Here is a 57,202-nt window from a genome sequence, read left to right as displayed (position 1 = left end):
CGCCCGCGCCGACCGCACCTGGCAGCAGCTCAAGGGGGCGGCGAAGTACGGCGAGTTGACGGGAACGCTCTACCTGTCCAGCACCGACCCCGAAACGTCCAACTCCGGCGCCCTCTACCTCGCGGCCGCCTCCTACGTCGCCAACGGCGGCAAGGTCGTCGCCACCGGCGCCGAGGTCGATCGCACCGCACCCCTGCTGCACAAGCTGGTCAGCGTGCAGGGCGCCCAGCAGTCCGGCAGTGACGCCGCCTTCCGGGACTTCGTCAGCGGCGCCGGCAATCCGCTCGTCGTGGTCTACGAGTCGCAGGTCGCCTCGCTGCTGGCGGACGGGCAGAAGCCCGACGACCTGGTCGTGCTCTACCCGGACACCACGGTCAACAGCGACCACACCGTCGTACCGCTGACCGAGCACGGCAAGGCGATCGCCGAACTCCTCTCCTCGGACCCGGCGTTGCGCGAGCTGGAGGCCCGGCACGGGTTCCGCCCGCAGGGCGAGGCCACCGAGTTCACCGCCGGCACCAGCTATCTCAAGCAGGAACTGACCGGCGTCCGCCAGGCGCCCGTGCCCACCGCCAAGGTGCTGCACGAGCTGGCGCGACGGGCGCGCGGATAAGGGGGAACAGCACCATGAGCAGTCATGATGTGAGCAGCAACGACGACAGCTTCGTCCTCACTCCGCCCGAGCCCGTGGCCTCCGTGCCGCGCGAGAAGGCCGGCGGACTCGTCCCGGTGGACGACACCGTCCGTACCGACATGGCCAAGAAGGCCTCCGCCTACGTCGAGGTACTCGCCACCCTCGACGCCCGCTCCCCCGAGTTCGCCGGCAAGGTCGGTGAGATCACCGCCCTCGGCGCCGGAGAGATGCGGACGGCGGCCGCGCAGTCCAACCGGATGCTGGAGCGGACCGTCCGAAGCCTGCCGGACAAGGGCGGGGACGCCCAGTCGCAGGTCGCGGGCTCGCTCGTGGAACTGCGGCGCGTGGTGGAGGACCTGGACCCGCGGGACCTGCCCGCCGCCAGGGGGCGCAAGTTCCTGTCCAGGCTTCCCGGTGGCAACAAGCTGCGCGACCACGTCGCCAAGTACGCCTCCGCGCAGGGCACCCTCAACAGGATCGTGGGGTCGCTGCGGGGCGGGCAGGACGAGCTGCGGCGGGACAACGCCGCCCTGCAGACCGAGCGGGTGCGGCTGTGGGAGTCCATGGGCAAGCTCCAGGAGTACGTCGTGCTGACGGAGGCCCTGGACACCGCCGTCGAGCAGCACATCGCCGGGGTCGACGCGAGCGACCCGCAGCAGGCGGACGCCCTGCGGGCCGACGTCCTCTTCCCCGTCCGGCAGAAGCACCAGGACCTGCTCACCCAGCTCGCGGTGTGCGCGCAGGGCTACCTCGCCATGGATGTCGTACGGCGTAACAACGAGGAGCTGATCAAGGGCGTCGACCGGGCCGCTACGACGACCGTCTCGGCCCTGCGCATCTCGGTGATGCTGGCGTCCGCGCTCGACAGTCAGAAGAAGGTCGTCGAGCAGGTCAACGCTCTGCGCGGGACGACCGAGGACCTCATCCGGGGCAATGCCGAGATGCTCGCCACGCAGAGCGGCGAGATCCAGCGCATCGCCGCCGACCCGGCGGTGGGGGCCGAGACCCTGCGGTCCGCGTTCCAGCAGATCTACCGGACGCTGGACGCGATCGACACGTACAAGGTCCAGGCGACCGAGGCGATGGCGGTCACGGTGGAGAACCTGACGGCCGAACTGCAGTCCGCGAGCGCGTACCTGGAGCGCAGCCGGTCGCGCGGCGCGCTGGACGGGGGCCTCGCATGAGACGAAGCCTCACGGCGGTGGTCGCGGTCTCGGCCGTCCTGCTCACCGCGTGCAGCACGGCGAAGAAGTCCGACGACCCCACCGCCCCCGAACCCGGCACCCTCCGGGTCCTCGCCTCCAGCGAACTCTCCGACATGGCCCCCGTCCTGGAGCAGGTACGCAAGGACACCGGCATCAAGGTCCGCCCCACCTACATGGGCACCCTCGACGCCGTGAACCTGCTGGCGGCGGGGAAGGCCGACGGCCGGTACGACGCCGTATGGCTCTCCTCGGACGACTATCTGCGGCTGCGTCCGGACGCGGCGAAGGAGGTGGTGTCGGAGACGCCGATCATGTCGAGTCCGGTCGCGGTCGGAGTCAGGACGGCCACGGTGCGGGAGCTCGGCTGGAAGCCGGACAACGTCACCTGGTCCCGGGTCGAGAAGGCCGTCCGGGACGGCAGCCTCACCTACGGCATGACCGACCCGGCCCGCTCCAACTCCGGCTTCGCCACCCTCGTCTCCGTCGCCTCGGCCCTGTCCGGCGCCCAGTCCGCGCTCACCGACGCGGACGTGAAGAAGGCGAGCGATCGCCTGAAGGAGTTCTTCAAGGGACAGAAGCTGACCTCGGGGTCGTCGGGCTGGCTGGCGACGGCGTACAAGCGGCGCGGCACCGTCGACGCCCTGCTCAACTACGAGTCCGTCCTCAAGGGCATCCCGGGTCTGACCGTGATCCGCCCCAGGGACGGCGTCGTCACCGCCGACTACCCGCTCTCCTCCCTCACGTCGACGAACGCCGCGACCCGCGAGGACGTCCGCCGCCTCACCGAGGCCCTGCGCACCGAGGACATACAGCGGCTGATCACCGAGCGCACCCATCGCCGCCCCGTCGTCCCCTCCGTGCCGCCCGCGTCCGGCCTCGACAGCAGCCGGCGGCGCGAGCTGCCCTTCCCCGGCAGCCGTTCCGTCGCCGACGGCCTGCTCGACTCGTACGAGAACGAGCTGCGCCGCCCGTCCAGGACCGTCTACGTCCTCGACACTTCCGGCTCCATGGAGGGCGACCGCCTGGAACAGCTGAAGCGGGCGCTCACCGACCTCACCGGCGACTTCCGCGAGCGCGAGGAGGTCACGCTGATGCCGATCGGGTCGGAGGTGAAGAGCGTACGGACCCATGTCGTCGACCCGGCGGATCCGAAGGCCGGTCTCGACGGGATCAGGAAGGACACCAAGGAGCTCGAAGCCGACGGCGACACCGCGATCTTCAGCTCGCTGCAGAGGGCGTACGACCATCTGAGCACCGACAAGGACACGTTCACGTCGATCGTGCTGATGACGGACGGCGAGAACACGGCGGGCGCGGACGCCGCGGAGTTCGACACCTTCTACCGGAACGGTCTGCCCCCCGCCGGGAAGCAGATCCCCGTCTTCCCCATCCTCTTCGGCGACTCCGACCGCTCCGAGCTGGAGCACATCGCCGAGCTGACCGGCGGCCGCCTCTTCGACGCCCAACAGGGCTCGCTGGACGGCGCCTTCGAGGAGATCCGTGGCTACCAGTAAGGCACTCGCATACCTGGAGTCCTGCAAGAACCTCGCCGGGAGCGCGTGCGGGCTGGTCGGTCTCGTGCTGACCTTCACGGGCGTGGCGGGGCCGTACTGGCCCGTGGTGGTCGCGGGACTGTACGGCGCGGGCGCGCTGGTCGCCCCGCCGGAGCGGCCCGCGCCGCCCGACTTCCCGGACCCTTCGACGCAGCTCGACGAGGTGCGGGGCGACTTCGAGAAGCTGCGCGGCTATCTCACGGACGTCGAGCTGTCCGTCACGGCCGCCGCGCGGCTGCGGGAACTCACCGAGCTGGTGGCCGCGTTGCTCGACCGCGGCTGGGTCGCCGAGCTGCTCGCGCACGATCCGGAGGGCGTGCACGTGCTGTCGCGTATCGTGCGGCGCGATCTGCCCGAGGCCGTCGACAGCTTCGTACGGACGCGGTGGTGGACGCGGATGGCCCCGGGCACGGAGTCTCCCGAGCTGCATCTGGAGCGTCAGCTCGGTCTGCTGAAGAAGGACGCCGAGCGGCTGGCGGCGGGCCTGCGCGAGGTGGAGGCCCGCCGCCAGGAGTCCCACACCCGGTATCTGGAGGACCGGGGCGGGACCGGCAGCGGTCTTACCGCCTGACGTACACCGTCGCCTCGGCGGACGACGCGGTATGCAGGTCGTCGCCCGGCCAGCTGACCGTGTAGGTCGCGTCGCCCCGGGTGCGCGGCAGGTCGTTGATCGTGAAGGTGCCGTCGGCGCCGACGGTCACCGACGACAGCGTGCCGGTGCCGAGCCGGTCGGTCCGGGTGACCTTGAGGACCGCCCGGTCGGGCAGCGCCTTGCCCTGCGCGGTGAAGGTGCCGGTGATCTCGACGCCCGTGCTCAGCGAGCCCTCCTCGGGCGCGGTGAGCGCGATCGACGTGGGCGCCTTGCCGACGGACACCGTGGTGGTGACGTCCTCGGCGGGGCGGTGGGTCAGGTCGCCGAGGAAGGAGACGGTGTACGTGGCGTCGCCGAGGAGGTCGGGCTCGTCGAGGACGGTGAACGTGCCGTCGGCCTTGACGGTGAAGGTGCCGACGTCGTGGGTGCCGGTGGCGTCGGTGCGGGTCGCCTTGACCTTGAGGGGCTCGGTGGGCGCCGGGCCGTCCTGCTCCAGCTTGCCGCGCACGGCCAGCGGCTCGCCCGCGACGGCCTGGGCGGGGCTGTGGGTGAGGCCGCCGGTGAAGCGGGCGTCGTACTGGACGGCCGGGGGCTGGATGACGTGCAGCCAGAACTGGTTGCCGGCCGCGTTGGTGGTCACCGCGAACAGCCGGGAGCCGTCCGCCGACCACTCCAGGCCGCGCGGGGCGACCCGGTCGCCGTCGAGGCTGCCCTCGAAGGCGAACTCCAGCGGGGTGGTGGCGTCGGCCGGGTCGGCGGGCTGGACCAGCAGGTCGGGGGTGGCGCCGGTGGCGGCGGCCCCGCGCGCGATGTACTTGCCGTCGCCGCCGAAGGCGACCGCGCTGGCGGTGGCGTCGGACGGCAGGCCCTGGTAGCCGGTGCCCGCGTCCGACAGGTCGCCGGTGTTCAGCAGCCGGGTGCCGTAGGCGGCGTCGGCGACGGCGACCTTGCTGCCGTCCGCGGAGAACGCCATGTCCTTCAGGTTCAGGGCGCCCTTGCCGTCGGCGTCGGCGAACCGGCGGGCCGCGTTGCGTACGAGGGTGCCGCCGCTGGTGTCGTACACCGTCAGGAACGGGTTGGCGGCCTGCTCGTTGAGCGGCTGCCCCATCAGCATCCGGTCGCCCGGACCCGCCTCCAGCTGGAGCTTGCCGTAGTCCTGCCAGTTGGTGCGCGGCGCGGTGTTGTCGGCGGGACGGAAGGAGTCCAGGTAGGTCAGCGTCGTGTCGCACTGCGACGTGTAGTAGGAGTACGGCGTGGTGTAGTACACCGTGCCGCCGGAGAAGGCGAGGCTGCGGCCGCAGGTGTCGGTGGAGACGTACAGGCCGTTCGAGGTGTAGGTGCTGGTGTCGTAGCGCCAGAGCACCTCGCGTCCACCGACGTAGAGCGTGGATCCGTCGGCGTTCAGGGCCAGTCCGGAGATGTGCTGCTGGGTGCTGATCGTGGTGATCCGCTCGCCCTGGAAGTTGTAGACGGCGATGAGGCCGCTGTTGGAGTAGCTGCCCATGTTGCTGTCGGCGACGTAGACCCGCTCGTGCGCGGAGTCCACCGCCATCGCCGAGTACGACGAGATCGGCAGCTTGGCCACCGCGTCGGAGGCCGCCGCGTGCGCCGCGGGTGCGGCGGCGACGGTCAGGCCGGTCCCGGCGAGTGCGGCGGCCAGCAGCGTGGCCGCGAGACGTCTGGGACGGTGTGCGCCATCAAGGCGTGCAGTATTCAACTGTGCCCCCCACAGGCTGAATTGAGCGCTCACTGGGATGAGTGACGCTCCTGTGTTGAACATGTAACAGCCGTGAAGATCCCTCGATCAAGGGGGCGCGACCGCAGAAGGCTGCCGGATACAGGCGAGGGCCTGTCGTCACTCTCCTCCCGTCGGGGCGGACGGGATCATGCGACGACAGGCCCACAGCCCCGCACGTCGTTGTACGGAACCTCGCCGGTCTGTGGTGCGGTCACCGCGGCCGGCCGTGACGATGTTGCTGGTCAGGGCACACTCGGAAGCCGGCCGCGGCGTCTTGGGGGGCTGATCAGCCCAGGCGCTGCACCAGCGCGTGGTACTCGTCCCACAGCTCCTTCGGCGTGTGGTCGCCGAAGGTGTTGAGGTGGTCGGGGACGAGCGCGGCCTCCTCGCGCCAGACCTCCTTGTCGACGGTGAGGAGGAAGTCCAGGTCGGAGTCCGCCAGTTCGAGGCCGTTGGTGTCGAGGGCCTCCTTGGTCGGCAGGATGCCGATCGGGGTCTCGACGCCGTCCGCCTTGCCGTCGAGGCGCTCGACGATCCACTTCAGGACGCGGCTGTTCTCGCCGAAGCCGGGCCAGACGAACTTGCCCTCGTCGTTCTTGCGGAACCAGTTGACGTAGTAGATCTTCGGGAGCTTCGACTGGTCCTTGCCCTTGGCGACGTCGACCCAGTGGCCCATGTAGTCGCCCATGTTGTAGCCGCAGAACGGCAGCATCGCGAACGGGTCGCGGCGCAGCTCGCCGACCTTGCCCTCGGCGGCGGCGGTCTTCTCGGAGGCCACGTTGGCACCGAGGAAGACGCCGTGGTTCCAGTCGAAGGACTCCGTCACCAGCGGTACGGCGGTGGCGCGGCGGCCGCCGAAGAGGATCGCCGAGATCGGCACGCCCCTGGGGTCCTCCCACTCGGGCGCGATGATCGGGCACTGCGAGGCGGGGACGGTGAAGCGGGCGTTGGGGTGGGCGGCCGGGGTCTCGGAGCCCGGCGTCCAGTCGTTGCCCTTCCAGTCCGTCAGGTGGGCCGGAGTCTCCTCCGTCATGCCCTCCCACCAGATGTCGTTGTCGTCGGTCAACGCCACGTTGGTGAAGACCGAGTTGCCCCACAGCGTCTTCATCGCGTTGGCGTTGGTGTGCTCACCCGTGCCGGGGGCGACACCGAAGAAGCCGGCTTCGGGGTTGATGGCGTACAGGCGGCCGTCCTCGCCGAAGCGCATCCAGGCGATGTCGTCGCCGATCGTCTCGACCGTCCAGCCGGAGATCGTGGGCTCCAGCATGGCGAGGTTCGTCTTGCCGCAGGCGCTCGGGAAGGCGGCGGCGACGTACTTCGACTCACCGGTGGGCGGGGTGAGCTTCAGGATCAGCATGTGCTCGGCCAGCCAGCCCTCGTCACGGGCCATGACGGAGGCGATGCGCAGGGCGTAGCACTTCTTGCCGAGCAGGGCGTTGCCGCCGTAGCCGGAGCCGTAGGACCAGATCTCGCGGGTCTCCGGGAAGTGGGAGATGTACTTGGTCCGGTTGCAGGGCCAGGGGACGTCCTCCTGGCCCTCCTCCAGCGGGGCGCCGACGGAGTGCACGGCCTTCACGAAGAAGCCGTCCTCGCCGAGCTCGTCGAGGACGGCCTGGCCCATGCGGGTCATGGTGCGCATGGAGACCGCGACGTAGGCGGAGTCGGTGATCTCGACGCCGATCGCGGAGAGTTTCGAGCCGAGCGGGCCCATGCAGAACGGGACGACGTACATGGTCCGGCCGCGCATCGAGCCGCGGAAGACGCCCTTCTCACCGGAGAAGACCTCGCGCATCTCGGCGGGGTCCATCCAGTGGTTGGTGGGGCCCGCGTCCTCCTCCTTCTCGGAGCAGATGAAGGTCCGGTCCTCGACGCGGGCGACGTCGGTCGGGTCGGAGGCGGCGTAGTACGAGTTGGGGCGCTTGATCGGGTCGAGCTTCTTGAAGGTGCCCTTCGCGACGAGCTCCTCGCACAGACGCTCGTACTCGGCCTCGGATCCGTCACACCAGACCACGCTGTCCGGCTGCGTCAGTTCGGCGATCTCGTTCACCCACGAGACCAGTTCCCGGTGGTTGGTGGGGACGACGGGGGGAGCCGCGATGTCGCGCGCCACGGTTGCTCCTAAGTGAGGGATTTTGTCCTGAATATGCCCTTGTATGCCCCGTGGGGGCCGCGACCCGGATGCTGCGCGAACTGAAGCCGTCTGGATCTTCCGCGCTCATCCGGTGCCGACCGCACTCATTTGATCATCCGACGCGCCCGCCCATATGTCCAGAGGGCGTCACAGGTGAGCGGCGTGAGCATCGCCACTCATCCGGATGTTTTCGATGCGTCACCACGGCTTCACCCCTGGTGCGCCCCGACCGAGTACCCCGTGAGACGATGGCCACTTCCGGGCGCCCATCTGGTCGCGCTGATACGTAACTTACGGTTCCGTAGGTACGATTTCCCCCATGACTGCGCCCGTCCCCGACGCGCCCACGGACACGCCGGCCGCCGGCCGCGGTTCCGGCGCGCCCTCGTTGCCGCACCAGATCGCGCACCACGCCCAGCAGCTCTCCGAGGAGATAAAGCCCAAGCTCCGGGGCTGGCTGCATCTGGGCATGTTCCCGGCCGCACTCGTCGCGGGCCTGGTGCTCACCGCCCTGGCGGACTCGACCCGCGGCCGCATCGCCTGCGGGATCTACGCCCTCACGGCCTGCCTGCTGTTCGGCGTGAGCGCGCTGTACCACCGGGGCAACTGGAGCCCGCGCATGGACGGCGTCCTGCGCCGCCTGGATCACGCCAACATCTTCCTGATCATCGCGGGCACGTACACGCCGCTGACGATGCTGCTGCTCCCGGGCGCCAAGGGGCAGTGGCTGCTGTGGGGCATCTGGGGGGCCGCGGCGGCCGGCATCGTCTTCCGCGTCTTCTGGGTGGGTGCCCCGCGCTGGCTCTACACGCCCTGCTACATCGCGATGGGCTGGGCTGCCGTCTTCTTCCTGCCGGACTTCATGCACGCCGGCGGCATCGCCGTGCTGGTCCTGGTGATCGTCGGCGGTCTCCTGTACAGCGCGGGCGGCGTGATCTACGGCATCAAGCGCCCGAACCCGTCACCGCGCTGGTTCGGCTTCCACGAGGTGTTCCACTCCTTCACCCTGGCGGCCTTCATCACGCACTACGTCGGGATCTCGCTGGTGGCGTACCAGCACGCGTAGCACCGATCCGCTCCTTCAGGGCCACGGCTTCGAGCCGTGGCCCTTTTTGCATGCCGAAACCGATTGACAGTGACTCTATTTTGAGAGCTACTCTCATTTCATGGACACTCTCACTCCAGATCCCCGGCGCTGGTGGGCCCTCGCCGCCCTCGTCGCGAGCATGCTGACCCTCGGCTTCGACACGACGATCCTCAATGTGGCGCTGCCGACGATGGCCGCCGACCTCGGTGCCACCACCGGCGAGCAGCAGTGGATGGCGGACGCGTACGTCGTCGTCTTCGCGGCGTTGATGCTTCCCGCCGGCCTGCTCGGCGACCGGTTCGGGCGGCGGCTGATGCTGATCACCGGCCTGGGGATCTTCCTGGCCGGGTCGGTCGTCGGCGCGCTGTCCGGGGAGGTGAACGCCGTGATCGCCGCCCGCGCGCTGATGGGCGTCGGCGCCGCCCTGGTCACCCCGCTCGCGCTCTCCGTGGTGCCCACCCTGTTCGGACCCGAGGAGCGCACCAAGGCCGTCGGCATCGTCTCCGCCGCCTCCGCGCTGGGCCTCCCGCTCGGCCCGATCATCGGCGGCTGGCTGCTGAACCACTTCTGGTGGGGCTCGGTCTTCCTGGTCAACGTCCCGATGGCCGCGGTCGGCATCCTCGCCTGCGTCTTCCTGCTCCCCGAGACCCGCGACCCCTCCTCCCCCAAGGTCGACGCCCTCTCCACCGCGCTCACCGCGACCGGCCTCGGCGCCCTCGTCTACGCGATCATCGAGGCGCCCACCAGGGGCTGGGGCGACGCGCTGGTGCTGGGCATGCTCGGGGCGGCCGTCCTGCTGATCGCCGCGCTGGTGCTGCGCGAACGCCGGGTCGAGCGCCCCATGCTCGACATGACCCTGCTCGCCCACCGCGGCTTCCTGTTCAACACGATCGCCGCGACCCTGGTGACGTTCGTCCTGACCGGCCTGCTGTTCGTGCTGCCGCCCTACCTGCAGGCCGTTCTCGGCCACGACGCCCTGGGCACCGGCGTGCGGCTGCTGCCGATGATGGGTGGACTGCTGGTCGCCTCCCGCCTCGCCCCGCAGGTCGTCACCCGCTTCGGTGCGCGCGCCGCGGTGAGCGCGGGCCTGGTGGTGCTGGCCTTCGCCGGAGTCCTCGGCAGCCGTACGACCGTGGACTCCGGGTACGGATTCGTCGCGCTGTGGCTCTCCGTCACCGGCCTCGGCTTCGGTCTCTCCCTCATCCCCGCCATGAACGGCGGCCTGAGCGCCCTGCCCCGCGACCGGGCCGGCAGCGGCTCCGGGCTCCTGATGACCATGCGCCAGGTCGGCGGCGCGATCGGTATCGCCCTGCTCGGCAGCCTGCTCGCCGCCGCCTTCCGGGACCGGCTCGACGTCGCCGGGCTCCCCGGGCGGGCCGCCGACACCGCCGGGGAGTCCGTGGTCGCGGCGCACCTCGTCGCCGAGCGGGCGGGCTCGGCTCAACTGGCGGCCTCCGCGAACAGCGCGTACGTCCACGGCATGGGCGTCGTGCTGCTGGTGTGCGGCATCGCCGCCCTCGTCTCCGCGCTGCTCGCGGCCGCGTTCCTGCCGGCCACACCCCGCCCGACCGGGACCTCCGCGACCCCGGACATGGCTGCCGAGCAGGCCGATGCCCGACAATGACCGGCATGACCCCCGCACGCTCGCCCCTCTCCTCCGTCGACCGCTCCCGGCTGGGCCTACGTGAACGCAAGAAGATCAAGACTCGCGAGGCGATCCGGTCCGCGACCTACGCGCTGATCAAGGAGCAGGGCTACGACGCCACGACGATCGAGCAGATCGCCGACCGGGCCGAGGTGTCGCCGTCGACCGTCTTCCGCTACTTCCCGACCAAGGAGGACATCGTCCTCACGGACGAGTACGACTCTTTGATGCTGGAGGAGTTGCGCGCCCGGCCCGCCGGGGAGTCGTGGATGGACTCGATGCGGTACGTGATGCAGAAAGGCATCGACGCGCTGATGACGGAGGACCCCGAGGTGGTCCGGGTGCGGGCGCACCTCGCGGTCCAGGTCCCCGCCATCCGTTCCCGGATGGTCGAGAGCATGTCGGCGACCGGACGCCTGCTCCGCGGAGCGATCGCCGAGCGCCACGGCCTGGACCCCGACAGCCTGGAAGTGCGGGTCTACGCGATGTCCCTCATCGGCGGCCTGATGGAGGTCAACCTGTACTGGGGGGAGAACGACTGCGAGGGCGACCTCCGCGAGCTGCTGAACCGTGGCATGGGGGTCCTGGAGCACGGCCTCCCCACCGAAAACCCCTCGGGCCCGGCTCACCGCCCGTGACATCCTGACCGGGTGAACGGTCCCGAGATCCACGTCGAGTTCGCCCCCGAGCTGGCCCTGTTCGTCCAGCGTGAGCTGCAGCGGACGCTCGTCACCGACGGCGTCTCGTCGCTGGGCCACGTCGTCGAGTCGGCCGGCGTCCCGCTGACCGAGGTCGGCGCCCTGTGGGCCGACGGCCGCCAGGTGCCGACGTCGTACGTCCCCGCAGCCGGCGACCGGGTGGAGGTCCGGCCCGTCGAGCGCCCCCAGCGGGTACCCGGCGCTCCCCTGCGCTTCCTCCTCGACGTCCATCTCGGCACCCTGGCCCGCCGCCTGCGCCTGCTCGGCGTGGACACGGCGTACGAGTCGACGGACATCGGCGACCCCGCGCTCGCCGCCCGCTCGGCCGCCGAGCAACGCGTGATGCTGAGCCGGGACCGGGGGCTGCTGCGCCGGCGTGAGCTGTGGGCAGGCGCGTTCGTCTACAGCACCCGGCCCGACGAGCAGCTCCGTGACGTCCTCGACCGGTTCCGGCCCGAACTGCGTCCCTGGACCCGCTGCACCGCCTGCAACGGCCTGCTCAAGGAGGCCACCAAGGAGGAGGTGGCGGACCAGCTGGAGGGCGGGACGCAGCGGTCGTACGACGTCTTCGCGCAGTGCACCCAGTGCGGGCGCGCGTACTGGAAGGGCGCGCACCACGAACAGCTGGTGGCCATCGTGGAGCGCGCGTTGAGCATGCGTACCCAGCGGAGTTGAGTACCCGCGCCGATCACCGCGCCCGGGCCGGCGCGATGGGATGGCGGCATGAACACAGCGCAGCAGCAGTCCGCGTCCCGTCTTCTGACCGGTCTGTCCGTCACCAGCCTCGTGCTGCTCCTGCCGACCGTCGGCCTCGCGTGGCTCGCCGTGCTCGCCGGTGAACGCGGCAGCCGCTGCCTGACGTACGGCGAGCAGTGCTCGCAGATTCCGGGCAGCCTGCTCTACGGCCTGTTCTACGCCTGTGCCGCGGTCGGTGTGGCGGTACTGGTGTGGCCCCGGCACCGGGCGATGCCCGCCCGGGCCGGGGCCGTGGTGGTGCAGTGGGTCCTTCAGTTCGCGCTGGGCCTGCTGATCCTCAGCGGCGCCTGAGGTCCGCCTTTCCGCAGGCGAGCCCGTCCCTGTTCGGGTCGAGGCCCAGCGGGTCGTCCTTGCCGTTGACCTCGAGCCTGCCGTAGTCGTTCTTCTTCAGCCAGCTGCAGCGCGCGGCCGTGGTCTTCGCCACGCCCTTCGGGAAGTCCGTCGGCACGCACACGTTGATCGAGCCGTAGTGGCGGTCGCAGCCGGAGACGGTCGGGGCGACCTTCTGGGAGGTGCGCTTCTTGCCCGGGCCCGTGACCTTGCCCTGGAGGTCGTCGGCGAAGGCGTGGACGTGGGGTGAGGCGTCCGTGGCGGACAGGGTCTGCGGGCCCTGCAGATGGACCCACTTGGCGATCGACGGGACGCCGTTGGCGTCGACCGCGAAGAGCATGTACCAGCCGGGCGGGGCCAGGTTGGGGTTGCTCGTCACGTTCAGATCGACGTTGTTGCCGTCCACCGACAGCGGCAGGTCGACGAAGCGCTGGTTGGGGTCGGAGGAGTGGGTCACCGCGGCCGGGCGGATCAACTCCGCCTTGGCGACCGGCCGGTCGACGGTGATGCGCTGGGTGTCGCCGTAGGTCCACTCGGTGTCGATCACCGAAGTGATCGTGGGACGCGTGCCCTTGAGGAGATAGGGCGGGGTGTAGATCGACACGTTGTGGTTCCAGGTGCCGTTGCCCGGGTTGTCGCCGGTCGCCATGACGCGCCCGTCGGGGAGCAGGAACGCCGAGGAGTGGTAGCCGCGGGCCTCGGGGTCGGCGGCCACCGGGTCGAAGGTGCCGGTGTCCGGGTCGTAGAGCGAGGCCTCGTGGACGGGGTTGGCCCGGTTGTGCAGACCGCCGCCCGTCTCCAGCACCTTGCCGTCGGGCAACAGGACCGCGGAGACGTACATCTTGCCCTGGTTGCCCGTCTCCGGCTGCGGGCCGTTGCCGAGGTCGACGGTGCCCTGCGGGATCGGCGGGCCGGCCACGTAGGACGGGTTGGGCTGCTTGAGGTCGATGACGTCGGTCAGCCGGTTCGCCTCCGGGTTGGATTCGATGTTGCCGCCGCCGAGGGTGAGGACCCTCTGGTCCTGCGCCGGGGGCAGCAGCACGCTCGCCGACTGGTCGCGCTGGTCCTTGTTCTGCAGGCCCGGCACCTGGGTGACGGTGTTGGCCCCGTAGTCGTAGATCGCGCTGCCGGTGCCCGGGATGTTGTTGCCGAAGACATGACTGCCCGAGTAGAAGAGGCGGCCGTCCTGCATCAGGATCATCGACGGGTAAAGGCCCCAGTACGACCAGGTCTGGTTGACCTTCCACAGCGGCAGCCACTGCTGCTCGGCCTGGGAGAACAGCTCGGCGGTCACCGAGCCGGTGGAGTCCTCGCGCAGCCCGCCGAAGGAGATGACGTCACCGTTGCCGAGGACGGTCGCCGACGGGTACCAGTGGCCGTCGTTCATGTCGTTGGTCCTGCTGTAGGTCTCGGTGACCGGATCGAAGATGTACGAGTCCTTGAAGCCCTCGTAGCCGTGGCCGCCCACGACCGGGTACGCCTTGTTGCCGCTCATCACCAGGACCCGGCCGTCCTGGAGCTGGACGTGCCCGGCGCAGAACATGTCCTTCGGGGTCGGGATGACCTTGTAGGAACCGGTGGCGGGGTTGTAGACGGCCGAGGTGAAGGTGCCCGCGTTGAACTGCTCCTCGCTGTTGCCGGAGCCCGCGATCAGCAGCACCTTGCCGTTGTTGAGGACGACGGAGTGCATGGAGCGGACCGGGTTCCGGGTGGGCAGCACGTCCCACCTGCCGTTGGCGCACTGCTCCGCCGTGCCCGTGCACACCGGGTCGGGGACCGGATCGGCGACCTGCTCCATGGTGTAGTCGTCGGTGGTCGCCGAACCGGTGCCGTAGACGGAGACGCCCCAGGTGATGCGGTCGGTGCCGGCCGGGACCTCGGGGGTGCGGACCGTGGCCTGACCCCAACTCGACCGCAGTTCCAGCGTCTTGAGATCGGTCCAGTACTGCCAGCCCGCGGTCGTGTCGTGCCGGAACAGGGTGATGTTCGCGTCCGGCGTGGTCGTCTTGTACCAGAGTCCGAGGTCGTACTGCTTGCCCGCCGTCACCACCGGCGCACAGTCCGCCGACTCGGTGATCAGCGCCTTGCGGTCGCCGTCGACCCGGCGGGTGAGCGACACCTTCATCGCCTTGGACCCGCTGTGGGCGTCATTCGTCGTCTCGAAGGTGAAGTCGTTGTCGCCCCAGCCGGACTTCTCCCAGCAGTACGGCATGTCGCCGCTGCCGGCGGTCTCGAAGCCGGGGTTCTTGATGAGGTTGGCGGCGGAGGCGGACTGGGGGGAGGTGAGGAGCAGGCCTCCCGTGAGGCCCATGACGGCCAACAGGGCCGATCTCCTCCCGGATCGCGTACGGCGGGATCTCATGCAGTACTCCTTGCTGTGCGGCTCCTGCGCGGCAGATAGACCAGCGCCTCGGTACCGACGAAGCGCAGGACGAACGTGATGACCAGGGCCAGCGCGGTGGCGGGCAGCACCGCCAGCCCGAACTGCCCCACCAGCAGCGCGATCAGCGGGATGCGCAGCACCAGATCGGCGTTGGCGAGCAGCGCGAACCGTACGGTGCGGTCGGCCCAGTGGCGGTGCCGGCGGCGGTCGCGGAACAGCAGCTTCTCGATGAGCAGGAAATTCCAGGCCACGCCGAACTGGTTGGCGACGATCTCCGCGGGGAGGTAGTGCAGCCCCATCCGGGTCATCGCCCACAGCGCGGCCAGGTTCGGCACGAAGCCCGTGAGCCCGATCAGCCCGAACACCACCATCCGGGCCAGCGGGTCGGCCGTCCGCAGCCCGGCGAGGTGGCGCAGGAAGCGGCGCCCCTCCGCCGCCGTCGACTTGGACTCCCCAGCGAACCGCTCCTGGAAGACGAACGGCACCTCGGTGACCGTGCGCGGGCGGCTGCGGACCGCCAGCTCCAGAAGGATCTTGTAGCCGAGCGGCTTGAGCGCCTGGGCGGTGATGTCGCTGCGGCGGATGGCGAAGAAGCCGCTCATCGGGTCGCTGATGCCGTGCAGCCTGCGCGGGAAGAGGGACTTGGTCAGCCAGGTCGCCGCCCGTGACACGGCCACCCGGTAGCTGCCGGCGAGCCCGGCGCGGCTGCCGCCCTTGATGTACCGGGAGGCGACGACGAGCCCGGCGTTCGCGCGCTCGCCGGTGGCGACCAGCTCCGGGACCAGGGACGGCGGATGCTGGCAGTCGCCGTCCATGACGACGATCCAGTCCGACCCGGCCGCCTTCATGCCCTCGACGACCGCGCCGCCGAGCCCGCCGACGGGTTCGTCGCGGTGGATGACGGTGACGGGGAACGGGCAGTCCTGCGCGGCCTCCTTGATGACCTGCGGGGTGTCGTCGGTGGAGTCGTCCACGAAGACGACCTCGCAGGGCAGCCGGGACGGCACCGACTCGGTGATCTGGTGCAGCAACTGCCGTACGTTCGCGGACTCGTTGAAGGTCGGTACGACGATGGTGACCGCGCCGGGCTCGGGGATCTCGGCCGCCTGTACGGCCGGATCGCCGAGTTCCCCGGGGACGGTGGACTCCTGGCTCATCGAACCCCTCCCGAGGCCGTCTGGATCTTCCGGATCTCGATCCGGTCCGCGCCGGTGCCGAAGACGGCGACCGGCTTCGAGTGCTCCATCGCCGCCTTGACGTTCGGCAGGTCGGCCGCGTCCCGCCGTACCGTCGGGGAGGCGACGACGTAGTCGAGGTCCTTCCAGCCGCGCGGCATCGTCTTCGTCACGGCCGGGTCGAGGTCGGCCTTGTAGAACCAGATGACGCCGAGTCCGGGCCGGTACCCGGCGTGCACGAGGTCCAGCCACAGCGCGTCGTCGACGAGCACCCGGGTGTCCTGCGGGTCGTCCACCTCGGTGGACAGCCACTTGGAGGCGGCCTGGTAGGGCGCGTTGGCGTCGGCGGTGACGGCGGTGCGGTCGCCGTCGTACCAGCGCGGGACGACATAGGCGCCGGCGGCGATCGCGAGGACGGCCGCGAGGGCGTACCGGCCGCCGGTGACGTACCGGTGCTCGCCCTCGGACCGCCGGCGCCGCAGGACGGCGTGGGCGACGGAGGCGGTTCCTCCGGCGAGGACGAGGGCGAGGAACGGCAGCGCCTGGATGACGTACATGGCGGGCAGGTAGCCGCTGGGGCGCATGGCCACCAGGGCGAGGATCACCACCGCGCACGACGGTCCGGCCAGGGCGCGGGCGGTGACCGACCAGCGCCAGGTGACCAGGAGCAGCAGGCCGCCCGCGAGGCCGCCGAGGATGAGGACGCGGTCGTAGTAGAGCCACGACTGCAGGACGCCGTACGACCCGGAGCCCCGGTCGAGGATGAAGCCCGAACCGGGCCTGGTCATCTGGTACTTGATGCCGTCCCAGAGCGAGACGTGCCCGCTGCCCGGGAGCAGCTCGCCCTTCAGCAGGGCGAACAGGGGGTAGGACAGGCCGATCAGGGCGCAGGCGGTGACCGCGCCGGTCAGGGCGAACTTGCGGGTGTCGCGGTGGCTGTGGCGCCACATGGTGACGAAGACCGCGGGGAGGACGAAGAGCATCGTCTCCTTGGTCAGCACGGCCGTGGCGGCCGCGATCCCGGCGCCGAAGTGGTGCCAGAGGTGGCGGCTCGGGGAGGCGGCCAGGGCGAAGGCGAGGAGCGTCCACATCACCGCGAGGTTGTCGAGGAAGATCTCCCGCTGCAGGACCACCGACAGCGGCGACAGCCCGAACAGGACCATGCCGAGCCCGGCCGCCCAGCGCGGCAGGGACAGCCGGCGCCCGAGGACGTAGACGAGGACCGCGCTGACCGCGCTGACGACGAGCATCGCGGCGCGCATGGTGCCGACGGTCATCGACTCGGGGCTGAGGGCCGCCGGTATCCAGGTCAGCAGGGCTATCTGGATCCAGCCGAGGGGCGGATGGTCGTACCAGTAGGTGTAGTGGGCCAGGCCCCGGCCCTCCTGGACCGCCCAGGCCTGGGCGAGGTAGGTGCCCTCGTCGTCGCTGAGGGTGGGGTAGTCGGCGATGTTCCAGCCCTGCACGACGAGGATCGCGACGAGGAGTACGCCGCACAGGACCAGGTCGGGGCGGGAGGAGCGCAGGCGGTTCGGCGGGCCCGCCGGGCCTGTTCGGCCGGTCGAACGCGCTTCAGGGACAGCTTCTCTCTGCGCGGGGACCTGAGGAGTGGTCACCGCGGGAAGGGTGGAGGTCACGCAGGGACGTCCTCTCGGAGGTCTCGGGTCACGTCGGCGGTGGTGAGATGCGCGCCGACGTGGGTGGTCAGCTCCCAGTCGTTGCGGCCGCGTTGCTCACGCCATACGGCGCGGACGGCGGCCCCGGCGAGGAGCACCTGGTAGAAGGGGCCGCCCACGATGAGCTTCACGTAGTGGACGAAGCGGACGCGAAGCCCGTACTGCCTGCCGAAGTCGTGCAGTCCGACGACTTCGAAGACGAAGGTGACGAGCGCGGTGACGGCCGGCAGGAAGGTGATGAACGCGACGCTCACGGACACGTCGAGGAAGACGGCGATCGCGATGTTGAGCGGGATGACGAGCCCGGTGAAGGCCTGCATGAACGGCGTCATGAGGGTGTACCGGGCGAGCAACCGCTGCCCGAAGGTGGGCAGTTGCTTCCAGTCCTTCTTCCGGTAGACCTGAAGGAAGCCCTGGTTCCAGCGGGTGCGCTGCTTCAGCAGCGACATCAGGCTGCCGGGCGTCTCCTCCTTGGTGACCATGTCGGAGTCGTAGGCGACGACGACCTTCTTGCCGACGCTGGAGAGGCGAACCCCCAGGTCGCAGTCCTCGGCCAGGCAGTTCGGGTCCCAGCCGTCGGCTGCCCTGAGCACGTCGGTCCGTACGAAGACGGTGTTGCCGCCGAGCGGGATGAACCCCTTCTGGGCGTGCAGGTGCAGCCGGGAGCGGAACCAGAAGAAGTACTCCAGGCAGTTGCGCAGGCTGTACCAGCTGGAGTGGAAGTTGATGAGCTGGACCCCGCCCTGGACCACATCCGCCTCCGTCGTGCGGAAGGCGTGGTCGACATGGGCGAGGAGCTCGGGATGGACCTGGTCCTCGGCGTCGAAGACCCCGACGACGTCGCCGCGGCAGTGCGGCAGCGCCGTGTTCATGGCCTTCGGTTTGTTCTTCTTCTCGTGGGTGTCGACGACGACACGGACGCGCGGGTCGCGCGCGGCGGCCTTGTTCGCCACCTCCGTGGTCTCCGGGTCGTCGTGCCCGACGATGACGATGATCTCGAAGTCGGTGTGGGTCGACTCCAGCAGCCGCTGGATGGTGTGGTCCAGCACGGCCTGTTCGTGCCGGGCCGGCAACAGCAGCGAGAACGACACGTGCTCGCCGCCGTCCGGTCTGCTGAACCGGGTGGAGGCGAGCACTTCGGGCGTGCGCCACGCGTGCATCTGCCACCACAGGGTGAAGGCCGCCATCCAGAACAAGGCCAGTGAGACGACGGCTATGAAGACAGACGTCAGCAACAGATCCCCCCAGATCCCCAATGCCCCCTGCCGCGACAACAAGTCACATCTGTCGCGGAACTGTGTAGACATTAAGGGCGATCTGTGAAGTCCGCAGGCCGTTTCAGTGAAGAGCGCGTTTCATCACAACGGTCCCCGAGCGTGAACAATTCGAACACAGGCTGCGTAACTGCCCCGTGCCCGCTGCTGTTTCAGCTGCTCAGCGCGGTCCGCAACCGGTCCGGATCGGTGGTCGGTGCATCGCAGGTGAAGTTACGGCAGACGTAAGCGGCGGGTTGACCCTGCTGCAGGGGCCGGTCAACGAGCAGCGGAAACTCGTCACTCTCAGGAGTGCCCACGGCCACGACCGCACCCGGGGCCGTGCCCAGAAGTGCCGTGCGGTGCAGGGCCTTTGTGGCGGGGTCGCCCATCGCCGGGCCCACGACCGCGACCTCACGCGGCCCGTCCAGGTTGGCCTCGGCGACGGCGAGGCCCCAGCCGATGAAGCGGGGCACGCGCGGGCCGAGGGCCTTGACGACGCCCAACGCCTTCTCCGCGGCGGCCCGATGAGGCTCGGAGCCGGTCTGGGCGGCGTAGCTCAGCAGGGCGCCGGCCGCCGCGCTCCAGCCGGAGGGGGCGGCGTTGTCGGTGGGGTCCTGGGGACGGCGGATCAGCTGCTCTGCGTCGGCGGCGGTGTCGTAGAGGGCGCCGGACTCCTCGTCGGCGAAACGGGCGATGACGTGGTCGAGCAGGAACCCCGCGAAGTCCAGCCAGACGCCCTCGCCGGTGACGGAGGCGAGCGCGAGGAAGCCCTCGGCGACGTCGCCGTAGTCCTCCAGGACGCCCGCGTTGGCGCCGGCCTGGCCGTCCTTGCTGGTGCGGGTGAGACGGGCGGCGTCGTCGAGGTGCAGCCGTACGAGGAGGTCGGCGGCGCCGAGGGCGGCGTCCAGGAGGTCGGGGCGGTCGAAGTACGCGCCGGTCTCGGCGAGGGCGGCGATCGCGAGGCCGTTCCAGGCGGCGACGATCTTGTCGTCCCGGCCGGGGGCGGGGCGCTCGCTTCTGGCGGCCAGCAGCCGCTGCCGGATACCGGTGATCCTCTCGGCGTCGGCCAGGCCGTCCTGCTGCGGGAGCTGGAGGACGGAGGAGCCGTGCTCGAAGGTGCCGTCCTCGGTGACGCCGAAGTGCCGGGCGGCGAGCTCGGCGTCGTCGTCGCCGAGCACCTCGCGCAGCTGCCGCGGGGTCCACACGTAGTACGCGCCCTCGACGTGCCTGCCGGTGCCGTCGTCGCTGTCGGCGTCGAGCGCGGAGGCGAACCCGCCCTCGTCGGTGCGCAGTTCGCGGACCATGAAGTCGGCGGTCTCCAGCGCCACGCGCCGGGCGAGCTCCGACCCCGTGGCCCGCCACAGGTGGGCGTACACCCGGCACAGCAGGGCGTTGTCGTACAGCATCTTCTCGAAGTGCGGCACGACCCAGTCACGGTCGACGGAATAGCGCGCGAACCCGCCGCCGAGCTGGTCGTAGATACCGCCCCGGGCCATCCGCTCGGAGGTGTCCTGCGCCATCTGCAGCGCACCCTCGGCCCCGGTCCGCGCGTGGTGCCGCAGCAGGAACTCGATGACCATGGACGGCGGGAACTTGGGCGCCCCTCCGAACCCGCCCCTCTGCGCGTCGTACTCCCGGGTGAGCCCGAGCAGCGCCTGCGCCAGCTCCTGCTCGCCGGGTGCCTCGGTGCCGCCGTAGGAGATCTCCCGCCCGGCGAGGTCCCGCACGATCTTCCCCGCGACGTCGGCGACCTCGTCCCGCCGGTCGGCCCAGGCGCTGCGCACACCCTCCAGCACCTGCCGGAAGGACGGCATGCCGTGGCGGGGGGCGGGCGGGAAGTAGGTGCCGAAGTAGAAGGGCTCGGCGTCGGGGGTGAGGAAGACGGTCATGGGCCAGCCGCCCTGGCCGGTGGCGGCCTGGACGGCCTCCATGTAGACGGCGTCGACGTCGGGGCGTTCCTCGCGGTCGACCTTGATGCTGACGAAGTGTTCGTTGAGGAAGTCAGCGGTGGCCTGGTCCTCGAAGGACTCGTGAGCCATGACGTGGCACCAGTGGCAGCTGGAGTACCCGACGCTCAGCAGGACGGGTTTGCTGTTCTTGCGGGCCTCGTCGAAGGCCTCCGTCGACCAGGGCCACCAGTCGACGGGGTTGTCGGCGTGCTGGAGGAGATACGGGGACGTCTCATGGGCCAGTCGGTTCACTGTTCCACTCTCCCACGGGCTCGGGCACCGCGTAGAAACGCATGCTGACCGGGCGCGCCCCGTCGGGAGCGGTCTCGCGGGAGTGGCCGTGACGCCGGAGCAGTTCCTGGTACTCCCGCATGAAGGCGAGGAACTCGTCCCGTGTCATCCACGTGCCGTGCCGCTGCACCTGGGCCCAGCCCTCCGGCCCCCGGTACTCCTGGTGGGCACGGCGGAACAGCGCGGTGTCGACGTCGATCTTCAGCAGGGCCAGGTGCTCGGCGGCCGCGTACTCCTCCGGGGTCATCGTGGCCGGGTCCGGTGTGGTGTGACTCAACGGCAGCGTCCGCCACCAGCGCTCGCGCCCGCCCGACTTCTCCGGGATCTCCTCGATGAGCCGCTGCTCGGCGAGTTTGCGCAGGTGGTAGCTGGTGGTGCCGGAGCTCTCGCCGAGTTCCCGCGCGAGCACGGTGGAGTTCGCCTCGCCGTGCCGGCCGAGGTAGTCGAGGATCCGGCGGCGCAGGGGGTTGCCGAGGGACTTGTACAGGGCGGTGCGTTCGAGGCTGGTCAACTCGGAACGCTCGGCGCTGGTCTTCTCGGTCGGGCCGTCGGTCATGCGGTCACGGTAACCCCGGGAACCCTGAGCCCACCCTGAGCCGACCCTGATGTCTGCCGAGTTTTCTTTGCAGAACTTTCTCTGCGATCTAGCGTGGAGGCGAGGCGGCAGAAGAGGGAGCTTGAAGTGACGTCGGTGGAGAAGCAGCAGCGGAAGCAGCAGCCGTACAGGAAGCTGCTGCTGGGGTGGACGCTGCTCCTGCTGGGCGCCGCGGTGGCCGCGGTGGCCGTGCTGGTGAAGAGGTGGACGCTGGTCTTCCTGGCCGCGGCAGCGGTGCTGCTGGTGCCGTGGATGGTGGTGCTCGGCCTGACGCTGCCGGCCACCACGGAGGTGCGGCACTGGTCGCTGGCGTGGATCGGGCTCGACGTGCTGATGGCGGCGGGGTGTGCGGCCACCGCCCTGCTGGGCCTGCGCGGCGATCCGCGTGCCCGGCTGACGGCGTCCGCGACGGCGTCCGTGGCGGTGCTCGACGCCTGGTTCGACATCACCACCGCCGCGTCGGGCTCCGCCCTGTCACAGGCGTTGGGCTGTGCCGTCGGTGAGGCCGCACTGGCCTGCGCCTGCATATTCCTGGCGGTGCGGCGCTCGCCCCGATGACTCCCGCCGGCCACCCGTTGCGCCTTCCAGAGATGATCGCCGCCCTCTCGCGCGATCGCCTCGCCCGAAGGACACTCGTAGGCAATGGAGTTGCCGCCGGAGGGGGACGTGACATGCGGGACAGCCATCGGGCGGATGCCGAGCGGCTGTTGGCTCGGGCCGTGGAGGAGGAGGTGCGGCGCTCGGGCGGACGCGCCGACGGGCAGGTGCTGTTGTCGCGGGCGCGCGGGGCACTGGACTCCATGGCGCAGACGGCGGCCGAGGAGTACGAGCAGTACACCCGCGCGCTCGACGAGGCGGAGGCCGGCCGGCTGACGTTCGGGCAGCGGTTCGCGCGGGAGGGCGGCGGCGGTACGCCGCTGATGGTGGCGAGCGTCGCCGCCGTGGCGGCCGCCGTGTCCGACCTAGCGCTCGGCACCGGCGCGGGCACAGCGGTCGGGGCGGGCGTCACCGTCGGGGTGGTGGGCGCGGCGGCGACGGTCGTGAAGGTGGCCGGCACACATCTGCCCGCCGCACACCACCGTGCGGGCGCCGTCGGCCAGCCCGGCGGCCCGGAGCAGCTGCGTCTGCAGTGGCTGACGGCGCTGGAGGTACGGGGCATCCGTCCGTTCCTCGACCAGCAGCGGGTGCTGAGCGCGTCCACCGGCCCGAAGAAGGCGGGGCCGCGGCTGAAGGGCGCGGACAAGAGCGCGGCGGCCCGCGGGCGGAGCGTGCTGGAGCAGTCGTTCGGTCAGCTTCCGGAGCTGACCGGCCCGTTCGCGGGCCGCAGACAGGAGATGGCCCGTATCCGGCAGTGGGTGCAGGCGGCGCGGGCGAGCACGGAGACGAAGCCGACGGTCGTCGTCCTGCACGGGGCACCCGGCAGCGGCCGTACGGCACTGGCGGTCCGCGCGGCCCACGACCTGAAGGACCAGTTCCGCGGGGCGTGCGTGGTGGACCTGCGCGGCGACAGCGCGGAGGAGGCGCCGCTGACGACGAGAGAGGCGCTGCTGCACCTGCTGAACCGCCTGGGCGCGCCGCGCGAGCAGCTCCTGTTCCGTGAGCGCTCCTCGGCCGACCAGCAGGTCAAGCGGCTCAGCGAGCTCTACCACCAGCACCTCACCGGCCTCCCGGTCACCGTCGTACTGGACGACGCCTCGGACCCGGAGCAGGTCCGCACCCTCGTCCCCGAGCGGTCCGACAGCCTGGTCCTGGTCACCGCCCGCGAGCCCCTCGACCTGCCCGCGGACCTCGCCGCCCGGGTGCACCGGCTGCCGGTGGAGACGCTGGACGCGGCGGGCGCGGAGGAACTGCTGACCGCTGCGGCGCAGGACGCCTCGGGTCCGTACGACGCCGAATCCGCCGACCGGATACGCCAGTTGTGCGGCGGGCTGCCGCTGGCGCTGCGCATCGCGGGCTCCTCGCTGGGCCCGCGCTCACCGCGCACGCTGGCGACGGATCTGGGCGCGTACGGCCCGGTCGAGCCGGTGGAGCGGGTGCTGTGGCTGCGCTACACCGACCAGTCGGAGGCGGCGCGGCGTCTGCTGCGCAGGCTCGCTCTGGCGGGCCGGGCCTCGCTGGGCGCGGCAGCGGCGGCGGAGCTCCTGGCCACGGACGAGGCGGAGGCGACCCGCCACCTGGTGGCCCTGTCCCGGTCGGGCCTGATCGACCAGGTCCGCGGCAGCCGCTACCGCCTGCACGACCTGGTCCGCGCCTTCGCCCAGGCGCGTCTCCTCGACGAGGAGGAACCGGCGGAGCGTACGGCGGCGCAGGAGCGGCTCATCGTGAACTACGCGGAGCTCGCGGACTCGGTGCTGCGCCTGGTCGACGGCAACATGTCGACCCGCTCGGACCGGTTCAGCCCGCACGGCTTCACGTCCCTGGACGAGGCGCTGCGCTGGCTGGACGACGAGTCGAGCTTCATCACGGCGGCGCTGCGGCACGCGGAGGACGTGAACCAGGCGGCGGTGCTGAACCTGCTCGGCGCCCTGTGCGACTACTGCCTGCTGCGCGGCGACCTCTACCGCCTCGGCGAGATCAGCGAGCTGGCCCAGGCGGTGGACCAGGGACTGCTGGTCCGCTCGGTGCAGTGGCGCACGGGCATCGCGGCCCGCCAGCTCGGCGAGCTGGACAAGGCGCGCACGACCCTGACCTCGGTGGTCGAGCTCTACATGGACGCCCACCACGACGCGGGCGCGGCCCGGGCCCTGTGCTCCCTCGGCATCACGCTCCACCACCAGGGCCACCTCACCGAGGCGGCGACGAAACTCCGCGAGGCCCTGGACCTGCAGTCGGCCCCGGCGCTCGCGACGGACCGCGCCTGGACGATGCACGCCCTGGCGGCGGTGGAGCGGGACCGCGGCCGGGTGCCTGAGTCGCTGGACCTGCTGACCGAGTCCCTGTCCCTGCACCGGGCCGGCGAGTCGATCCACGGCGAGGCCTGGGCCCACTTCCAGCTGGGCCAGCTGAGCCTGCGCATGGGCGACGTACCGCGCGCGGAATCCGAGCTGCGGACAGCCCTCGATCTGTACGGCCGCACCCGCGACGCCCGCGGCGAGGCCTGGGCGCTCACCCAGCTCGCCCGCGCCCGCCTGGTCGCCGGCGACCCGTCCCCGGCGGTGGACGGCCTGCGCCAGGCGGCCGCCCGCCACCGCGACAACGAGGACGCGCGCGGCGAGGCCTGGTCCGTCTACTACCTGGGCCAGGCCCTGGAGGAGACCGGCAACCTGGACCTGGCGGTCCGCGAGCTGGAACGCTCCCGCACGATGTTCTCCCGCATGCAGGACGTCTACGGCCTGGCCTGCGCCCGCCATCACTCGGCCCGTGTCACCCGCGACCAGCGAGCCGCCCAGACCGGCTCCCTGAAGAACTCCGGCTTCGCCCGCCAGCTCCTGGTCGACGCCCGCGCCAACTTCCAGCGCATCGGCGTCGCGCACGGCGAGGCGTGGACGTGCCTGGAACTGGCCGTCGTGGACGCGGGGAACGCCCGTACGCCGCAGGCGCTGGCGCTGTGCGACGACGCCGTGACCCTGTTCGCGTCGTACGGCGACCGGCGGGGCGAGGACTGGGCGCGGTTCCTGCGGTGCACGCTGCTGCCGTATGCGGCGCCCGGGGGTGTCGAGGTCGGGACGGCGGTGGCGCAGGAGGAACTGGCGCAGCTGTCCCGCGGCGGGCATCCGCTGCGGGACGGGAAGCTGGACGACTATGTCGAGGCGTACCTGCTGTTGCTGGAACGGGGTGTGAACCTGGAAGCCGGCTGGCAGGCTTGGCGGTTGGGGATGGTGCCGAACCGGCATGCCCGAGAGGTCATGGGAGTGCCGGCCACGGCTTCACCTCGGTGAGGGGACTTGGACCTCTGACGCAGAGCATGCGCGAAGCAGCGGCGTGGGCGAGGTATGCGGCGGGGAGACCGACGTGAACGGACGCACGGCAGGGGAATTCCACGGCACGGCACCGGTCCAGCGGCAACGCCCGCCGACGGTGCTTCTCAGGGTGCTGCTCACGGCGTTGGTGGCGACGGCCACGTTTTTCCTGACGTCGGCTCTGACCGAGGACGCGAGCTGGGCGTGGCCGTGGACGGCATCCGTCGTCACCGGCAGCGCGGTGACGATCGTGCAGTACCTCGTGGCCATCGGGCACCGGTTCGAGACGGTCGACCGGCGCTTCAACGAGCTCCTCGCCGCGACCGAGCTCTTCAGCCAGGTCGACGGTTCGGTGCTCCGCTCCGACGAGGTGACCAGGCTGGTCCTCGGCTATACGAAGATCCGTGAGCGGGGCGGCGACATCGCGCAGGCCTTCGCCGAGAAGGAACTGGGCCGCCTCGCCAAGATGATGGAGGGCCTCGGCAACGGCAGCACGGATGACCCCGGCGAGAACCACGAGTGGCTGATCGACCTCACCGACTGCGTCAAGATGACCCTCGACGCCGTCAGCACCTCCGTGGACCGGGACTTCTGGTACAGCGGGCCCGCGGAGCGGTATCTCGCCGCGCAGGAGAAGGCGATCAAACGGCGGGGCGTGGAGATCCGGCGCCTGTTCGTCGTGCGGGAACCGGACGAGGTCACGCCGGAGCTCAGAGCGCTCGTCGAGAGCCAAGGCCGGCGCGGTATCGAGTCGCGCATCGCGGTGCGGTCGCTGATGGCGTCGAACCCTCGGGTGAACGACTTCATCGTCTTCGACGGGGAGCTGTGCTACGAGACCAAGCTGGATTTCCAGTCCATCCCGGACCGCACCTGGCTGACGGCTGACCAGGATCATGTCGATGACCGCGTCAGCCAGTTCGCCGAGCTGTGGGCGGAGTCGGAGCGCGGCTTGGAGAGACAGCGTGAGCCGGAGCCCCTGAGCACCGCTGGTGCGGTGGGGGTGCGGGAGAGGATCAGCCGAGCGGAAGCCTCAGGCTCATACCCGGGTCGGACCACGAGCTCGGGCTCGCCGGTGGGCTCGAGCCCGACCTCCGCGTCGGCTTCGTCCCCAGATATCTCCGTCTCCGGAGCCGTGCCGCTCCCCGCACACCTCTCCCCCTGCCAACTCCTCCTGACCCTGCTGGACGACGATCCCACCCCCGGGACTGACGCACGCATCGAGCTGCGAGTCCGGTCCGGTCCGCGACACCCGTGGTCACAGCCGGGCGCCGACCGTCCTGAACTCACCGCCGTGGCAACGCCGCTCACACCGGCGGAGATCGAGCCGGGCCGCGTCTCGCTGAGGCCTTCCCGCTCGGGGGGCGACGGCGCGGCCCAAGTCGTCTTCAGGGCAGAACGGGCCGGAACGCACCGCATCTCCGTCACCGTCCTCGACAAAACAACGGGCACGGTCCTGCAGCGGGTCGAAACGACGGTAGACGTCGCCGACGCGCCGGACGGGAACTCACCCGCCGCCCCTTCCACCCTGATCACGGAAGGGGAGTGATCACATGTCCCGCAACCTCGGCACCCGCGTCGTCCGGAACCCCAGCCATGACTTCACCCACTTCCCTCCACCCACCGCGCAGCCCCCTCACCTGGTCGTCGCCCTCAACGAGTACGGCCAGGACCGGATCTTCATCCGCCTGTACGGGCCCGCAGTAGAGACCTCACCGTACGGTGACCCCTCGGCGATCCTGGACGTGCGGCCGAGGACCGTACAGCTGCAGGGCGCGCGCCTGCGCCGACGCTGGAAGGCCGAGTTCGTCGACGCTCAGCCGCTGACCCCGGAGGGGTTGCCCGTCCGAGGGCGCCCCGAACGCCCGTACGCCACGCAGGTCGACCTCACCGGCGAACCCGAGGACGAACTGCTCCCGGTGCTGGAGGAGTTGGCCGCTCAGGGCGCCTACCTTCTGTTCAAGGTCCTCCTCGCGGGCCCCGACCAACGCACCTCACAGGTGCGGCGGGTGCTGACCGACCTGCTGAGCCGCAAGGACCTGCGCATCCGCTTCGACTCCGACACGCTGTTCCTGCCGTGGCCGCTGCTCTGCCTGCCGGAGCACGAGACACCCGATGGCGGCCTCGACGCGGTCTTCCGGCGCTTCCTCGGATACCGCCACCAGATCGAGCAGACGGGCGGGTACTACCCCGAACTGCCGACGACTCAGAGTCCCGCGCCTCCCCCGGTCTCTCCGTCCGTGAGTCTGAACCACGACACCAGAGTCGACGCCGCGGGGTGGACCAAGGCATCCGAGGTCGCGGCCGTCCTGGCCAGGAACACCACCTACCGGGAGCGCTGTACCCACCAGGACCTGGTGAACGACATCGCGGCAGGGAAAGTGGACGAGCAGTTCATGTACTTCTGGTGCCACGGGTGGTTCCAGACCGAGGACGCCGATTCCCCTTTCTTCGCGGTGCAGTTGAGCGACGGACGCGACATCGACGCACAGACCGTGCTGGCCCGCTGCAGTGCCGACGCCGGCACACCGCTGTCCCGCAACCCGCTCGTGCTGCTCAACGCCTGCTACGCCGGAGTGCCGGGCAGCGCCGGACTGGCGCACCTGGGCGGAGCACTCATCCAGGTCGGTGCCGCCGGAGTGCTGGGGCCGCAGATCGAAATGCCGCAGGTTTTCGCGGCCGAGTACGCGCTGCTGTACGTGACCCGCTACCTGACCGGTGAGGAGACCGCAGGGGTGATCGCCCGCGACCTGGCGCGGCACTTCGCCGACAAGCACCGCAACCCGCTGGGCCTCGCCTACGCCCTGCACTGTGGGATGAACAGCCGTCTGGAGCGCGGCCTGTGACACCGACAGTGGTTGATCTGGACCCCACAGGCTGGCTTCTGGAGGAGACATCGGCGGGCCCGCGCCCCGTGCCCGCCCCGCGGCTCCCCACCCACTTCGCCGAGCGGCTGTCCCCACCGGCCTGGGCGACCGACCTGCTCGTCTACGTCCACGGCTGGCAGACCGCACCCGACTCCGCGCTCGCCACGGTCCGGCGGCTGCTGGACCTGACAGCGACCCAGTACGAGCGGCAATCGGCCCTGTATCCGGGCTTGCGGCCCTGGCGCCCCTGGACCGTGCTGATCCGCTGGCCCTCCCGTTCACTGCCTTCCCTCGGCGGCTATCGCCGCATCCGGGACCGGGCACACGCCATGAGCCGGGACGGCCACGCGTCCCGCGTCATCGGACGCCTCCTCGGCTACCTGGACGCCCGGCGTTCCGACCCGGCCGCGCCGCCCGTGCTCGCCAACCGGGCGGGGCAGTACCTGCACCTGCTCGGCCACTCCTTCGGCTGCCGGCTCCTGTGCGAGGCGGTGCAGTGGGCGGCGGACGAGGAACCGCTCACCCTGGGGTGGAGTACGCCGAAACCGCACGGTCGGCCCTTCACCGTGGACTCGATGCTGCTGCTCCAGATGGCGGCACCGCGCGACGCCTTCGCCGCCACCTTCACCGCCCTCGCCGAAGCTCCCCTGCGCGGCCCGGTCGTCGCGACGTACTCGCAGCGCGACCGTGCCACCGGCTTCTGGCATCTGCGGGCGGAACGGCGGGCGGGAATCGGATACGCCGGCATCGGTACGGCACCGGCGCCGGTCTCGGCGATCCGGATGCGGCCCCCCGGCGAGCCGTACCCGCTCACCGTCCTCGACCACCGGTTCGTCAGCGTGGACGCGAGTGACGTCTTCGTCCGGGGATCCGGCCCCGCCGGCGCCCACTCGGATCATCTGCGGCCGGAGACGGCCCACCTGCTGCTGTCCCTGGCCGACCACTGCCGGTGAACCCGGGCCGGTCAGTCCGCGCGATACGGCATGATTCCGTGACGCCCACAGGGCATCACGGAATCATGCCGTCGATGCGTCGCGTCGCCGTCAGCCCTTCGCGGCCGCGTCCCCGGACTCTGCCTTCGGATCCGGGGCTTCCTCGAAGTCGACCTTGCCCATGTGCCGGTTCATGGACTTCATCAGACCCCACACGGCGATCGCCATCACCGCGAAGACGATGAAGCCGAGGACGCCAGGGGTGACCTTGTTCTCGTCCACCTCCTTGGCGAGGGTCGCGAGGTGCGTCATTGCCAGGCTTGCGCTTGCGCTCATGTCAGGCATTGTCGCGGATGCCCGCAAAGAGGTCGTCCTCGGGGAGGGAGGTATCGACGAGGGACTTCGCGAGCTCGTACTCCTCCGTCGGCCAGACCTCCTTCTGGAGCTCCAGCGGCACGCGGAACCAGCCGCCGTCGGGGTCGATCTGCGTGGCGTGCGCGATCAGGGCCTTGTCGCGGATCTCGTAGAAGTCACCGCACGGGACGTGCGTGGTGAGCGTGCGCTGCTTCATGCCGAACTCGTCCCAGCGCTTGAGCCAGTCCCCGTAGGGGGACTCCAGGCCCCGGTCGAGCATGGCCTGGTGCAGCGCCTCGGTGCGGGGGCGGTTGAAGCCCTGGTTGTAGTAGAGCTTCAGCGGCTGGTACGCGGGGCCGAACTCCGACTCCGGGTACTTCTCGGTGTCCGCCGCGCCCTCGAAGGCGACCATCGAGATCTTGTGGGTCATGATGTGGTCGGGGTGCGGGTAGCCCCCGTTCTCGTCGTAGGTGGTGATCACCTGGGGGCGGAACGAGCGGATCTGCTTCACCAGCTCCCCGGCCGCCTTGTCGACGTCCTCCAGGGCGAAGCAGCCCTCGGGCAGCGGCGGCAGCGGGTCGCCCTCGGGCAGACCGGAGTCGACGAAGCCGAGCCACTCCTGCTTCACCCCGAGGATCTCGCGCGCCTCGTCCATCTCTTTCTTGCGTACCTCGTGGATGTGCTCCTCGATGTACTTGTCGCCCTGCAGCTTGGGATTGAGGATGGAGCCGCGCTCCCCGCCCGTGCAGGTCACCACCAGCACGTCCACCCCCTCGGACACGTACTTCGCCATGGTGGCCGCGCCCTTGCTCGACTCGTCGTCGGGGTGGGCGTGAACGGCCATCAGTCGCAGCTGGTCAGTCAAGACTCAATCCTCGTAGTCGGCGCCCGGTGTGAACCGGTGCGATCGGCGGCTTCTATAGTGACCGAATCGGGGGGCGGATAATTCCGGGGTACGGCCCCCAAGCCCCGTTTCGGGACATCCGTCCCGCCCCGGCCGGGAGGACGATCATGAGTACGGCGAGCACGCGGCTGCCCGAGGGTCGCTACGGCCGCTCCTCGGACGCGCGCGCCGACCGCACGCTCAAGGTCGTCGGCGCCGCCCTCGGGGTGGCCCTGTTGGCGCTGGTCGGCTACTTCGGCTACCACTACGTCGGCCAGAACAAGATCAGCGCCGAGGTGATCGAGTTCGACGCGACGAAGGACGCGGTGAAGGTCCATCTGGAGGTCCGCAAGGACTCCGGCGCCTCCGGCTACTGCACGCTGCGCTCCCAGGCGGCGAACGGCGCCGAGGTGGGCCGGGCCGACTTCCGCTTCGACGGCGACGCCACGCGGATCGACAAGGTCGTCACCCTGCGTACGACCTCCCAGGGGACGACGGCCGAGCTGCTCGGCTGCCACGCCGACTGACCGGGCCGTTCGAAACCGCGCGGCACTGCTCGACACCGACCGGTCCTGTCCGGAATACGTAGGCGCTGACCTGCGTTGACGCGATTCTGATGGCTTATGTCCTCCCCCTTCGGCCATTGAATTGTTAGGCTCGTGGTTTCGCCCATCCGTGAGGGAACATCCTTCTGGGTAGGGCGATGCTTTGTATTCCCAGTACCTACGAGGAGCACCTGTGACCCAGACCAGCGAGAACGTCACCTGGCTGACCCAGGAGGCGTACAACAAGCTCAAGGACGAGCTTGAGTACCTTACTGGTCCCGCGCGCACGGAGATCGCCGCCAAGATCGCGGCCGCGCGCGAGGAGGGCGACCTGCGTGAGAACGGCGGGTACCACGCGGCCAAGGAAGAGCAGGGCAAGCAGGAGCTCCGTGTGCGCCAGCTCACCCAGCTCCTGGAGAACGCCCAGGTCGGCGAGGCGCCGGCATCGACGGACGGTGCGGTCGCGCCCGGCATGGTCGTGACGATCGCCTTCGACGGTGACGAGGACGACACCCTGACCTTCCTGCTCGCCTCCCGCGAGTACGCGAGCGCCGACATCGAGACCTACTCGCCGCAGTCCCCGCTGGGCACCGGCGTCATCGGTCACAAGGTCGGCGAGGACGCCGAGTACGAGCTGCCCAACGGCAAGAAGGCCTCGGTGAAGATCCTGAAGGCCGAGCCCTACAGCGGCTGACCCGGTCCGTGCGGCGGCTGCCCCCGACCGACTACCTGTCCTTGACCGGCCCCCGGCGCCCACGTGGCGCCGGGGGCTTTGTCATGCCGTCGTGATGCCGTCGTTCGTCATGCAGTCGCCGAGCGGTACTTCCGAACCGCCAGGGTGCGGAATATGAAGATGATCAGGACCGAGTAGATCAGCGAGGCCCAGACCGGGTGCTGCATGGGCCAGGCGTCCGAGGGCGACACCCCGGGATTGCCGAAGAGCTGGCGGCAGGCCTGGACCGTGGCACTGAAGGGGTTCCAGTCGGCGACGTGCTGCAGCCAGGGCGTCATCCGGCTGGAGTCCACGAACGCGTTCGAGATGAACGTCACCGGGAACAGCCAGATCAGTCCGCCCGAGGTCGCCGCCTCGGGAGTGCGGACGGACAGGCCGATCACGGCACCGATCCAGGTGAACGCGTACCCGGTCAGGAGCAGCAGACCGAAGGCGCCGAGCACCTCGCCGAAGCTGGTGTGGGTACGCCAGCCGACCAGCAGGGCGACGATCGCCAGCACGAACAAGGTGAGCGCCGTCTGCACCAGGTCGGCGAGCGTACGCCCGGTCAGCACCGCGCCGCGCGCCATGGGCAGCGAGCGGAAGCGGTCGATGAGTCCCTTGTGCATGTCGTCGGCGATGCCCGCACCGGCTCCGGCGGTGGCGAAGGTGACGGTCTGGGCGAAGATGCCGGCCATCAGGAACTCGCGGTAGACGGAGGAGTCCGTGGTGCCGCCGATGTTCATCGAGCCGCCGAAGACGTAGCTGAACAGCACCACGAACATGATCGGCTGGATGAGCCCGAAGATGACCATCTCCGGGATGCGGGACATGCGGATCAGGTTGCGTTTCGCGACGACCAGCGAGTCCCGGATCGACTGGGTGACAGGGTTGCCGGGGGCCGCGACCCGCACGGCGTCGGTGACGGCGCTCACTTGGCGGTCTCCTTGTCCTTCTTCTCGTCCTTCTTCTCGTCCTCCACCTCGGCCACATGTCCCGTCAGGGACAGGAACACGTCGTCGAGGGTCGGGCGACGCAGGCCGATGTCGTCGATCTCGATGCCGCGGGTGTCGAGCTCGCGGATGACCTCGGCAAGGAGCTTGGCGCCGCCGGTCACGGGCACGGTGAGCTTGCGCATGTGCTCCTCGACCGTGGTCTCGCCCTTGCCGAAGCCGCTCAGCACCTCGGACGCGGGCTGTATGTCCTCGCGCTCGTGCACCACGACCTCGACGCGCTCGCCGCCGGTGCGGGCCTTGAGCTGGTCGGAGGTGCCCTGGGCGATGACACGGCCGTGGTCGACGACCGCGATGTCGTGCGCCAGGTGATCGGCCTCCTCCAGGTACTGGGTGGTCAGCAGCAGGGTCGTACCGCCCGAGACCAGCCGCTTGATGACCTCCCAGAGCAGCTGACGATTGCGCGGGTCGAGGCCGGTCGTCGGCTCGTCCATGAACATCACGGGCGGTGAGACCACCAGGGCGGCCGCGAGGTCGAGGCGGCGGCGCATGCCGCCGGAGTAGGTCTTGGTGGAGCGGTCGGCGGCGTCGGCGAGGTCGAACTGCTCCAGCAGCTCGGCCGCGCGGGCCTTCGCGGCCTTCGCCTTCATCTGGTAGAGCTGGCCGACCATCTGCAGGTTCTCGCGGCCGGTCAGATACTCGTCGACCGCCGCGAACTGGCCGGACAGGCCGATGGAGCGGCGTACGGCGTCGGGATGCTTGAGGACGTCGATGCCCGCGACGACCGCCGAGCCACTGTCGGGGCGCAGCAGGGTCGTCAGACAGCGGACGGTTGTCGTCTTGCCCGCGCCGTTCGGCCCGAGCAGGCCGAGGACCGTGCCCTCGGGGACATCGAGGTCGACGCCGTCCAGAGCCCTTACGTCGCCGAAGGTCTTCACCAGGCCTTCGGCATAGATGGCGCCTGGCATATGGGTCTCCACGTCGTTGGGGGATTACTGCCAATGCAATACGGACACACCATAACGCGATGTATCGCGTCTCTCAATGGACTTACTCGAACGAGTGACGAACGGGGGACGAAGAGCGGGCCGACCTCAGCCGATGACGGTGTAGCCCGCCTCGCGCAGGGCCTGGCCGACCTCGACGCAGTGCTCGGGGCCCTTCGTCTCCAGGTGCAGCTCGACCTCCGCCTCCGTGAGCCCGAGCCGTGGGTCGGTCCGTACGTGGCTCACATCGAGGACGTTAGCGTCCACCACTGACAACACCCCCAAAAGCGTGGCGAGCGCGCCCGGCCGGTCCGTCAGTCGCAGCCGTACGGCCAGGTAGCGGCCCTGCGCGGCCATGCCGTGCCGCAGGACGCGCTGCAGCAGCACCGGGTCGACGTTGCCCCCGGACAGCACGGCGACGACCGGCCCCTCGAAGGCGCCGGGATCGCTCAGCAGCGCGGCGACGGGGCTCGCCCCGGCCGGCTCGACGACCAGCTTGGCCCGCTCCAGGCACAGCAGCAGGGCGGTGGCCAGCTCGTCCTCGGTGACCGTGCGGACCTCGTCCACCAGGTCGCCGATGATCCGGAACGGCACGTCACCGGGCCGGCCGACCCGGATGCCGTCGGCCATCGTCGCCGGGTTGGCCACCGCGACCGGGTGCCCGGCCGCCAGCGAGGGCGGATACGCCGCCGCGCCCGCCGCCTGCACGCCCACGATCCGCACGTCCGGCCGCAGTGTCTTCACCGCCATCGCGATGCCCGCCGCGAGCCCTCCCCCGCCGATGCCGACGACGATCGTCCGCACCTCCGGGCACTGTTCGAGGATCTCCAGGCCGACCGTGCCCTGGCCCGCGATGATGTCGGGGTGGTCGAAGGGGTGGATGAGCACCGCACCCGTCTCGTCCGCGTACTCCCGCGCGGCGGCCAGCGTCTCGTCGACCACCTGGCCGTGCAGGCGCACCTCGGCGCCGTAGTCCCGGGTTGCGCTGATCTTCGGCAGCGGGGCGCCCTTCGGCATGAACACCGTCGAGCGCACGCCGAGCAGCGACGACGCGAGGGCGACGCCCTGCGCGTGGTTGCCGGCGCTCGCGGCCACGACCCCCGCCGCCCGCTCCTCCGGCAGCAGCCCGGCGATCCGCACGTACGCGCCGCGCAGCTTGAACGAACCCGTCCGCTGCAGGTTCTCGCACTTGAAGTGCACCGGCGCGCCCACCAGCTGGGACAGGTGCCTGCTGCCCTCCATCGCCGTCACCCGTGCCACGCCCGTCAGCATCTTCTGGGCGCCGCGCACGTCGTCGAGCGTGACGGGAGGCAAGGAGTCAGCCGTGCTGTAGCTCATGACACAAGTCTCGCAGTTCACAGGCGCCGGGCCCTGTTGTGACCAAGCACCGAGATGGGTTTGCGCAGCCCCGGTACACCCCGCGTCCGGGCCGCGTACCCTGTCCCCCAACCCAGCACCCCCTTCATGAAGTGAGCCCCCGGCCATGCCCACAACACCTGAAATGTCGATGGACATGACGACCGTCGCTGACAGCGGTCTCCTCGACACGCTGCAGCACGAGGTGGCGGTGTTCGCCCGCCGTGCCGAACAGACCCGGCTCGGTGGGGTCGGGCAGGTGCGCAACTCCATGGACCGCGCCGCATACCTGCTGCTCAACCGCCTGGACAAGGAAGGCCCCATGGGCGTCAAGGCGCTGGCCGCGAGCATGGGGATCGACTCGTCGACGGTCACCCGGCAGGTGGCGCCGCTCGTCGACACGGGACTCGTCAAGCGGACCTCTCACCCCGAGGACGGCCGGGCGGTGGTGCTCCAGCTCTCCCCGCGCGGGCAGTCGCGGCTGGAGGAAGTCCGCTCGTCCCGGCGTCAGTTGATGGCCGAGCTGACACACGACTGGGCCCCGGGGGAGCGCGAGGCGTTCTGCACGCTCCTCACGCGCTTCAACGTCGCGCTGTCCGCGCGGATGGCGGTCCAGGGCATCTCGGGCGCGGATGCGCCCACGCCGTCCTGAGGGTCGTTCGGTTGGGGGGCAAGGGCTCACCCGACCGCCTGCGGGCACGCACGCGTGCCCGGGTGATCCGCTCCCGGCTCTTGACCCCGGGCCGTAGCTGGCCTCATATGAAACCGGGCCCTCCTCTCGTGCGTGACCGACGTGTCACGTACGTGGCCGGGCCCGGTTCCTCAGGGGTGTTCAGGCGGGAGGGGCGGTGGGACGACGGCGTGCGGCCCAGGACGCCCGCCGGGCCCGGGAGTTCGAGGCGTTCGTCGCGGGCGCGGCAGGGCGGCTCCTGCATGCCGCCACGCTGCTCACCGCGGAGCCGCCGGAGAACAACCCGCGCGCGAGGCGCCTGCTGACGCTGTCCCTCGCGCACACCTACGCGTGCTGGGACCGGCTGCGCGGCGAGGACCCGTACGACCGGGCCCGCCAGTACCTTGCCGCCCGCTTCTCCCGGTCCGCCTGGCACAAGTACGGCGGCCCGGGCGCCCTCGCCCGGTTCCGCCCGCACCCGCAGGGGCCGCTCGCCCGGCTCTCCCCGCAGGAGCGCCTGATCCTGGTCCTGCGGCTGTACGAAGGCGTGGCCGAGGAGCAGGTGGCGGCCCTGCTCGGCCTGCCCACGGAGCGCGTTCTCGCGATCTGCGACCGGGCGACGTCGACGCTGCTGCATCCGCCGCGCGGCGCGGCGCCGGCCGTGCTCGGAGCCAAGGTGGTGTCGCCGTGAATCGACCTCAACGGGAAGCGGCCGTACGGCGCGTCATGGAGGGCACGCCGCCGCCGGTGCCGCCGGAGCTGTACGCGGAGGTCGTGCGGCGCGGCGGCCGCATGCTGCGCCGCAGGACGGCCGCCGTTCGCCTGATGTGGCTGCTGCTGTTCGCCGCGACGGTGGCGTTCGTGGTGTGGGCCGTGATGGCACGGCCGTGGGTGGAGCCGCCGTCGGAGACGACTCCACCGCTGACGGGCTGGTGAGGCCTTCGCGGTCTAGCCGAGCGCCTGCTGGAGGTCCTCCAGGAGGTCTTCGACGTTCTCGATGCCCACGGAGAGGCGTACGAGGTCGGCGGGGACCTCCAGGGCCGAGCCGGCCGCGGACGCGTGCGTCATGCGTCCCGGGTGCTCGATGAGCGACTCCACACCGCCCAGCGACTCGCCCAGCGTGAACACCTTGGCGCGGTTGCAGACCTCCACGGCCGCCTCCTCGCCCCCGGTGACCTGGAAGGAGATCATGCCGCCGAACGCCTTCATCTGCTTGGCGGCGACCTCGTGACCGGGGTGCTCGGGCAGGCCCGGGTACAGAACGCGCGTCACGCGCGCGTGCCGGCTGAGCATGTCGGCGATCTTCGTGGCGTTCTCGCTGTGCCGGTCCATGCGCACCGACAGCGTCTTGGTGCCGCGCAGCACCAGCCAGGAGTCGAAGGGCCCGGCGACCGCGCCCATCGCGTTCTGGTGGAAGGCCAGTTCGTCGCCCAGGTCCGCGTCGCTGACGATCAGCGCGCCGCCGACGACGTCCGAGTGGCCGCCCATGTACTTCGTCAGGGAGTGCACCACGACGTCCGCGCCGAGGGACAGCGGCTGCTGCAGGTACGGCGTGGCGAAGGTGTTGTCGACGACGAGCCTCGCGCCCGCGTCCCGGGCGATCTGGGCGACGGCCGCGATGTCGGTGATGCCGAGCAGCGGGTTGGAGGGGGTCTCCACCCACACGACCTTGGTCTTCGGGGTGATGGCGGCTCGTACCGCGGACGGATCGCTGGTGTCGGCGACCGACCACTCCACCCCCCACCGGGCGACGACCTTGGCGAACAGACGGAACGTACCGCCGTACGCGTCATTGGGGATGACCACATGGTCGCCGGGGCTGAGCAGCGTACGCAACAGGCAGTCCTCGGCCGCCAGTCCGGACGCGAACGCAAGGCCGCGGCGGCCGCCCTCCAGGGCGGCGAGGTTCTCCTCCAGCGCGGTCCTGGTCGGGTTGGCGCTACGGCTGTACTCGTAGCCGCCCCGCAGGCCGCCGACGCCGTCCTGCTTGTAGGTCGAGACCTGGTAGATCGGCGGGACGACCGCGCCGGTGAGGGGATCGGCGGTGTTGCCCGCGTGGATCGCCAGGGTCTCGAAGTGCTGACTGATGTGCCTGTCACTCATGGGCACCGAGCGTAATGCGCGAACGGAGTGGATGCCGTCCGACGGGTTCACGGGGCTGGAAACCGAGGCCGGCTGAGCGTGTCCGGCGTTGCTGTGGGCGGGGCTGGATCCGCGCGGCCCGGCGCTGACGGGGTGCCGCCGGGCCCGCCCGCGCCGCCCCGGCGGCACGACTGCCCGCAGCTACAGAACCCTTTCTCCACAGCCCCCCGACCTCGTTGGCCATTTGTCGGAGGCGTCTGGAACGCTGGAGGCATGGAGATTCTCTGGGTCCTGATCGCGCTCGTCATGCTCGGCTTCGTGGTGCTGCCGTTCATGAGGCGCAGGCGGGGCATGATCGAGCAGGTCCCGCCGGGCCATCCGGACGCCGCGGACCCGGCGAACTACGGCTTCGTCCGGCAGGAGGAGCTGGACGTCCGCATGCCCGGCCCCGACCAGGACCTGCTGGACGTCCTGGACCTGGTGCAGCGCACGCAGGACTACCGCGCGGCCTCGCAGCTGCTGGCCGGCACGGAGGCGGAGGGCGAGCTGCGCTGGCAGCGTGTGCAGGCCTTCGCCGGCGCCGCGTCGCTGGAGCTGCAGCAGCGCCCGGGCGGGGTCAGTGAGTCGCCGGGCGGCCAGTGGCTGCGCGTGTGGCGGGCCGAACAGCCCAAGGACGCGGGCGGCGCGGCCGTACACGCGGAGTTCCTCGTGCAGCAGGCGTGGCGCACGGCGACGCCGGGCACGGACGAGTTCCGGATCATCATGGAGGAGGCGAGGTCGGCCTGCGCCGACGCCGCGCTGCTCGCCCCCGGTGACCCGATCCCGTACATCATCGAGCTGTCGGTGGCTCGTGGACTGGCCTACCCCCGGCCGGAGTTCGAGCAGCTCTGGCTGAAGATCCTGGACCGCGCCCCGGCCCACATGGGCGCGCACCTGGCGGCCCTGCACTACTGGTGCGAGAAGTGGCACGGTTCCCGCGAGCTGGCGAACGACTTCGCTCAGGCCGCGGCGGCCCGTGCCCCTGAGGGCTCCCTCCTCGCCGCCATGCCGCTCTTCGCGGTGTTCGAGCATCTGCCCGAGGTGAACCTGGTCAGCGGCTTCTACCAGAGCGAGGTCGTGACGAAGGCGATCCACGGCGCGCTGTACGCGGTGAACTCGGCCCGCCCCGACGACCCGATGCTCGCGCACGTACGGCATCTGCTGGTGTTCTTCCTCGTGCGGGGCGAGCGCTGGGCGGAGGCCATGAACCAGCTGATACACGTCGACGGCCATGTCGGCGCCCTCCCCTGGACCCTGTCCGTCGACCCGGCCGCGGAGTTCGCGGTCTACCGGGCACTGGCGGTCGCGGGCTACGAGGCGAACGGCGGCAGCCCGGCGACCCTGCCCCACTGATCCACTGGCCGTACGTGGAATCCGGCCGTACGTCGAAGGGGTGCCGCCCGGTGGGGCACCCCTTCGTCGATTCCGTCGATGTGGTTCCGGTCAGCCCTCGGCGCGGGCGGGCAGCCGCCATCCCGGGCGCGGGAAGTGGCAGGTGTAACCGTCCGGGTAACGCTCCAGGTAGTCCTGGTGCTCGGGCTCGGCCTCCCAGAAGGGACCGACCGGCTCCACCTCGGTGACGACCTTGCCGGGCCACAGGCCGGACGCGTCCACGTCCGCGATCGTTTCCTCGGCGATCCGCTTCTGCTCGTCGTCCACGTAGTAGATCGCCGAGCGGTAGCTGAGGCCGATGTCATTGCCCTGGCGGTTCTTGGTGCTCGGGTCGTGAATCTGGAAGAAGAACTCCAGGATTGCGCGGAAGTCGGTCTTCTCGGGGTCGAAAAGGATCTCGATGGCCTCCGCGTGCGTGCCATGGTTGCGGTACGTCGCGTTCGGCACGTCACCCCCGGTGTATCCGACCCGGGTCGCCGTCACGCCCGGGAGCCGGCGGATCAGGTCCTGCATCCCCCAGAAACACCCGCCGGCCAGCACGGCCCTCTGCGTCTGCGCCGCCATCGCGACCCTCCCATACCTCTCAACTTGCCGACCCGGACTGCTCGGCCCACAGCGCCGGCATCCGATACCACCCTCCTCAACGCGTGAGACTCCCCGGCGATTCCACGCCTCAGCGCCGCGCATTGAGCACCGGCTGGTAGTAGCCGCTGGTGGGTGGGGCGGGGCGGGGTGGGGTGCGGCGCCCTCCCGGGCTCTGAGCCGCGCCTCCGGGCCAGTGACCCGGCGCCTCCCCACGCCACCGCGCGGGCGCCACCCTCCCGGGCCGGTACGCGGCGCCCTCCTGGCCCGGCAGGGGGCACCCCCCTTCAGGCCCTGCACAGCGCCTCCGAGCCAGTGACCCGGCACCTCCCCACGCCACCACGCGGGCGCCACCCTCCCAGGCCGGTACGCGGCGCCCTCCCGGCCCGGCAGGGGGCACCACCCTCCAGGCCCTGCACAGCGCCTCCGAGCCAGTGACCCGGCACCTCCCCACGCCACCACGCGGGCCCCACCTCCCCACGCCACCGCGCGGGCCCCACCTTCCCTTCCCAGGCCACGGCGCGGCTGCCCTGCCCTCCCCCCTGCCCGGCCGTCCTCCCGGCCGTCCTCCCGGCCGGGCAGAGCGCATCGCCGCCGCGTGTCCCTCAAGCCGACGGCGTCGAGCTGCTCCCCGTCCCCGCCTTCGTCGCGTCCGTCCCCCAGCTCGCCAGCAGCCGCAGCGACTCGGCCGACGGTGAGCCCGGCTCCGCGTGGTACGTGATCAGGACCTGTTCCGTGCCGTCGGACAGGCGGAACGACTCGAAGTTCATGGTCAGCTCGCCCACCAGGGGATGCCGGATGCGCTTGACGCCGTAGGTCTTCTCCTTGACGTCATGGGCGGCCCACAGGCGCCGGAACTCCTCGCTCTTGACGGAGAGTTCACCGACCAGGGCGGCGAGGAGCGGGTCGTCCGGGTGGCAGCCCGCGTCCATGCGGAGGTAGCTGACCATGTCGGACGCCTTCTGGTCCCACTCGACGAACAGGTCGCGGTACTCGGGCCGCAGGAAGACGAGGCGGGCCCAGTTGCGCTCCTGCACCGGCAGCTCCGCCCAGTCGCCGAAGACCGCCGCCGCCATCCGGTTCCAGGCGAGGATGTCCGACCGCCGCCCGGTGATGTACGCGGGAACGCCGTCGATCGAGTCCAGCAGCTGCCGCAGCGCCGGCCGCACCTGCTCGGTCCGCGCCGCCTGCTTCTTCTTGTGCTGCTTCGGCTTCGCGAGGTGCGTGAGGTGCGCGTGCTCGGCATCGGTCAGCCGCAGCGCACGGGCGATGGCGTCCAGGACCTCCGCCGATACGTTTCGGCCGTTGCCCTGTTCCAGACGCGTGTAGTACGCCACGGACACCCCGGCCAGCTGCGCGAGCTCCTCACGCCGCAGACCGGGCACCCTGCGGTGCCGCCCGAAGTCCGGCAGCCCGACGTCCTCCGGCTTCAGCCGGGCACGCCGGGTGCGCAGGAACTCGCTGAGTTCGGCGCGCCGGTCCAGACCGGCCCCGGTGTCGGCGGCGGGTCCCGTCACGGATTCGGGCTTTTCGTCCATGCCTCAAGTATTCCCGGTCGTACGCACACGAGCCTGACCCCGCCAGTGGTAGGACCGGCGGACGTACGTACAACCGAGGTCTGGGTGACTCCCGCGCCGCCCGGCAGGCTGAATGCCGTGCCCGGACGGACAGTACGGAACAGTACGGACAGAAGGCAGCCGGGCGCACAACCCCGCTAGGAGATACCCGGCATGACCACCGTTGCCGCATACGCAGCACCCGCCGCCAAGGCTCCGCTGGAGCGCACCACCATCGAGCGCCGCGAGGTCGGCGAGTTCGACGTCCTGATCGACATCAAGTTCGCCGGTATCTGCCACTCCGACATCCACCAGGCCCGGGAGGGCTGGGGCGAGGCGATCTTCCCCATGGTCCCCGGCCACGAGATCGCCGGCGTCGTCTCCGAGGTCGGCTCGGGGGTCACCAGGTTCCAGGTCGGCGACCGCGTGGGCGTCGGCTGCATGGTCGACTCCTGCCGTGAGTGCGAGAACTGCAAGGCCGGCCGGGAGCAGTACTGCCTCAACAGCAGCATCGGCGGCACGTACAACGCCATCGGCCGGGACGGCACGCCCAACTACGGTGGCTACTCGCAGAAGATCGTCGTCGACGAGAACTACGTCGTCCGCATCCCCGACGGCCTGTCCCTGGACGTCGCCGCGCCGCTGCTGTGCGCCGGCATCACCCTCTACTCCCCGCTGAAGCGCTGGAACGCCGGACCCGGCAAGAAGGTCGCGATCCTCGGCCTGGGCGGCCTCGGCCACATGGGCGTGAAGATCGCGCACGCCCTCGGTGCCGAGGTGACGGTCCTGTCGCAGTCCCTGCGCAAGCAGGAGGACGGCCTCAAGCTGGGTGCCGACCACTACTACGCCACCAGCGACCCGAAGACCTTCGAGGAGCTGCGCGGCACGTTCGACCTGATCGTGTCCACGGTCTCGGCCCCGCTGGACTTCAACGCCTACCTGACGCTGCTCAAGACGGAGGGCGCGCTGGTGAACGTGGGCGCCCCCGAGGAGCCGATCTCCCTCAACCTCTTCTCCGTGATCGGCGGCGGCAAGACCCTCGCCGGCTCCATGATCGGCGGCATCGCCGAGACCCAGGAGATGCTGGACTTCTGCGCCGAGCACGGCTTCGGTGCCGAGATCGAGCTGATCCGCGCGGACGAGATCAACGAGGCGTACGAGCGGGTGCTCAGCAGCGATGTGCGGTACCGGTTCGTGATCGACACGGCCACGATCTGACACCCGTACACCGGTGGCCACCCCGGTGGCCGGTACGCCGACAGGCCGGCCGTACGACCGAGGGCCCCGGAGCCGCACTGCTCCGGGGCCCTCGCCGTGTCGCCGTACGACGTCCCGGCGGGGTTACGGAGACGGAAGACGGAGTACCGCAGGAGTAGCGCCGCTCCCTCCCTACGGCCGATGTGCCGCCCGGCAGCCCTGCCTAGCGTGGAACAAGGAGCCCGTCCGAGCCGTGCACACGAGGAGGCAGCCCCTGATGACCGTCCAGCTCAACCACACCATCGTCGCCGCGCACGACAAGAAGACGTCGGCCCGGTTCCTCGCCGGCATCCTGGGCCTGGAGGTGAGCCCGCAGTACGGCCCCTTCATCCCGGTGCAGATCCCCAACGGCGTGACCCTGGACTACCTCGACTCACCCGGCGCGATCACGCCGCAGCACTATGCCTTCCTGGTGTCGGAGGACGACTTCGACACGATCTTCGCCCGGATACGGGAGGCCGGGCTGACGTACTGGGCCGACCCGTACCACCGCCGCGAGGGCGAGATCAACCACAACGACGGCGGCCGCGGCGCCTACTTCGAGGACCCCAACGGCCACAACCTGGAGATCCTGACACGGCCGTACGGCAGCGGCGGCTGACGTCGCTCCCCGACCCGACGAGCCGTCACCCCTGATACGGCGGCGCAGCCCCCCAGTTCCACCGCGGCACCGGCTGCTCCGCCGGCGGGACCGCGTCCGGCCCCGAGAAGTAAACCGCCAGCCGCGTCCCCCACTCCACGTACGCCAGGAACGCCGAGCGGAACTCCGCGTCCGTCGGCAGGCCCGCCTCGTCGGCCGCGTCCTGGATGAGGTTGACCCAGCGGCGGCGCTGGGGTTCGGTGATCGCCCGGCCCAGGTGCTTGGCGACCATGTGGCCGTGGCCGCCCTGGGTCTCGGAGTAGGCGGGCGGGCCGCCGAAGACCTCGCCGAGCCAGAGCGCCACGTGTTCCGCGTGGGCCGGGTCCAGGTCCTCGAACAGCGGGGCCAGGAGGTCGTCCTTGCGGACCTTGTCGTAGAAGACCGACGTCAGGCGGGAGAACGTCTCCGCGCCGCCCGCCCAGGCGTACAGCGTCGGCACCGACGCACCCGTGCCGCGGACCGTCGTCGGCTTGTAGTGGCGCATCTCCTCGATGTGCGAGACGTACGGACGGATCTCGGCGAAGAAGTCGGGGAACAGCTCCGACTTGCGGAAGCCCTCCAGGTGGTCCTGCGTGGACGTCCAGGTGATGCGCAGGACGTAGTGCTCGAAGTCCTCCTCGCAGCGGGCGAGTTCGTAGTCGACGCAGTGGGGCGACGCGGCCAGCTGGGCGGCGGCGCGGGTGTAGGCGGCCAGGAACTCCGCCGACTTCTGCTCGGGGATGCGGTACCGGATGTATTCGACCGTGTGAGCCGTCATGGCCTCACGGAAGCACGAAAACCGGCCGGACGCTCCTCCTCCGCCGGCTTCAGGAGCGCCGGGTCACCGCGACGTCCAGCTCCAGTGCGACCTTCTCGCCGATCAGGAGTCCGCCCCAGCTGACGCCCCAGTCCTTGCGGTTGATGATCGCGCTCCCCTTGAAGCCGACCCGGAGGTCGCCCCGCGGATCCCTCTCGGCGCCGGTCAGCTCGAAGTCCACGGTCGCGGGCTGGGTGACACCGTGGACGGTCAGGTCACCGGTGACCTCGAAGCGGGTCGCGTCGACCTGCCGCACCCCGGTCGAGGTGAAGGTGATCGTCGGATACCGCTCGGCGTCCAGGAAGTCGGCGCTGCGCAGGTGGTCGTCGCACTTCTGCTTGCCGGTCCTGACGCTCGTCGCGCGGATCACGAGCCGGGCACCGGACCGCGACGGGTCGTCGCCGTCCAGGTGCGCCGCCCCTTCGAAGTCGTCGAACCGTCCGCGCACCTTGCTGACCATCGCGGCCCGGGCCACGAAGCCGATCCGGGTGCGGGCGCTGTCGAGGACGTAGTCGCCGGTCAGCTCGCTGAGCGTGGTGGTGGTCGTCATGCTGGGTCACTCCTTGGACATCGGTCTCACGCATACGACGACCCGGGCTCCCCGAATGTGAGGCGCGGCCCGGCGTCACATTCCGGCGTGCCGGCCCGTCGGAGTAAGTGGTGAAGGCGGATACGAGCGAGGGAGCCAGCGGCACGATGACCGATCCCGGGCTGAGCATGACCGATCCAGAGCTGAGCGCGATCATGAGTGAGCGACGGCAGCTGATCAATGTCGCGTACCGGCTGCTCGGCTCCTTGGCCGACGCCGAGGACGTCGTGCAGGAGACGTACGCCCGCTGGTACGCCATGTCCCCGCAGGCGCAGCGGGCCATCGCCTCCCCCGGCGCGTGGCTGACGAGGGTCGCGAGCCGGATCTGCCTCGACCTGCTCCGCTCGGCACGCGCCCGGCGGGAGCGCTACGTGGGCGAATGGGTGCCGGAGCCGCTGCCCGACCGTACGGAGTGGCTCGACGGGGGACGGGACGCCGGTTCGGCGGACCCGGCCGACCGGGTCACCCTGGACGAGTCGGTCAGCATGGCCTTCCTCGTCGTACTGGAATCGATGACCCCGGCCGAGCGCGTCGCGTTCGTCCTGCACGACGTCTTCCGCTACTCGTTCGCCGAGGTGGGCGAGGTCGTCGGCCGTACGCCGGCGGCCTGCCGCCAGCTGGCCACGTCGGCCCGCCGACGTATCCGCGCGTCCCGGGCTCCCGCGACCGTGACTCCGGCGGCCCGGCGCGCCGATGTCGTCCGGGACTTCAGGCGGGCCTGGGAGGCCAAGGACCTCGATGCCCTCGTCCGCCTCCTCGACCCCGACGCCACGGCGGTCGGCGACGGCGGCGGCCTGGTCAGCGCGGCGCTCCAGCCGGTCGAGGGCGGCGAGCGGATCGCGCGATACTTCGTCGACCTCGCCGTCCGGGCCCCCGTCATGGAGGTCCTGGAGCGTACGGTCAACGGCCAGCCCGGACTGGTGGTGCAGCAGGACGGCGTCACCGTGTCCGTGCTGGCGTTCGAGGTCGCGGGCGACCGGATCAGGCACGTCTGGGCGGTACGCAACCCCGAGAAGCTCCGGCCCTGGACGACCGGCTGACGCCCGCACCGCACGGGAAAGCCCCGCCGGAAGCTGCACCTCCGGCGGGGCTTTCGCTCAAGTGGGACCTACGAGAGTGGGACCTACTTGAGTGGGACCTACTTGCCGTAGTACGCGTTGTAGATCGAGACCGTCGACTTGTTGCCCTTCTTGTCGGCGACCTTGGCGTGGAAGGAGATCGCCTTCCCCTTCGCCGGGTTCTTGACAGTGATCTTGCCGTTCCTGACGTCGACCTTCTTCCAGGTCTGGCCGTAGTCGTACGACACGTACACGTGCAGCGACCTGAGGTTGCTGCCCGCTGCCGCGCCCACGACGCTGACCGGGAAGGTCTGGGTCTTGTCGGCCTCGACCCTGCTGTCCAGGCCCGTCTTCGCGTTGAAGCGGACCGTGGAGGCCGGGAGCGTGACCAGATCGGCCGACTTCTTGGAGCGGAAGGTCCAGCTGGCGTCGATCCGCGTGGAGGCGGCCGCCACCTTGGTGCTGCGCTTGACCGAGGTCGTCAGCTTGTACTCGGCCTCCGCGCCCGGGACCGTGAACGGCTCGCCGAACAGCGGGTCCTTGTTGGTGCCGATCTTGGTGCCGTTGCGGTACAGGTTCGTGGTGACCGAGGTGAAGTCGGACGAACCCGCGTGCTTGTTGGCGTCGGCGAACAGGGGCAGCGAGCCGTAGATGTCGTTGCCCTCACGGAACAGGCCGAAGTACTTGTTGAGGTGCGGGCCGAAGACCGCGGTGTTGAAGGTCTTCGCGTAGCTCTCGCCCGCCTTGAAGACCTGCGGGTCGCCCAGGCTGTAACCCGCGTCGATGATCGGGATGCCGTCCGCGTCCTTGCCGCCGTACTGCATGAAGTCGAACGTCCACTTGATCTTGTCGGACGTCGACAGGTACACCGTCCGCGAGCCGGGCAGCTTCTGCTCGATCGGGGTGCCGAGCGCGGCGTCCTCCGGGAAGATGCCCAGGGGCAGGAGGGAGCCGGTCTTGCCGGGCGTCGGGGCGCCGAGGCTGTTCTTCACCTTGGCGAGGTCGCCCGCCTTGAAGTGGCGGACCTTGTCGCCCTTGATCTTCTTGAGCTTGGTGGTGGTGGCGACGTCGTACTCGGCGTCGTTCCCCTTGGTCCACTGCCCGTTCCAGGTCTGGCTCAGGCCGCTCGGGATCTCCGGGCCGAGGTGCGCCATGCGCAGGTCGGCGAAGGAGGTCAGAGCGAAGGCCACGCCGATGCCCGCCTTGTCGTAGAAGTAGTTGCTGCCCGCGAACACCGGCTTGGCCTGCGCGTCAGGCACGGTGATGTCGGCCGCCTTCGTCGTGCGGGCGTCGATCGTCACCGAGGTGTTCTTGGTGACGCTCAGCTTCGGCTGGACCACCCAGTCGAGGCCGCCCTCGAACTTCACCCAGTCCTTGGCGATCCAGGCGTCCAGCAGATAGGTGCCCTTGGGCAGCCGCATCTTCGTGGTGCCGGACGCGACGGGCGGCACCTGGAAGGTGCGGTCCGTCCCCAGGCCGGTGTAGCCGAACAGGGCGGTGTTGTAGTCGGGGGCCGGCTTGCCGTCCTTGTCGATGTGCTTGACGGTGACGTCGTACGACTCGATCTCGCGCTGCACCGCGGCGGCCGTACGGACGCTCTGCCCGCCGCCCGTCGCCGTCACATACGCGGAGTAGGCGCCGTCGAGCGTGCCGCCCAGCTTGGTGTTGACGGTGAGGCCGACAGCGGCCTTGCCGCCCGCCGGGACCGTCACCTTCGTCGCGCCGAGCTTGAAGAAGCCTGCCGGAGCCGCCTGACCCTTCGGGTCGGTGGCCGTGGCGGAGAGCGTGAGCTCGACGTCCTTCGTACCGAGGTTGCGGTACGTCAGCTCCTTGGTGACCGGCGTGTCGTCGGTGTGCGGCCACTGCTGCACACCGAAGCTCAGCGACACCGGGTCGGCGATCACGGTCTGCTTGATGGCCTTGTCGACCTGGATACGGCCCGAACCCTGCTCGAACGGCGTGTACTTGCCGCCCTTGGTGGAACCGGTCAGCGCGCCCTTGAGCTCGGTGTACGACCAGTCCGGGTGCTGCTGCTTGAGGATCGCCGCCGCGCCCGCGACATGCGGGGTCGCCATCGACGTACCCGAGATGGTCAGGTAGCCGGCCGGGTTCTCGCCGACCTCCTGCTCGATGAGGCTGCCCTTGGCGGAGGCGGCCGTGATGTCCACACCGGGCGCGGTGACGTCCGGCTTGATGGCGCCGTCCCCGAGCCGCGGGCCGGTGCTGGAGAAGTCGGCGAGCTTGTCCTTGTCGTCGACGGCGCCGACGGTGAGCGCGGCGTCCGCGCTGCCGGGCGAACCGACCGACTCCGGACCCGAGTTGCCCGCCGCGATCGCGAAGAGCATGCCCTTCTCGGCGGACAGCTTGTTGACCGCCGCCTCCAGCGGGTCGACCTCGGGCGTGTCCTGCCCGCCGAGGCTGAGGTTGACGACGTCCGCGCCCTGCTCGGCCGCCCACTCCATACCGGCCAGGATGCTGGAGTCGTCGCCGTAGCCCTGGTCGTCGAGGACCTTGCCGCTGATGATGTCGGCGCCCGGTGCGACGCCCTTGAACTTGCCGCCGGACTTGGCGCCGGTGCCGGCCGCGATGGACGCGACGTGCGTGCCGTGGCCGACCTTGTCGTCCGCGGTGGCGGCCGGCGAGAAGTTCTTGGCCGCGACCACCTGGTCCTTGAGGTCCGGGTGGGTGGCGTCGACGCCGGTGTCCAGGACGGCGATCTTGACGCCCTTGCCGTCGTAGCCGGCCGCCCACGCCTTGGGGGCGCCGATCTGCGGCACGGACTTGTCGAGGCTGGCCTTGCGGACGCCGTCGAGCCAGACGTGTGCGATACCGGAGGCGGTCTTGTTGCCGTTGGTGAGCGCGTCCCACAGCTCGGGCGCGTCCTGTTGCGGGGTCTGCACCGCGTCCGCGTTCAGGGACTTCAGGGTCCGGCGGAGCTTGCCCGCGTCCCGGACGTCCGCCTTGGCGCCGGCGGCGGCGCCCTGGTAACCGACGATGACCTTCAGGCCCTTGGCCTGGGAGGTGCGGGTCGCGGACTTGCTCAGCTCGGTGACGTCGAACAGCCGCTGGTCGAGCTTGCCGGTGGCGACCAGACGGGCCGCGTCGGCCGGGATCACCAGGGTGTGCCCGTCCGCCTTGCGTATCTGTACGGGTATGTGCTCGCGCCCCTTGGCCCGCTCCAGGCCGACCACCCGGCCCTTGGAGTCGACGGAGACCCGGTCACCCGTGATCAGGGTGATGCGGTGGGGGGACGTGAACGAGGAGGCGGCGCCGGTCGGGCGCTGCTCCGGTTCGGCCGACGCCGGGCTGGTCATGCCCGCGGCGAGGGCGACGGCGGCCGCCGTGGCGACAGTGGCCGCGCATGCTCTTTTGACTTGTCTGCGCAAGTTTCCCCCTTGCAGAAGTTCCGGGCGAATACCCCGTTCACCCGGCCGGGGGAGGTCTCGTGCGCGTACGCGTCACCCCCCGGAATACGCAGTATGCCGAGGGGTGATCAGGCACCTCAATACATGAGAGAGAGATGAGAGGCGCGCCTGCCGACTGTTACGCAACAGCGAACTCCGTTACAGAACGGTCAAGTTACGCCCCCGCATTTTCCTTGACAGTGATCTGCCCCTTACGGATGGTCGCCAGCCGCGGGGCCTTTCTCGCGATCGCCGAGTCGTGGGTGACCATGATGAAGGTCAACCCCAGTTCTTTCCACATGCGTTCGAGTACGTCCATGATCTCGTCGCGCATCGACTCGTCGAGGTTTCCGGTGGGTTCGTCGGCGAGCAGTACCTTGGGCTGCTTGACGAGCGCGCGGGCGATGGCGACGCGCTGCTGCTGCCCGCCGGACATCTCGGACGGCAGATGCGTGAGGCGCTCGCCGAGGCCGACGGACTTCAGCGCCTCGGCGGCCCGTTCGCGCCGGTCCTTCGGCTTGACGCCGAGCGGGACGAGGGCGGTTTCGACATTCTCCTGTGCGGTGAGGGTGGGGATCAGGTTGAAGCTCTGGAAAACGAACCCGATGTTCTCACTGCGGACCTTGGTGAGCCGGGCCTCGGAGAGCTTGGCCAAGTCCGTACCGTCGAGCACGACTTCGCCTGCGGTGGGCCGGTCGAGTCCGCCGAGCATCTGGAGGAGGGTCGACTTGCCACCGCCGGTGGGGCCCTGGATGACGAGCCGGTCACCGTCGGCGATGGTGAGGTCGACTCCGTCGAGGGCGTCCACGGATTCCTTGCCTCGGGTGTAGCGCTTGGTGACGTTTTTGAGTTCGTACATGGGGTGGCTCCTGGGAGTGGTTCGGGGGTGGTGCGCATCGTGTTCGGCTGCGGGTGCGTGGGGGCTGGTCGCGCAGTTCCCCGCGCCCCTAGGGGGTGGAAGTCGCGTCGGCCGTAACTGCGGGTGCGTGGGGGGCTGGTCGCGCAGTTCCCCGCGCCCCTGGGGGGGTTGCAGTCGCGTCGGCTGTAGCTGCGAGGCGCCGTAGCCGGCCAGCGGGCGTCGCAGGCCGCGCAGCCGCCACCACTGCATAACTGCGGGCAGGCGTGTCGCTGGGGCGGCGTCCGTCCCAAAGAGAGCGGCACCCGCCGGCGCGGGTGAGCGACGCCCACCCCCGCCCCAGCCACGGCGACGCCGGCTACTCGACGCGGCGCAGTGCATCCGCCGGGCGGAGCCGTGACGCCCGCCAGCCGCCGAACGCGCCGGCGATCAGCCCGCCCGTCACCGCGAGGCCGACCGCGAGGGCAACCGTCGTCAGACTCACGGGCGCGGTGAGCGCGACGTCCAGCGTCCTGGACGCGGCCTGCCGCGCGGGACCGCCGAAGCCCCCGCCCCCACCGGGGCCGTTCATGCCGCCACCGGCTCCCCCGCCCAGCTGGGCCTGCAGGGTGGGGCTGATCGCCGTCACGGCATACGCCCCCGTCAGACCGACGGCGATCCCCAGCGCACCGCCGAGCAGCCCGTTGACCACCGCCTCACCGACCACCTGCCGGGTCACCCGCCCCGACTTCCACCCCAGCGCCTTCAGCGTCCCGAACTCCCGCACCCGGCGCGACACCGCCGAGGAGGTCAGCAGCCCGGCCACGAGGAACGCCGCCGCCAGCACCGCGATGGACAGCCACTTGCCGACGCTGGTCGCCAGTGAGGACGCCGTCGACAGGGAGCCGGACACCGTGTCGGCGAGATCCGCGGAGGTCGTCACCGTCGTACCGGAGATGTTCTTCTGGATGGCCGACTTGACGGAGTCGATCCGCTGGGAGTCGGTCGCCTTGACGTAGATCGTGGTGACCTTGTTCTTCGCGTCGGCGAGCGTCTGCGCCTGCTTCAGCGGGATGTAGAGGTTGGCGGCCGCGTCCCCGCTGTCGGGCGTGGCGATGCCGATGACCTTGAACTTGGTGCCCTTGACGGTGACGGTGGAGCCGACCTTGAGCTTCTTCTCCTTGGCGTAGGAGGTGTCGGCGACGACGACCCCGGCGTTCGTCTCCGTCGTCTTGAAGGTGCGCCCGCTGGTGATCTTCGAGGAGGTCAGCGGCCCGAGCGCCGGCTTGGTGACGTCGGTGCCGTAGACGGAGTAGTTGTTGACGTCGAAGTCTGCGCCACCACCGCGCACTTCGCCCTGCGGCTGACCGGTGCCGCCCGAACCGCCCTGCCCGGGGCCTCCGCCCTGCTCGCCCCCGCTGCTCTGGCCCTGCTGGAACTGCCCGCGCGTGAACTGGCCGCTGACCTTGATGACCTGCAGACTCAGCCCTCCCACGGCGTCCGAGACCCCGCTCTGGGCGCCGACCTCGGTCACGGTCGAGCTCGACAGCGTCTGGAAGCCCTGGACCATGACGCGGTCGCTGGACTGCTCCTCGTCGGAGTCGCTGTCCCGTGCGTCGAACTGGAAGCGGGGCCGCTCCGAGCTGTCGCCGGCCGGCTCGGCGGCCTTGGTGACGGTCATGTCCGTGCCCAGGCCGTACAGGGACTGCAGGACCTTGTCCTGGGCCCTGCTCATGCCGGAGGACACGGAGTTGACCACGATGACCAGCGCGATGCCCAGCGCGAGGCCGGAGGCGACGACGAGGGCCGCCTTTCTGCGGCGGCGCAGCTCGCGCCTCAGGTAGGTGAAGAACATGCGCCGCAAGCTAGGTACGGCGCGTGATGAAGGAATAAGGCCGAAATAAGAGATGAATGAGAAGGCGGGGGCCGCCCCCGGAAACACCGATGCCGCCCCTGAGGGCGGCATCGGTCAGCTGTGAGGCGGCTGTGGAGCCGCGCTGGGGTCGTCGGTGCGGGGCCGCCGTCAGACGGCCGAACCGGCCTTCCACTGCGCCCAGTCCATGTTCCAGCCGTTGAGGCCGTTGTCCGGCGAGACCGTCTTGTCGCCGGTGTTCTGGACGACCACGACGTCACCGAGGATCGAGTTGTTGTAGAACCAGTAGCCCGCGGTGCCCTTGTCGTTGGCACCCTTGGTGTCGGACAGGCCCACACAGCCGTGGCTGGTGTTCACGCTGCCGAAGATGGACTTGGCGCCCCAGTAGTTGCCGTGCACGAAGGTGCCGGAGTTGGTGAGGCGGATGGCGTGCGGCACGTCCTTGATGTCGTACTCGCCCTTGCCGTCGTCGTCCGTGAAGCCCACGGTCGCGCCGTTCATGCGCGTCTCCTTGAACTTCTCGGACATCACCATGATGCCTTCGTAGGTCTTGTTCTCCGGGGAACCGGCGGAGATCGGGATGGTCTTGACGACCTTGCCGTCCTGCGTGACCTTCATCTGCTTGGTCTTCGCGTCGACGTAGGAGACCTGGTTGCGGCCGATCTTGAAGGTGACCGTCTTCTGCTGGACGCCGTAGACACCCTTGGCGCCCTCGACGCCGTCCAGGGACATCTTCAGGGTGACGGTGGCGCCCTCCTGCCAGTAGTCCTCGGGCCGGCAGTCCATGCGGGTGTCGTTGAACCAGTGGCAGACGACTTCCTGACCGCTGGTGGTGGAGACGGTGACGCCCTTCTGGACGGCCGCCTTGTTGCTGATCGCCTTGTCGAAGTTGATCGACACGGGCATGCCGACGCCGACGGTGGAGCCGTCCTCCGGCGTGAAGTAGCCGAGGAAGCTGTTGGCCGGGGAGACGGTGGTGAAGGAGGCGTTCTCATGGGCCTCGAGGCCCTTGGCGTCCTTCGCGGTCACCGCGATCTTGTAGGTCGTGGAGCGCTCCAGCTGCGTGCTGGGCTTCCAGCTGGTCTTGTCGGCGGATATCTCGCCCTCGACCGCGGCGCCGTCGGCGGTCGTCATGGCCACCTCGGTGAGCGTGCCCTTGCTCACGGTGACGGCGGCGGAGTTGTTGATGGAGGCGTTGTCGGTGCCGTCCTCGGGCGTGATCTTGATCTGGGCCTCGGAGGTCTTCTTGGCGGCCGCCTCGTCGACCTTGGACTGCGAGGAGTCGCCGCCGTCGCTGCCCGAGGCGTTGTCGTCGCCGCCGGAGCAGGCCGAGAGCACCAGGACACCGCCGAGCAGTGCGGACGCGACCGTGAGGCCCTTGCGCCGCTTACTGTTCGTCATCACACGCTTCTCCATTGTTCCCGAATCCCAAAAACCCCGAGAGTCCCCGTCAAGAATCTTCAACGCTACGACCGGTTCGTCCCGTTCCACATACCTGGTATGTGTGGGGCACACCACGCCCGCCATGGCGGAAGCCGTGTGACGGATGGTGCGGGTGTCGGTCAGTGCGCAGCTTGAGACGACGAAACCCCGGGCGGCGGTTGCCGCCCGGGGTCACGTTTTCCCCAAGACGCCTCAGCCGACCCTGTGCGGTGCTTCGTCGTCGAAGTCCTCGTCGACATCATCGTCGTCGAGGTCCCACTCGTGCGAATCCGGGTCGTGGTCGATGCGTTCGCTGGACCAGGAGGCCTGGGCGAGTTCGATCCCCGGTACGTCGCTGACCAGGTCGAACGGATCGACGAGATAGGCCAGCGCCTCGGCGGTGTCTTCCGTCACACTGCCCTCCGCGTGGGCCCGTTCGTCGGCCGGCATGGTGCTGTCGCCGGCGATGCGCTGCAGCGCGGCCCTGGTGAGCGCGTCCTCGTCGTCCACTTCGAGAACGACTTCCACCCGAAGCCGTACAAACCGTGATGTTTCTGGAGTACTCATGCCCCGGAGCGTACGGCTCATCGCTCCCGTGACTTTCCCGTGACCCGCGACTTTCACTAACATCGCCCCACACGGCCAATTCGCCAGCGCCACAAGGGGATCGATATTCCGTGTCCGCCGCTCACCGATCGTCGTCCACCGCACGCCGATCGCTGCTGACCGCCACCGCCGCGGGGGCCCTGCTGGGCGCCCTGTGGTTTGTGCCCTCCGCCAACGCGACCGGCGAGGAACCGGCGAGAACGGAGCCTTCGGCGGCCCCGTCGACGCAGCTCACGCAGCAGGCGCGGGCCGCGTCCGAGGCCGCGGACACGAGCGCGGACGACACCCGGCTCGCCGACACCGGAAGCTTCGACACCACGCCGTACATCGTCGGCGGCACCGCCTTCCTCGCGCTGGGCGCCGGTTTCGTCGCGTACTCGGTGCGCCGGGAGCGCCTCGGGTTCTGAAGCCGGCACGCCCCGGCTGCCGCACGGCCCGATGCCCGGAAAGCGTCGGTTTTTGAAATCACTTGACGATCCTTTCACCTGGGCTTCATAGTCCGCGCATGAAGAGATCATCGGGCGTGCGTGTGGCCGCCACGGTTGCCGTGAGCGCGCTGTCGCTCGCCCTTGTCACGGGTTGCGGAGGCGACTCCGGCGGTTCTGACGCGAAGGCGCTCAGCTCCGCGGAGTTGAAGAAGGCGATCATCGCCCAGGGCGATGTCGACGGCTACAAGGTGGACGCCTCCGGCAAACAGCTGCCGAAGTCCAAGGAACAGGTCACGAGCAGCGAGGAGAAGTGCCGGCCGCTCGCCTACGCCATGGGCGGTCAGGCGCCGGGCGACTCGGCGTCGAACGCGGCCGTCATGGCCACCGAGGAGAAGAAGCCCACCGACACGGCCTCCAAGTCCCTGGAGGACCTGGGCGAGGGCGACTTCGAGGACTCGTTCTCCGAGGCGATGAGCCTCGACCTGACGGTCGTCGGCCTCTCCTCGTACGACGGTGACGGCGCCGAGCAGACCTTCAAGTCGGTGGCGGACGCGGTGAAGAGCTGCTCCGGCGGCTTCCCCCTCACCATGCAGGGCACGGACCAGAAGGTCACCAAGCTCACCTCGGAGAAGGCGTCCGGGGCTGGTGACGAGTCGGTGGCGTTCACCGCGGTCAGCGATCTGGAGGACGGCGACGTGGGCACCACGCACGTCGAGGTGGTGCGCCACGGCAGCACGATCGCCACGTACTACACGATGAACCTCGGCCTGATGATGACGGACAAGCCGTACGACGTCCCGGCCGCCCTCATCGACGCGCAGGCCAAGAAGCTGAAGTAACACCGGCTCAGTCGCACGGGGGCCCTGTCGGCCGTACGACAGGGCCCCCGTTCCACGTCTGACGGGTCTTCCACGTCACCGAAGTGCGCCGGGTGTCACTGAAGCGGCCCGGTGACCTTCTCCGCCGCCGCGACCAACGCCCCACCGCGCACGAACGCGTCGGCCGCGGCGAGGTCGGGGGCCAGGAACCGGTCGGGCCCGGGCCCCTGGACTCCGGCGGCCCGGGCGGCGTCGATGACCGCCTGCGAGGCCGGTGCCGGGGCGAGCCCTTCGCGCAGCTCGACGGCGCGCGTGGCGGCGTACAGCTCGACGGCGATGACCCGCGTGAGGTTGTCGACGGCGGTACGCAGCTTGCGGGCGGCGGACCAGCCCATGGAGACGTGGTCCTCCTGCATGGCGGAGGAGGGAATGGAGTCGGCGGAGGCGGGCACGGCCAGCCGCTTCATCTCGCTCACCAGGGCGGCCTGGGTGTACTGGGCGATCATCAGCCCGGAGTCGACCCCGGCGTCGTCGGCGAGGAACGGCGGCAGCCCGTGACTGCGGTTCTTGTCGAGCAGCCGATCCGTCCGCCGCTCCGCGATCGACGCGAGGTCGGCGGCGGCGATGGCGAGGAAGTCGAGCACGTAGGCGACGGGCGCCCCGTGGAAGTTGCCGTTGGACTCGACGCGCCCGTCAGGCAGCACGACCGGGTTGTCGACGGCGGAGGCCAGCTCCCGTTCGGCGACGACCCTCGCGTGCGCCATGGTGTCCCGCCCGGCCCCGGCGACCTGCGGGGCACACCGCACCGAGTACGCGTCCTGCACGCGGGGCGCGTCGTCCTGGTGATGCCCGGTCAGCCCCGAACCCTTCAGGACGGCGAGCATGTTGGCGGCGGAGGCGCCCTGTCCCGGATGCGGCCGGATGGCGTGCAGCTCGGGCGCGAGCACCTTGTCCGTCCCGAGGAGCGCTTCGAGGCTCAGCGCGGCCGTGACATCGGCGGACTTGTACAGCATGTCCAGATCGGCGAGGGCCATGATCAGCATGCCGAGCATGCCGTCGGTGCCGTTGAGGAGGGCGAGCCCCTCCTTCTCCCGCAGCTCGACGGCCGCGATGCCGTGCGCGGCGAGCAGCTCACCGGCGGGCCGTACGACCCCGTCCGGTCCCTCGGCGTCCCCTTCTCCCATCAGCGTGAGGGCACAGTGCGAGAGAGGAGCGAGATCACCGGAGCACCCCAGTGACCCGTATTCATGAACGACAGGCGTGATACCGGCATTGAGAACATCGGCCATGGTCTGCGCGACCTCGGGCCGTACGCCCGTGTGCCCCGAGCAGACCGTCTTGAGCCGCAGGAACATCAGCGCCCGTACGACCTCCCGCTCGACCCGCGGCCCCATCCCCGCGGCGTGCGAACGAACGATGTTGCGCTGCAGCTGGGCCCGCAGCTCCTGGCTGATGTGCCGGGTCGCCAGGGCACCGAAGCCGGTGGAGACGCCGTACACGGGGTCGGGCTTGGCGGCCAGCGCCTCCACGATCTCGCGGGCCGCGGCCAGCGCCGCGACCGCCTCCGCCGACAACTCGACCCGGGCCCCGCCGCGCGCCACGGCGAGGACGTCGGACGCGGTGACCCCGGACGTCCCCACCACCACAGTGTGCATATCCATATTCAGGAGCGTACGCAGTGAAGACGAAGATGTCACTAGCGGGAGCCGCATGCGGCCCTTACCGGCAGGGGGGCGGCCGCCCCTCGACACCGGCCCGCATCATTCAGCCCGTCCGGCGCTTGAGGACGAGGCCGCGCCGCCCCGATCCCCCACCCACCCGCAGGGGCGGCCACCCCTCGACACCGGCCCGCATCATTCAGCCCGTCCGGCGCTTGAGGACGAGGCCGCGCCGTCCCGATCCCCCACCCACCCGCAGGGGCGGCCACCTCTCGACACCGGCCCGCGTCTTTCAGCCCGTCCGGCGCTTGAGGACGAG

General features: G+C 70.3%; 49 protein-coding genes (1 of these 49 cut by a window edge). 25 read left to right on the top strand and 24 right to left on the bottom strand.

The window, feature by feature from the left end:
* The 4 genes in view from ACIBU0_RS09425 to ACIBU0_RS09410 are tightly spaced (at most 14 nt apart) and all read left to right on the top strand, a layout consistent with a single transcriptional unit that may run on beyond the window.
* Positions 1-613: the 3' portion of a hypothetical protein gene (locus tag ACIBU0_RS09425; RefSeq protein ID WP_398814171.1), read on the top strand. 452 nt of this gene lie to the left of the window's left edge; the window shows 613 of its 1,065 coding nt (coding positions 453-1,065); the start codon falls outside the window, past its left edge; it ends in the stop codon at positions 611-613.
* A gap of 14 nt (positions 614-627) precedes the next feature.
* Positions 628-1,818 (top strand): toxic anion resistance protein, encoded by a 1,191-nt coding sequence (locus ACIBU0_RS09420; protein WP_398814168.1) that lies wholly within the window; start codon positions 628-630, stop codon positions 1,816-1,818.
* Positions 1,815-3,353 carry a substrate-binding domain-containing protein gene (locus tag ACIBU0_RS09415; protein WP_398814164.1) on the top strand — a complete coding sequence of 513 codons (1,539 nt, stop codon included), beginning with the start codon at positions 1,815-1,817 and terminating at the stop codon, positions 3,351-3,353. Before ACIBU0_RS09420 ends, ACIBU0_RS09415 begins: the two co-directional genes overlap by 4 nt.
* Positions 3,340-3,963 (top strand): hypothetical protein, encoded by a 624-nt coding sequence (locus tag ACIBU0_RS09410; protein ID WP_398814161.1) that lies wholly within the window; start codon positions 3,340-3,342, stop codon positions 3,961-3,963. Before ACIBU0_RS09415 ends, ACIBU0_RS09410 begins: the two co-directional genes overlap by 14 nt.
* Here ACIBU0_RS09410 and ACIBU0_RS09405 read toward each other — a convergent pair.
* Entirely contained in the window at positions 3,953-5,701 is a 1,749-nt protein-coding gene (locus tag ACIBU0_RS09405; protein WP_398814158.1) for an Ig-like domain repeat protein, read from the bottom strand. The genes ACIBU0_RS09410 and ACIBU0_RS09405 overlap by 11 nt on opposite strands.
* Positions 5,702-6,008: 307 nt before the next feature.
* On the bottom strand, positions 6,009-7,832 hold the full coding sequence (locus tag ACIBU0_RS09400; protein ID WP_398814155.1) for a phosphoenolpyruvate carboxykinase (GTP): 1,824 nt from the start codon (positions 7,830-7,832) through the stop codon (positions 6,009-6,011).
* Between the two features lie 340 nt (positions 7,833-8,172).
* On the opposite strand from ACIBU0_RS09400, the gene ACIBU0_RS09395 reads away from it, so the two are divergent.
* The 5 genes from ACIBU0_RS09395 to ACIBU0_RS09375 all read left to right on the top strand — a co-directional run bounded on the left by ACIBU0_RS09395 (position 8,173) and on the right by ACIBU0_RS09375 (position 12,330).
* A complete protein-coding gene (locus ACIBU0_RS09395; RefSeq protein WP_398814152.1) occupies positions 8,173-8,919 on the top strand; it encodes a hemolysin III family protein in 747 nt (248 codons plus the stop codon).
* Between the two features lie 100 nt (positions 8,920-9,019).
* Positions 9,020-10,564 carry a DHA2 family efflux MFS transporter permease subunit gene (locus ACIBU0_RS09390; RefSeq protein ID WP_398814149.1) on the top strand — a complete coding sequence of 515 codons (1,545 nt, stop codon included), beginning with the start codon at positions 9,020-9,022 and terminating at the stop codon, positions 10,562-10,564.
* Positions 10,565-10,569: 5 nt separating this feature from the next.
* Positions 10,570-11,223, top strand: coding sequence for a TetR/AcrR family transcriptional regulator (locus tag ACIBU0_RS09385; protein ID WP_398814146.1), 654 nt, complete (start codon positions 10,570-10,572; stop codon positions 11,221-11,223).
* 12 nt (positions 11,224-11,235) lie between these two features.
* Complete coding sequence (locus ACIBU0_RS09380) at positions 11,236-11,958, top strand: Mut7-C RNAse domain-containing protein (protein ID WP_398814143.1); 723 nt, start codon at positions 11,236-11,238, stop codon at positions 11,956-11,958.
* Positions 11,959-12,006: 48 nt separating this feature from the next.
* Positions 12,007-12,330, top strand: coding sequence for a hypothetical protein (locus tag ACIBU0_RS09375; RefSeq protein ID WP_398814141.1), 324 nt, complete (start codon positions 12,007-12,009; stop codon positions 12,328-12,330).
* Here ACIBU0_RS09375 and ACIBU0_RS09370 read toward each other — a convergent pair.
* The 6 genes from ACIBU0_RS09370 to ACIBU0_RS09345 all read right to left on the bottom strand — a co-directional run bounded on the left by ACIBU0_RS09370 (position 12,317) and on the right by ACIBU0_RS09345 (position 21,655).
* On the bottom strand, positions 12,317-14,731 hold the full coding sequence (locus tag ACIBU0_RS09370) for a galactose oxidase-like domain-containing protein (RefSeq protein ID WP_398814138.1): 2,415 nt from the start codon (positions 14,729-14,731) through the stop codon (positions 12,317-12,319). The two genes, ACIBU0_RS09375 and ACIBU0_RS09370, sit on opposite strands and share 14 nt — an antisense overlap.
* Positions 14,728-15,909 carry a glycosyltransferase gene (locus tag ACIBU0_RS09365; protein ID WP_398814135.1) on the bottom strand — a complete coding sequence of 394 codons (1,182 nt, stop codon included), beginning with the start codon at positions 15,907-15,909 and terminating at the stop codon, positions 14,728-14,730. The genes ACIBU0_RS09370 and ACIBU0_RS09365 overlap by 4 nt, the downstream gene beginning before the upstream one ends.
* Positions 15,906-17,564: an ArnT family glycosyltransferase gene (locus ACIBU0_RS09360; protein ID WP_398814133.1), complete on the bottom strand. Its 1,659-nt coding sequence runs from the start codon at positions 17,562-17,564 to the stop codon at positions 15,906-15,908. The genes ACIBU0_RS09365 and ACIBU0_RS09360 overlap by 4 nt, the downstream gene beginning before the upstream one ends.
* A complete protein-coding gene (locus tag ACIBU0_RS09355) occupies positions 17,561-18,838 on the bottom strand; it encodes a glycosyltransferase (protein ID WP_398814131.1) in 1,278 nt (425 codons plus the stop codon). Before ACIBU0_RS09355 ends, ACIBU0_RS09360 begins: the two co-directional genes overlap by 4 nt.
* A gap of 191 nt (positions 18,839-19,029) precedes the next feature.
* Positions 19,030-21,060 (bottom strand): thioredoxin domain-containing protein, encoded by a 2,031-nt coding sequence (locus ACIBU0_RS09350; protein ID WP_398814128.1) that lies wholly within the window; start codon positions 21,058-21,060, stop codon positions 19,030-19,032.
* On the bottom strand, positions 21,041-21,655 hold the full coding sequence (locus ACIBU0_RS09345; protein WP_398814125.1) for an ArsR/SmtB family transcription factor: 615 nt from the start codon (positions 21,653-21,655) through the stop codon (positions 21,041-21,043). Before ACIBU0_RS09345 ends, ACIBU0_RS09350 begins: the two co-directional genes overlap by 20 nt.
* Before the next feature lie 126 nt (positions 21,656-21,781).
* On the opposite strand from ACIBU0_RS09345, the gene ACIBU0_RS09340 reads away from it, so the two are divergent.
* The 5 genes from ACIBU0_RS09340 to ACIBU0_RS09320 all read left to right on the top strand — a co-directional run bounded on the left by ACIBU0_RS09340 (position 21,782) and on the right by ACIBU0_RS09320 (position 29,410).
* Positions 21,782-22,252 carry a hypothetical protein gene (locus tag ACIBU0_RS09340; protein ID WP_398814123.1) on the top strand — a complete coding sequence of 157 codons (471 nt, stop codon included), beginning with the start codon at positions 21,782-21,784 and terminating at the stop codon, positions 22,250-22,252.
* 113 nt (positions 22,253-22,365) lie between these two features.
* Positions 22,366-25,572, top strand: a complete 3,207-nt coding sequence (locus ACIBU0_RS09335) for a tetratricopeptide repeat protein (protein WP_398814120.1) — start codon at positions 22,366-22,368, stop codon at positions 25,570-25,572.
* A 73-nt stretch (positions 25,573-25,645) separates the two neighbouring features.
* A complete protein-coding gene (locus ACIBU0_RS09330) occupies positions 25,646-27,139 on the top strand; it encodes a DUF6879 family protein (RefSeq protein WP_398814117.1) in 1,494 nt (497 codons plus the stop codon).
* Between the two features lie 4 nt (positions 27,140-27,143).
* Entirely contained in the window at positions 27,144-28,436 is a 1,293-nt protein-coding gene (locus ACIBU0_RS09325; RefSeq protein WP_398814114.1) for a CHAT domain-containing protein, read from the top strand.
* Positions 28,433-29,410: a hypothetical protein gene (locus tag ACIBU0_RS09320; protein ID WP_398814111.1), complete on the top strand. Its 978-nt coding sequence runs from the start codon at positions 28,433-28,435 to the stop codon at positions 29,408-29,410. The genes ACIBU0_RS09325 and ACIBU0_RS09320 overlap by 4 nt, the downstream gene beginning before the upstream one ends.
* A gap of 90 nt (positions 29,411-29,500) precedes the next feature.
* On the opposite strand, the gene ACIBU0_RS09315 is transcribed toward ACIBU0_RS09320, so the two are convergent.
* Positions 29,501-29,734: a hypothetical protein gene (locus ACIBU0_RS09315; protein ID WP_398814108.1), complete on the bottom strand. Its 234-nt coding sequence runs from the start codon at positions 29,732-29,734 to the stop codon at positions 29,501-29,503.
* A complete protein-coding gene (mca, locus tag ACIBU0_RS09310) occupies positions 29,727-30,587 on the bottom strand; it encodes a mycothiol conjugate amidase Mca (protein ID WP_398815519.1) in 861 nt (286 codons plus the stop codon). The genes ACIBU0_RS09315 and mca overlap by 8 nt, the downstream gene beginning before the upstream one ends.
* 167 nt (positions 30,588-30,754) lie before the next feature.
* Between mca and ACIBU0_RS09305 the strand changes: the two genes are divergently transcribed.
* The gene (locus ACIBU0_RS09305; protein WP_398814106.1) at positions 30,755-31,153 is read left to right on the top strand and encodes a DUF4307 domain-containing protein; all 399 of its coding nucleotides are present in this window, start codon (positions 30,755-30,757) and stop codon (positions 31,151-31,153) included.
* 211 nt (positions 31,154-31,364) lie between these two features.
* Positions 31,365-31,865 carry a transcription elongation factor GreA gene (gene greA, locus ACIBU0_RS09300; RefSeq protein WP_398814103.1) on the top strand — a complete coding sequence of 167 codons (501 nt, stop codon included), beginning with the start codon at positions 31,365-31,367 and terminating at the stop codon, positions 31,863-31,865.
* Between the two features lie 107 nt (positions 31,866-31,972).
* Here the strand turns inward: greA and ACIBU0_RS09295 are convergent, their stop codons facing one another.
* The 3 genes from ACIBU0_RS09295 to ilvA all read right to left on the bottom strand — a co-directional run bounded on the left by ACIBU0_RS09295 (position 31,973) and on the right by ilvA (position 35,160).
* A complete protein-coding gene (locus ACIBU0_RS09295) occupies positions 31,973-32,818 on the bottom strand; it encodes an ABC transporter permease (RefSeq protein ID WP_398814100.1) in 846 nt (281 codons plus the stop codon).
* Positions 32,815-33,804, bottom strand: coding sequence for an ATP-binding cassette domain-containing protein (locus ACIBU0_RS09290; protein ID WP_398814097.1), 990 nt, complete (start codon positions 33,802-33,804; stop codon positions 32,815-32,817). The genes ACIBU0_RS09295 and ACIBU0_RS09290 overlap by 4 nt, the downstream gene beginning before the upstream one ends.
* Positions 33,805-33,930: 126 nt before the next feature.
* On the bottom strand, positions 33,931-35,160 hold the full coding sequence (gene ilvA / locus ACIBU0_RS09285; RefSeq protein WP_398814094.1) for a threonine ammonia-lyase: 1,230 nt from the start codon (positions 35,158-35,160) through the stop codon (positions 33,931-33,933).
* A gap of 163 nt (positions 35,161-35,323) precedes the next feature.
* Here ilvA and ACIBU0_RS09280 point away from each other — a divergent pair, with 163 nt between their 5' ends.
* From ACIBU0_RS09280 to ACIBU0_RS09270, 3 genes are all read left to right on the top strand, one after another.
* On the top strand, positions 35,324-35,830 hold the full coding sequence (locus ACIBU0_RS09280) for a MarR family winged helix-turn-helix transcriptional regulator (RefSeq protein WP_398814091.1): 507 nt from the start codon (positions 35,324-35,326) through the stop codon (positions 35,828-35,830).
* 196 nt (positions 35,831-36,026) lie between these two features.
* Positions 36,027-36,539, top strand: coding sequence for a sigma factor-like helix-turn-helix DNA-binding protein (locus ACIBU0_RS09275; RefSeq protein WP_398814088.1), 513 nt, complete (start codon positions 36,027-36,029; stop codon positions 36,537-36,539).
* Complete coding sequence (locus ACIBU0_RS09270; RefSeq protein ID WP_398814085.1) at positions 36,536-36,784, top strand: hypothetical protein; 249 nt, start codon at positions 36,536-36,538, stop codon at positions 36,782-36,784. The genes ACIBU0_RS09275 and ACIBU0_RS09270 overlap by 4 nt, the downstream gene beginning before the upstream one ends.
* 12 nt (positions 36,785-36,796) lie before the next feature.
* Here the strand turns inward: ACIBU0_RS09270 and ACIBU0_RS09265 are convergent, their stop codons facing one another.
* Positions 36,797-37,951, bottom strand: coding sequence for a cystathionine gamma-synthase (locus ACIBU0_RS09265; protein WP_398814083.1), 1,155 nt, complete (start codon positions 37,949-37,951; stop codon positions 36,797-36,799).
* A 252-nt stretch (positions 37,952-38,203) separates the two neighbouring features.
* Here ACIBU0_RS09265 and ACIBU0_RS09260 point away from each other — a divergent pair, with 252 nt between their 5' ends.
* Positions 38,204-39,322, top strand: a complete 1,119-nt coding sequence (locus ACIBU0_RS09260; RefSeq protein WP_398814080.1) for a hypothetical protein — start codon at positions 38,204-38,206, stop codon at positions 39,320-39,322.
* 90 nt (positions 39,323-39,412) lie between these two features.
* Here the strand turns inward: ACIBU0_RS09260 and msrA are convergent, their stop codons facing one another.
* Positions 39,413-39,925, bottom strand: coding sequence for a peptide-methionine (S)-S-oxide reductase MsrA (gene msrA, locus ACIBU0_RS09255; RefSeq protein WP_398814078.1), 513 nt, complete (start codon positions 39,923-39,925; stop codon positions 39,413-39,415).
* A gap of 623 nt (positions 39,926-40,548) precedes the next feature.
* Positions 40,549-41,481 carry a helix-turn-helix domain-containing protein gene (locus tag ACIBU0_RS09250; RefSeq protein ID WP_398814076.1) on the bottom strand — a complete coding sequence of 311 codons (933 nt, stop codon included), beginning with the start codon at positions 41,479-41,481 and terminating at the stop codon, positions 40,549-40,551.
* 192 nt (positions 41,482-41,673) lie between these two features.
* Between ACIBU0_RS09250 and ACIBU0_RS09245 the strand changes: the two genes are divergently transcribed.
* On the top strand, positions 41,674-42,717 hold the full coding sequence (locus ACIBU0_RS09245; protein WP_398814073.1) for an NAD(P)-dependent alcohol dehydrogenase: 1,044 nt from the start codon (positions 41,674-41,676) through the stop codon (positions 42,715-42,717).
* A gap of 256 nt (positions 42,718-42,973) precedes the next feature.
* The gene (locus ACIBU0_RS09240) at positions 42,974-43,357 is read left to right on the top strand and encodes a VOC family protein (RefSeq protein WP_398814070.1); all 384 of its coding nucleotides are present in this window, start codon (positions 42,974-42,976) and stop codon (positions 43,355-43,357) included.
* Positions 43,358-43,382: 25 nt separating this feature from the next.
* On the opposite strand, the gene ACIBU0_RS09235 is transcribed toward ACIBU0_RS09240, so the two are convergent.
* Both ACIBU0_RS09235 and ACIBU0_RS09230 read right to left on the bottom strand, forming a co-directional pair.
* Positions 43,383-44,153: a group II truncated hemoglobin gene (locus ACIBU0_RS09235; RefSeq protein ID WP_398814068.1), complete on the bottom strand. Its 771-nt coding sequence runs from the start codon at positions 44,151-44,153 to the stop codon at positions 43,383-43,385.
* Between the two features lie 49 nt (positions 44,154-44,202).
* Positions 44,203-44,742: a YceI family protein gene (locus ACIBU0_RS09230; RefSeq protein WP_398814065.1), complete on the bottom strand. Its 540-nt coding sequence runs from the start codon at positions 44,740-44,742 to the stop codon at positions 44,203-44,205.
* Positions 44,743-44,888: 146 nt separating this feature from the next.
* Here ACIBU0_RS09230 and sigJ point away from each other — a divergent pair, with 146 nt between their 5' ends.
* Complete coding sequence (sigJ, locus tag ACIBU0_RS09225) at positions 44,889-45,821, top strand: RNA polymerase sigma factor SigJ (RefSeq protein WP_398814062.1); 933 nt, start codon at positions 44,889-44,891, stop codon at positions 45,819-45,821.
* Between the two features lie 98 nt (positions 45,822-45,919).
* Here sigJ and ACIBU0_RS09220 read toward each other — a convergent pair whose 3' ends face one another.
* From ACIBU0_RS09220 to ACIBU0_RS09200, 5 genes are all read right to left on the bottom strand, one after another.
* Positions 45,920-49,153, bottom strand: a complete 3,234-nt coding sequence (locus ACIBU0_RS09220; RefSeq protein ID WP_398815516.1) for a S8 family peptidase — start codon at positions 49,151-49,153, stop codon at positions 45,920-45,922.
* 265 nt (positions 49,154-49,418) lie between these two features.
* Positions 49,419-50,102: an ABC transporter ATP-binding protein gene (locus ACIBU0_RS09215; protein ID WP_398814059.1), complete on the bottom strand. Its 684-nt coding sequence runs from the start codon at positions 50,100-50,102 to the stop codon at positions 49,419-49,421.
* A 355-nt stretch (positions 50,103-50,457) separates the two neighbouring features.
* Complete coding sequence (locus tag ACIBU0_RS09210) at positions 50,458-51,933, bottom strand: ABC transporter permease (RefSeq protein ID WP_398814057.1); 1,476 nt, start codon at positions 51,931-51,933, stop codon at positions 50,458-50,460.
* Positions 51,934-52,101: 168 nt separating this feature from the next.
* Positions 52,102-53,352, bottom strand: coding sequence for an Ig-like domain-containing protein (locus tag ACIBU0_RS09205; protein ID WP_398814054.1), 1,251 nt, complete (start codon positions 53,350-53,352; stop codon positions 52,102-52,104).
* Between the two features lie 234 nt (positions 53,353-53,586).
* Complete coding sequence (locus ACIBU0_RS09200; RefSeq protein ID WP_398814051.1) at positions 53,587-53,940, bottom strand: hypothetical protein; 354 nt, start codon at positions 53,938-53,940, stop codon at positions 53,587-53,589.
* A gap of 152 nt (positions 53,941-54,092) precedes the next feature.
* On the opposite strand from ACIBU0_RS09200, the gene ACIBU0_RS09195 reads away from it, so the two are divergent.
* Both ACIBU0_RS09195 and ACIBU0_RS09190 read left to right on the top strand, forming a co-directional pair.
* Positions 54,093-54,386 carry an LAETG motif-containing sortase-dependent surface protein gene (locus tag ACIBU0_RS09195; RefSeq protein ID WP_398815513.1) on the top strand — a complete coding sequence of 98 codons (294 nt, stop codon included), beginning with the start codon at positions 54,093-54,095 and terminating at the stop codon, positions 54,384-54,386.
* A 98-nt stretch (positions 54,387-54,484) separates the two neighbouring features.
* The gene (locus ACIBU0_RS09190; RefSeq protein WP_398814048.1) at positions 54,485-55,246 is read left to right on the top strand and encodes a hypothetical protein; all 762 of its coding nucleotides are present in this window, start codon (positions 54,485-54,487) and stop codon (positions 55,244-55,246) included.
* Between the two features lie 95 nt (positions 55,247-55,341).
* Here ACIBU0_RS09190 and hutH read toward each other — a convergent pair whose 3' ends face one another.
* Positions 55,342-56,880 (bottom strand): histidine ammonia-lyase, encoded by a 1,539-nt coding sequence (gene hutH / locus ACIBU0_RS09185; RefSeq protein ID WP_398815510.1) that lies wholly within the window; start codon positions 56,878-56,880, stop codon positions 55,342-55,344.
* Positions 56,881-57,202: the final 322 nt, after the last annotated feature.

This window comes from Streptomyces sp. NPDC049627, assembly GCF_044465645.1.
In the GTDB taxonomy this organism is placed as follows: domain Bacteria; phylum Actinomycetota; class Actinomycetes; order Streptomycetales; family Streptomycetaceae; genus Streptomyces.
The sequence above is the reverse complement of the archived record's forward strand: the minus strand, read 5'-3'. Positions and strand labels throughout refer to the sequence as shown.

Coding starts and splice junctions, on each gene's coding strand:
- ACIBU0_RS09420 (WP_398814168.1), top strand. CDS start 628: ATGAGCAGTCATGATGTGAGCAGCAACGACGACAGCTTCGTCCTCACT.
- ACIBU0_RS09415 (WP_398814164.1), top strand. CDS start 1,815: ATGAGACGAAGCCTCACGGCGGTGGTCGCGGTCTCGGCCGTCCTGCTC.
- ACIBU0_RS09395 (WP_398814152.1), top strand. CDS start 8,173: ATGACTGCGCCCGTCCCCGACGCGCCCACGGACACGCCGGCCGCCGGC.
- ACIBU0_RS09390 (WP_398814149.1), top strand. CDS start 9,020: ATGGACACTCTCACTCCAGATCCCCGGCGCTGGTGGGCCCTCGCCGCC.
- ACIBU0_RS09385 (WP_398814146.1), top strand. CDS start 10,570: ATGACCCCCGCACGCTCGCCCCTCTCCTCCGTCGACCGCTCCCGGCTG.
- ACIBU0_RS09375 (WP_398814141.1), top strand. CDS start 12,007: ATGAACACAGCGCAGCAGCAGTCCGCGTCCCGTCTTCTGACCGGTCTG.
- ACIBU0_RS09370 (WP_398814138.1), bottom strand. CDS start 14,731: ATGAGATCCCGCCGTACGCGATCCGGGAGGAGATCGGCCCTGTTGGCC.
- ACIBU0_RS09365 (WP_398814135.1), bottom strand. CDS start 15,909: ATGAGCCAGGAGTCCACCGTCCCCGGGGAACTCGGCGATCCGGCCGTA.
- ACIBU0_RS09345 (WP_398814125.1), bottom strand. CDS start 21,655: ATGACCGACGGCCCGACCGAGAAGACCAGCGCCGAGCGTTCCGAGTTG.
- ACIBU0_RS09335 (WP_398814120.1), top strand. CDS start 22,366: ATGCGGGACAGCCATCGGGCGGATGCCGAGCGGCTGTTGGCTCGGGCC.
- ACIBU0_RS09325 (WP_398814114.1), top strand. CDS start 27,144: ATGTCCCGCAACCTCGGCACCCGCGTCGTCCGGAACCCCAGCCATGAC.
- ACIBU0_RS09315 (WP_398814108.1), bottom strand. CDS start 29,734: ATGCCTGACATGAGCGCAAGCGCAAGCCTGGCAATGACGCACCTCGCG.
- mca (WP_398815519.1), bottom strand. CDS start 30,587: ATGGCCGTTCACGCCCACCCCGACGACGAGTCGAGCAAGGGCGCGGCC.
- ACIBU0_RS09305 (WP_398814106.1), top strand. CDS start 30,755: ATGAGTACGGCGAGCACGCGGCTGCCCGAGGGTCGCTACGGCCGCTCC.
- ACIBU0_RS09290 (WP_398814097.1), bottom strand. CDS start 33,804: ATGCCAGGCGCCATCTATGCCGAAGGCCTGGTGAAGACCTTCGGCGAC.
- ilvA (WP_398814094.1), bottom strand. CDS start 35,160: ATGAGCTACAGCACGGCTGACTCCTTGCCTCCCGTCACGCTCGACGAC.
- ACIBU0_RS09280 (WP_398814091.1), top strand. CDS start 35,324: ATGTCGATGGACATGACGACCGTCGCTGACAGCGGTCTCCTCGACACG.
- ACIBU0_RS09265 (WP_398814083.1), bottom strand. CDS start 37,951: ATGAGTGACAGGCACATCAGTCAGCACTTCGAGACCCTGGCGATCCAC.
- ACIBU0_RS09260 (WP_398814080.1), top strand. CDS start 38,204: ATGGAGATTCTCTGGGTCCTGATCGCGCTCGTCATGCTCGGCTTCGTG.
- msrA (WP_398814078.1), bottom strand. CDS start 39,925: ATGGCGGCGCAGACGCAGAGGGCCGTGCTGGCCGGCGGGTGTTTCTGG.
- ACIBU0_RS09250 (WP_398814076.1), bottom strand. CDS start 41,481: ATGGACGAAAAGCCCGAATCCGTGACGGGACCCGCCGCCGACACCGGG.
- ACIBU0_RS09245 (WP_398814073.1), top strand. CDS start 41,674: ATGACCACCGTTGCCGCATACGCAGCACCCGCCGCCAAGGCTCCGCTG.
- ACIBU0_RS09240 (WP_398814070.1), top strand. CDS start 42,974: ATGACCGTCCAGCTCAACCACACCATCGTCGCCGCGCACGACAAGAAG.
- ACIBU0_RS09235 (WP_398814068.1), bottom strand. CDS start 44,153: ATGACGGCTCACACGGTCGAATACATCCGGTACCGCATCCCCGAGCAG.
- ACIBU0_RS09230 (WP_398814065.1), bottom strand. CDS start 44,742: ATGACGACCACCACCACGCTCAGCGAGCTGACCGGCGACTACGTCCTC.
- sigJ (WP_398814062.1), top strand. CDS start 44,889: ATGACCGATCCCGGGCTGAGCATGACCGATCCAGAGCTGAGCGCGATC.
- ACIBU0_RS09220 (WP_398815516.1), bottom strand. CDS start 49,153: ATGACCAGCCCGGCGTCGGCCGAACCGGAGCAGCGCCCGACCGGCGCC.
- ACIBU0_RS09215 (WP_398814059.1), bottom strand. CDS start 50,102: ATGTACGAACTCAAAAACGTCACCAAGCGCTACACCCGAGGCAAGGAA.
- ACIBU0_RS09210 (WP_398814057.1), bottom strand. CDS start 51,933: ATGTTCTTCACCTACCTGAGGCGCGAGCTGCGCCGCCGCAGAAAGGCG.
- ACIBU0_RS09205 (WP_398814054.1), bottom strand. CDS start 53,352: ATGACGAACAGTAAGCGGCGCAAGGGCCTCACGGTCGCGTCCGCACTG.
- ACIBU0_RS09200 (WP_398814051.1), bottom strand. CDS start 53,940: ATGAGTACTCCAGAAACATCACGGTTTGTACGGCTTCGGGTGGAAGTC.
- ACIBU0_RS09190 (WP_398814048.1), top strand. CDS start 54,485: ATGAAGAGATCATCGGGCGTGCGTGTGGCCGCCACGGTTGCCGTGAGC.
- hutH (WP_398815510.1), bottom strand. CDS start 56,880: ATGCACACTGTGGTGGTGGGGACGTCCGGGGTCACCGCGTCCGACGTC.